The 47884-nt window shown below is 68.7% G+C and carries 48 protein-coding genes; 25 read left to right on the plus strand and 23 right to left on the minus strand.

Translation table 11 applies throughout. The features are described from left to right. Together RS85_RS01180 and RS85_RS01185 are read right to left on the minus strand one after the other, a co-directional pair. Positions 1-1254 (minus strand): hypothetical protein (locus RS85_RS01180; protein ID WP_046011594.1); only part of this gene is annotated, 1254 nt, incomplete at its 3' end. A 75-nt stretch (positions 1255-1329) separates the two neighbouring features. Continuing rightward, positions 1330-1929, minus strand: a complete 600-nt coding sequence (locus tag RS85_RS01185; protein ID WP_046011595.1) for a PadR family transcriptional regulator — start codon at positions 1927-1929, stop codon at positions 1330-1332. Positions 1930-2118: 189 nt separating this feature from the next. Here RS85_RS01185 and secA point away from each other — a divergent pair, with 189 nt between their 5' ends. Together secA and RS85_RS01195 are read left to right on the plus strand one after the other, a co-directional pair. Further along, positions 2119-4923, plus strand: coding sequence for a preprotein translocase subunit SecA (gene secA, locus RS85_RS01190; protein ID WP_046011636.1), 2805 nt, complete (start codon positions 2119-2121; stop codon positions 4921-4923). A gap of 65 nt (positions 4924-4988) precedes the next feature. Continuing rightward, on the plus strand, positions 4989-6215 hold the full coding sequence (locus RS85_RS01195) for a pyridoxal phosphate-dependent aminotransferase (RefSeq protein WP_046011596.1): 1227 nt from the start codon (positions 4989-4991) through the stop codon (positions 6213-6215). Here the strand turns inward: RS85_RS01195 and RS85_RS01200 are convergent. Further along, complete coding sequence (locus RS85_RS01200; RefSeq protein WP_046011597.1) at positions 6139-7389, minus strand: AAA family ATPase; 1251 nt, start codon at positions 7387-7389, stop codon at positions 6139-6141. The two genes, RS85_RS01195 and RS85_RS01200, sit on opposite strands and share 77 nt — an antisense overlap. Further along, on the minus strand, positions 7386-8006 hold the full coding sequence (locus RS85_RS01205; RefSeq protein ID WP_046011598.1) for an SAF domain-containing protein: 621 nt from the start codon (positions 8004-8006) through the stop codon (positions 7386-7388). The genes RS85_RS01200 and RS85_RS01205 overlap by 4 nt, the downstream gene beginning before the upstream one ends. Positions 8007-8103: 97 nt before the next feature. Here RS85_RS01205 and RS85_RS01210 point away from each other — a divergent pair, with 97 nt between their 5' ends. Continuing rightward, the gene (locus RS85_RS01210; protein WP_046011599.1) at positions 8104-8379 is read left to right on the plus strand and encodes a helix-turn-helix domain-containing protein; all 276 of its coding nucleotides are present in this window, start codon (positions 8104-8106) and stop codon (positions 8377-8379) included. On the opposite strand, the gene RS85_RS01215 is transcribed toward RS85_RS01210, so the two are convergent. Then, positions 8367-8978, minus strand: a complete 612-nt coding sequence (locus RS85_RS01215; protein WP_046011600.1) for a hypothetical protein — start codon at positions 8976-8978, stop codon at positions 8367-8369. The genes RS85_RS01210 and RS85_RS01215 overlap by 13 nt on opposite strands. 128 nt (positions 8979-9106) lie before the next feature. Here RS85_RS01215 and RS85_RS01220 point away from each other — a divergent pair, with 128 nt between their 5' ends. Beyond that, positions 9107-9493 (plus strand): Rv3235 family protein, encoded by a 387-nt coding sequence (locus tag RS85_RS01220; RefSeq protein ID WP_046011637.1) that lies wholly within the window; start codon positions 9107-9109, stop codon positions 9491-9493. A gap of 24 nt (positions 9494-9517) precedes the next feature. After that, a complete protein-coding gene (locus tag RS85_RS01225; protein WP_046011601.1) occupies positions 9518-11002 on the plus strand; it encodes a sensor histidine kinase in 1485 nt (494 codons plus the stop codon). A gap of 66 nt (positions 11003-11068) precedes the next feature. On the opposite strand, the gene RS85_RS01230 is transcribed toward RS85_RS01225, so the two are convergent. Then, entirely contained in the window at positions 11069-11317 is a 249-nt protein-coding gene (locus tag RS85_RS01230) for a WhiB family transcriptional regulator (RefSeq protein ID WP_028503730.1), read from the minus strand. 235 nt (positions 11318-11552) lie between these two features. Between RS85_RS01230 and RS85_RS01235 the strand changes: the two genes are divergently transcribed. Then, positions 11553-11939 (plus strand): hypothetical protein, encoded by a 387-nt coding sequence (locus RS85_RS01235; RefSeq protein ID WP_046011602.1) that lies wholly within the window; start codon positions 11553-11555, stop codon positions 11937-11939. Positions 11940-11959: 20 nt separating this feature from the next. Here RS85_RS01235 and bcp read toward each other — a convergent pair whose 3' ends face one another. Genes bcp through aroA form a run of 3 tightly spaced genes read right to left on the minus strand, consistent with a single transcriptional unit; the run spans position 11960 to position 14830 of the window. Continuing rightward, a complete protein-coding gene (bcp, locus tag RS85_RS01240) occupies positions 11960-12433 on the minus strand; it encodes a thioredoxin-dependent thiol peroxidase (RefSeq protein WP_046011603.1) in 474 nt (157 codons plus the stop codon). A 9-nt stretch (positions 12434-12442) separates the two neighbouring features. Continuing rightward, the gene (gene rsgA, locus RS85_RS01245) at positions 12443-13510 is read right to left on the minus strand and encodes a ribosome small subunit-dependent GTPase A (protein WP_046011604.1); all 1068 of its coding nucleotides are present in this window, start codon (positions 13508-13510) and stop codon (positions 12443-12445) included. A gap of 3 nt (positions 13511-13513) precedes the next feature. Continuing rightward, complete coding sequence (gene aroA / locus RS85_RS01250) at positions 13514-14830, minus strand: 3-phosphoshikimate 1-carboxyvinyltransferase (RefSeq protein ID WP_046011605.1); 1317 nt, start codon at positions 14828-14830, stop codon at positions 13514-13516. A gap of 69 nt (positions 14831-14899) precedes the next feature. Between aroA and RS85_RS01255 the strand changes: the two genes are divergently transcribed. From RS85_RS01255 to RS85_RS01265, 3 genes are read left to right on the plus strand one after another with little or no spacing between them, the layout of a single operon-like run. Further along, positions 14900-15562 carry a sigma-70 family RNA polymerase sigma factor gene (locus RS85_RS01255; RefSeq protein WP_046011606.1) on the plus strand — a complete coding sequence of 221 codons (663 nt, stop codon included), beginning with the start codon at positions 14900-14902 and terminating at the stop codon, positions 15560-15562. Continuing rightward, positions 15559-15804 carry a zf-HC2 domain-containing protein gene (locus RS85_RS01260; RefSeq protein ID WP_046011607.1) on the plus strand — a complete coding sequence of 82 codons (246 nt, stop codon included), beginning with the start codon at positions 15559-15561 and terminating at the stop codon, positions 15802-15804. The genes RS85_RS01255 and RS85_RS01260 overlap by 4 nt, the downstream gene beginning before the upstream one ends. Positions 15805-15837: 33 nt before the next feature. Next, a complete protein-coding gene (locus RS85_RS01265; protein WP_046011608.1) occupies positions 15838-17142 on the plus strand; it encodes a GNAT family N-acetyltransferase in 1305 nt (434 codons plus the stop codon). 75 nt (positions 17143-17217) lie between these two features. Here the strand turns inward: RS85_RS01265 and RS85_RS01270 are convergent, their stop codons facing one another. Further along, positions 17218-20928, minus strand: a complete 3711-nt coding sequence (locus RS85_RS01270) for a multifunctional oxoglutarate decarboxylase/oxoglutarate dehydrogenase thiamine pyrophosphate-binding subunit/dihydrolipoyllysine-residue succinyltransferase subunit (RefSeq protein ID WP_046011609.1) — start codon at positions 20926-20928, stop codon at positions 17218-17220. A 160-nt stretch (positions 20929-21088) separates the two neighbouring features. On the opposite strand from RS85_RS01270, the gene RS85_RS01275 reads away from it, so the two are divergent. The 3 genes from RS85_RS01275 to RS85_RS01285 all read left to right on the plus strand — a co-directional run bounded on the left by RS85_RS01275 (position 21089) and on the right by RS85_RS01285 (position 25050). Then, positions 21089-22543 (plus strand): GuaB1 family IMP dehydrogenase-related protein, encoded by a 1455-nt coding sequence (locus tag RS85_RS01275; protein ID WP_046011610.1) that lies wholly within the window; start codon positions 21089-21091, stop codon positions 22541-22543. A 132-nt stretch (positions 22544-22675) separates the two neighbouring features. Beyond that, complete coding sequence (locus RS85_RS01280; RefSeq protein WP_046011611.1) at positions 22676-23992, plus strand: hemolysin family protein; 1317 nt, start codon at positions 22676-22678, stop codon at positions 23990-23992. Then, the gene (locus RS85_RS01285; RefSeq protein WP_046011612.1) at positions 23989-25050 is read left to right on the plus strand and encodes a hemolysin family protein; all 1062 of its coding nucleotides are present in this window, start codon (positions 23989-23991) and stop codon (positions 25048-25050) included. The genes RS85_RS01280 and RS85_RS01285 overlap by 4 nt, the downstream gene beginning before the upstream one ends. 73 nt (positions 25051-25123) lie before the next feature. Here the strand turns inward: RS85_RS01285 and RS85_RS01290 are convergent, their stop codons facing one another. After that, positions 25124-26191: an NADH:flavin oxidoreductase/NADH oxidase gene (locus RS85_RS01290; RefSeq protein WP_046011613.1), complete on the minus strand. Its 1068-nt coding sequence runs from the start codon at positions 26189-26191 to the stop codon at positions 25124-25126. Between the two features lie 56 nt (positions 26192-26247). Here RS85_RS01290 and RS85_RS01295 point away from each other — a divergent pair, with 56 nt between their 5' ends. The 6 genes from RS85_RS01295 to RS85_RS01320 all read left to right on the plus strand — a co-directional run bounded on the left by RS85_RS01295 (position 26248) and on the right by RS85_RS01320 (position 31027). After that, positions 26248-27081 (plus strand): ADP-dependent NAD(P)H-hydrate dehydratase, encoded by an 834-nt coding sequence (locus tag RS85_RS01295; RefSeq protein ID WP_046011614.1) that lies wholly within the window; start codon positions 26248-26250, stop codon positions 27079-27081. Next, on the plus strand, positions 27078-28316 hold the full coding sequence (locus tag RS85_RS01300; RefSeq protein WP_046011615.1) for a hypothetical protein: 1239 nt from the start codon (positions 27078-27080) through the stop codon (positions 28314-28316). Before RS85_RS01295 ends, RS85_RS01300 begins: the two co-directional genes overlap by 4 nt. A 2-nt stretch (positions 28317-28318) precedes the next feature. Further along, complete coding sequence (locus tag RS85_RS01305; RefSeq protein WP_046011638.1) at positions 28319-28648, plus strand: thiamine-binding protein; 330 nt, start codon at positions 28319-28321, stop codon at positions 28646-28648. 27 nt (positions 28649-28675) lie between these two features. Then, the gene (locus tag RS85_RS01310) at positions 28676-29020 is read left to right on the plus strand and encodes a hypothetical protein (protein WP_046011616.1); all 345 of its coding nucleotides are present in this window, start codon (positions 28676-28678) and stop codon (positions 29018-29020) included. A gap of 162 nt (positions 29021-29182) precedes the next feature. Beyond that, positions 29183-30412, plus strand: a complete 1230-nt coding sequence (locus tag RS85_RS01315) for an MFS transporter (RefSeq protein ID WP_046011617.1) — start codon at positions 29183-29185, stop codon at positions 30410-30412. A 9-nt stretch (positions 30413-30421) separates the two neighbouring features. Further along, a complete protein-coding gene (locus RS85_RS01320) occupies positions 30422-31027 on the plus strand; it encodes an NUDIX hydrolase (RefSeq protein WP_046011618.1) in 606 nt (201 codons plus the stop codon). Positions 31028-31049: 22 nt separating this feature from the next. Here the strand turns inward: RS85_RS01320 and metX are convergent, their stop codons facing one another. From metX to RS85_RS01335, 3 genes are all read right to left on the minus strand, one after another. Then, positions 31050-32255: a homoserine O-acetyltransferase MetX gene (metX, locus tag RS85_RS01325; RefSeq protein ID WP_046011619.1), complete on the minus strand. Its 1206-nt coding sequence runs from the start codon at positions 32253-32255 to the stop codon at positions 31050-31052. Positions 32256-32312: 57 nt separating this feature from the next. Then, entirely contained in the window at positions 32313-33170 is an 858-nt protein-coding gene (locus RS85_RS01330; RefSeq protein WP_052703270.1) for an endonuclease/exonuclease/phosphatase family protein, read from the minus strand. Positions 33171-33405: 235 nt separating this feature from the next. Then, entirely contained in the window at positions 33406-34728 is a 1323-nt protein-coding gene (locus tag RS85_RS01335) for a bifunctional o-acetylhomoserine/o-acetylserine sulfhydrylase (protein WP_046011620.1), read from the minus strand. A 211-nt stretch (positions 34729-34939) separates the two neighbouring features. Here RS85_RS01335 and RS85_RS01340 point away from each other — a divergent pair, with 211 nt between their 5' ends. The 4 genes from RS85_RS01340 to RS85_RS01355 all read left to right on the plus strand — a co-directional run bounded on the left by RS85_RS01340 (position 34940) and on the right by RS85_RS01355 (position 37728). Next, positions 34940-35542, plus strand: coding sequence for a hypothetical protein (locus tag RS85_RS01340; RefSeq protein WP_046011621.1), 603 nt, complete (start codon positions 34940-34942; stop codon positions 35540-35542). Positions 35543-35607: 65 nt separating this feature from the next. Continuing rightward, on the plus strand, positions 35608-36390 hold the full coding sequence (locus tag RS85_RS01345; protein ID WP_046011622.1) for an SDR family oxidoreductase: 783 nt from the start codon (positions 35608-35610) through the stop codon (positions 36388-36390). A gap of 2 nt (positions 36391-36392) precedes the next feature. Beyond that, entirely contained in the window at positions 36393-37106 is a 714-nt protein-coding gene (locus RS85_RS01350; RefSeq protein WP_046011623.1) for a uracil-DNA glycosylase, read from the plus strand. 4 nt (positions 37107-37110) lie between these two features. After that, positions 37111-37728 carry a GNAT family N-acetyltransferase gene (locus tag RS85_RS01355; protein ID WP_046011624.1) on the plus strand — a complete coding sequence of 206 codons (618 nt, stop codon included), beginning with the start codon at positions 37111-37113 and terminating at the stop codon, positions 37726-37728. A 134-nt stretch (positions 37729-37862) separates the two neighbouring features. On the opposite strand, the gene RS85_RS01360 is transcribed toward RS85_RS01355, so the two are convergent. The 6 genes from RS85_RS01360 to RS85_RS01385 form a co-directional block, all read right to left on the minus strand. Beyond that, positions 37863-38669, minus strand: coding sequence for an ABC transporter ATP-binding protein (locus RS85_RS01360; RefSeq protein ID WP_046011625.1), 807 nt, complete (start codon positions 38667-38669; stop codon positions 37863-37865). Further along, on the minus strand, positions 38666-39457 hold the full coding sequence (locus RS85_RS01365; RefSeq protein ID WP_046011626.1) for an ATP-binding cassette domain-containing protein: 792 nt from the start codon (positions 39455-39457) through the stop codon (positions 38666-38668). Before RS85_RS01365 ends, RS85_RS01360 begins: the two co-directional genes overlap by 4 nt. Further along, complete coding sequence (locus RS85_RS01370; protein ID WP_046011627.1) at positions 39454-40338, minus strand: ABC transporter permease; 885 nt, start codon at positions 40336-40338, stop codon at positions 39454-39456. The genes RS85_RS01365 and RS85_RS01370 overlap by 4 nt, the downstream gene beginning before the upstream one ends. Continuing rightward, the gene (locus RS85_RS01375; protein ID WP_046011628.1) at positions 40335-41285 is read right to left on the minus strand and encodes an ABC transporter permease; all 951 of its coding nucleotides are present in this window, start codon (positions 41283-41285) and stop codon (positions 40335-40337) included. Before RS85_RS01375 ends, RS85_RS01370 begins: the two co-directional genes overlap by 4 nt. A gap of 17 nt (positions 41286-41302) precedes the next feature. Continuing rightward, a complete protein-coding gene (locus tag RS85_RS01380) occupies positions 41303-42823 on the minus strand; it encodes an ABC transporter substrate-binding protein (protein ID WP_046011629.1) in 1521 nt (506 codons plus the stop codon). A gap of 92 nt (positions 42824-42915) precedes the next feature. Further along, positions 42916-43854, minus strand: a complete 939-nt coding sequence (locus RS85_RS01385) for an alpha/beta fold hydrolase (protein WP_200894765.1) — start codon at positions 43852-43854, stop codon at positions 42916-42918. A 53-nt stretch (positions 43855-43907) separates the two neighbouring features. Here RS85_RS01385 and RS85_RS01390 point away from each other — a divergent pair, with 53 nt between their 5' ends. The 3 genes from RS85_RS01390 to RS85_RS01400 are packed head-to-tail and all read left to right on the plus strand — an operon-like array spanning position 43908 to position 45595. Beyond that, positions 43908-44384 (plus strand): carboxymuconolactone decarboxylase family protein, encoded by a 477-nt coding sequence (locus RS85_RS01390; RefSeq protein WP_046011630.1) that lies wholly within the window; start codon positions 43908-43910, stop codon positions 44382-44384. After that, entirely contained in the window at positions 44381-45091 is a 711-nt protein-coding gene (locus tag RS85_RS01395) for a tyrosine-protein phosphatase (RefSeq protein ID WP_046011631.1), read from the plus strand. Before RS85_RS01390 ends, RS85_RS01395 begins: the two co-directional genes overlap by 4 nt. 33 nt (positions 45092-45124) lie before the next feature. Continuing rightward, on the plus strand, positions 45125-45595 hold the full coding sequence (locus RS85_RS01400) for an SIP domain-containing protein (protein WP_046011632.1): 471 nt from the start codon (positions 45125-45127) through the stop codon (positions 45593-45595). 32 nt (positions 45596-45627) lie between these two features. Here RS85_RS01400 and RS85_RS01405 read toward each other — a convergent pair whose 3' ends face one another. From RS85_RS01405 to RS85_RS01415, 3 genes are all read right to left on the minus strand, one after another. Further along, positions 45628-46065 carry a hypothetical protein gene (locus RS85_RS01405; protein ID WP_046011633.1) on the minus strand — a complete coding sequence of 146 codons (438 nt, stop codon included), beginning with the start codon at positions 46063-46065 and terminating at the stop codon, positions 45628-45630. Continuing rightward, positions 46062-46865 (minus strand): arginase family protein, encoded by an 804-nt coding sequence (locus tag RS85_RS01410; protein ID WP_046011634.1) that lies wholly within the window; start codon positions 46863-46865, stop codon positions 46062-46064. The genes RS85_RS01405 and RS85_RS01410 overlap by 4 nt, the downstream gene beginning before the upstream one ends. A 67-nt stretch (positions 46866-46932) precedes the next feature. Continuing rightward, on the minus strand, positions 46933-47673 hold the full coding sequence (locus tag RS85_RS01415) for a PspA/IM30 family protein (protein ID WP_046011635.1): 741 nt from the start codon (positions 47671-47673) through the stop codon (positions 46933-46935). Positions 47674-47884 lie beyond the last annotated feature (211 nt).

The raw sequence follows: 47884 nt of genomic DNA on the forward strand, positions 1-47884 counted from the left end.
CCCCTGAGGCCTGCCGCCCCAGCCGCCTCCGCCGTAGCCGCCACCCCAGCCCTGGTCGTCGGGGCGCGAGGAGTCGATGTCGCGCTGAGCGAGCTGAAGCGCCTCGGAGGCCAGATGCGCGACGCGACGCGCCTGCACGAGGGCCTCTTCGCGAGTCTCCTCTGCAGGGAGAAGGTCGGACAGATCGACGCGGAGCCGTTCGGCCTCGGCGAGGCGGGTTCGCGCGTCGGCGCCGATCCAGCCGCGGTGCCCGGAGATGAGTCCGCGTGCCACGCCGAGCTGGCGGTCGGCGTCGTCCATCGCGTGCTGCACCTGAGCGATGCTCGGCAGCGGATGCTCCGCGCGGTGCCTCGCCTTGGCGATCGCCTCGTCGAGCGCGGAATTGGCTGTGCGGAGTTGCGAGAGCTCGGCGAAGGGATCGTTCGGCGTGCCGGAGGGAGTGAGGGCACTCAGAGCGGCCTGCAGATTCGAGACCGCCTCGGCGACTGCGGGGGCCTGAGGTGCGCTGCGTGCGGCGAGCAAGTCGCCGCGAGAGTCTGCCACGACCTCGGCGAGTGTGGATTCCGCCCGCAGCGCCTCGATCTCGAAGTCCTCCACGGCATCGAGCAGTGCCGACGCCCGGCGGGTCGCCTCGGTGGCGGTCTCGAGGGCGAGGTTCGCCTCTTCGTTCTGCTTCGCCGCGCGGCGACGTTCCGAGATGTCGGCGCTGTGCGTCGCGAAGGCGATCAGCTGCTCCGCCTCCGCGGCGCTGGCCGTGATCTGGTGCATGGCGGATTCGGCATAACGGGACGACAGCCGCTCGACGGCGTCATTGGTCTGGGGGATGCGGGCGCTCAGCGCAGCGGCATCCGCCCGTACCTGGGCGATCACCTCGGGGGCACGGCGCACCTTCGCGATCGACGCGGCAAGCACCGACGTCTTCTCGTCGAGCAGGTCCTGCGCCCAGTCGCACAACTGGAGGATGCGCGCGTTGCGGGTGCGCAGCTCCTCGGCCGTGTCGGGGATCTCGTCATGGTTGAGCTGGTGCATCTGGAACGCTTCGCGCAGATGGGTGCGGACCGCGGCGAGAGCCTTGCGAAGGTCGGCGGTGAGCGACCCGCCGAGCTCGGCCTCGGCGAAGGAGAGTTCGTCCGAGGTGGTGCGGATCCTCTCGTCGGCGCTGACCAGGGCCTGCTCCGCACGTCGCGCCAGATCGGCGTCCTGTGCGGCGAGTTCTTCCTGTTCGCGTTTGCGTCTGCCCCAAATTCCAGCCATGACCCCGATCCTAGTTTCCCCGGGCACCCCCGTGGCTGAGCATCCGCTCCGGGCGGACTCGGTTCGCTGAGGGCGTCAGGCGATCACCGCGGCGCGGGCCGACGGGCGTCCGCGCTTGGGACGCTCGGTCGCGAGTTCGAGAGCCATCGAATGGTGCGGATGCCGCGCGAGTCGATTCGCGAGGTGGTCCAGCCAGCGCAACTCCGCCTCAGCGGCGAAGATCATCGAGTCGCGCATCATCGACCGCGCGAAGCCCTCGGCGCCGTCGGAGTCATCAGCCGGCGCTGTCTTCTGCAGAGCCTGCAGCTGACGCAGGGAGGCATCGCGCTGAGCCTGGAGGGCTGCCGAGACGTCCACGCCCGGCAGGGTCGCCGCGACCGCGAGCTTCACCGCGACCTCGTCGCGCGTCGCCTGCGTCCTGACCACGGGGGAGGACAGCCACCGTGCGACCTCCGTGGAGCCGGCGTCCGTGATCTGCCAGTAGGCGTGGCCGTGCTCGTCCACGTCACCGCGTCGCACGAGCCCGTCGCGTTCGAGCCTTTCCAGCGTGTTGTAGATCTGTCCCACGTTCAGGGGCCAGGTGGAGCCGGTCCTACGATCGAACTCGTGGCGCAGCTGGTAGCCGTAACAGGGTCCCTGATCGAGGATGGCGAGCAGGCTCTGACGAACCGACATGATGATCTCCCGACCGCGTGTGATCGAACGCGATACCGAGTATATGGATACCGGGCAAGCATCCTCACGACCACGCAGGGCGTGTGTGCAGGCGACGCGCAGGTCACGGCCCGGTAACATGGCACCATATGCCTGGCGATCGCTTCTGCGACCGTCGGCGATTTACCCACTGACAGGGAGATGACATCCGTGGCCAATCCTCTTGAGAAGCTGCTGCGTGCTGGCGAAGGGCGGGTCATCCGCCGACTGAACCAGGTGGTCAAGGCAGTGGGGGCGCTGGAAGAGGACATCTCCAAGCTCACCGACGACGAACTGCGCAATGAGACCACCGAGCTCCGCGCCCGCTTCGAGAAGGGCGAGACGCTCGAGCAACTGATGCCCGAGGCGTTCGCCGCGGTGCGGGAGGCAGCCAAGCGCACGCTCGGAATGCGGGCCTACGACGTCCAGATCATGGGTGGTGCGGCCCTCCACCTCGGCAACATCGCCGAGATGAAGACCGGTGAGGGCAAGACGCTCGTCGCGACGCTCCCCGCGTATCTCAACGCGATCGCCGGCAAGGGCGTCCACATCATCACGGTGAATGACTTCCTCGCGAGCTACCAGGCCGAGCTCATGGGTCGCGTGTTCCGCGCTCTGGGCATGACCACCGGCATCATCGTCTCCGGGCAGACGCCGGCCATCCGCCGTGAGCAGTACGCCGCCGACATCACCTACGGCACGAACAACGAATTCGGCTTCGACTACCTGCGCGACAACATGGCGTGGCGCAAGGAGGACCTCGTCCAGCGCGAGCACTTCTTCGCGATCGTCGACGAGGTCGACTCGATCCTCATCGATGAGGCACGCACCCCGCTGATCATCTCCGGCCCTTCGTCGGGCGAGGCAAACCGCTGGTTCGCCGAGTTCGCGAAGATCGCTCGCACCCTCGAAGCGGGCGTCGACTACGAGGTCGACGAGAAGAAGCGCACGGTCGGCGTGCTCGAACCCGGCATCGAGAAGGTCGAGGACTATCTCGGCATCGAGAACCTCTACGAGTCGGCGAACACGCCGCTGATCTCGTTCCTCAACAACTCGATCAAGGCGCTCGCGCTGTTCAAGAAGGACACCGACTACGTCGTCATGAACGACGAGGTCATGATCGTCGACGAGCACACCGGCCGCATCCTGGTCGGACGCCGGTACAACGAGGGCATCCACCAGGCGATCGAGGCCAAGGAGGGTGTTCCGGTCAAGGCCGAGAACCAGACGCTCGCCACGGTGACCCTGCAGAACTACTTCCGCCTCTACGAGAAGCTCGCCGGCATGACAGGAACGGCCGAGACCGAGGCCGCCGAGTTCATGTCGACGTACAAGCTCGGTGTGATCCCGATCCCCACGAACCGGCCGATGATCCGCAGGGACCAGTCCGACCTCGTCTACAAGAACGAGACGGCGAAATTCACCCAGGTCGTCGAGGACATCGCAGAGCGTCACGCGTCGGGCCAGCCGGTGCTCGTCGGAACCGTGAGCGTCGAGAAGAGCGAGTACCTCTCGCGACTCCTCGCCAAGAAGGGGATCAAGCATGAGGTCCTCAACGCGAAGAACCATGCGCGCGAGGCCGAGATCGTCGCGCGCGCCGGTCGCTTGGGCGCAGTCACAGTAGCCACCAACATGGCCGGCCGCGGCACCGACATCATGCTCGGCGGCAACGCCGAGTTCCTCGCAGTGCAGGAACTCAAGGGCAAGGGACTCGACCCCGTCGAGACTCCCGAGGAGTACGAGATCGCCTGGGACGAGACTTACCAGGCGATGAAGGATGTCGTCGCCGAGGAATCCGGGAAGGTGATCGAGGCAGGCGGCCTGTATGTTCTCGGCACCGAGCGCCACGAATCGCGCCGCATCGACAACCAGCTGCGCGGTCGGTCCGGTCGTCAGGGAGACCCCGGCGAGAGCCGGTTCTACCTCAGCCTCACGGACGACCTGATGCGCCTGTTCCAGTCGGGTGCCGCCGAGGCGATCCTGTCGCGCACCAACTTCCCCGACGACGTGCCGATCGAATCCGGGCTGGTGTCGCGCGCCATCCGCAGTGCCCAGTCGCAGGTCGAGTCGCGCAACGCCGAGATGCGGAAGAACGTCCTCAAGTACGACGACGTCCTGAACCGTCAGCGCGAGGCGATCTACGCCGACCGCCGCCACATCCTCCAGGGCGACGACATCGCCGGCCGCGTTCAGCACTTCATCGAAGACGCGATCAGCGGCGTCGTGCGCGATCACACCGGCGAGGGACACAACGAGAGCTGGGACTTCGACGCCCTGTGGACCGAGCTGAAGACGCTCTACCCGGTCGGGGTGACGATCGACGAGGTCGTGTCCGAGGCGGCGGACCGCAAGGGCGGCATCACCGCCGACGGACTGACGCGTGAGCTGCTCTCCGATGCGAAGATCGCCTACGAGAAGCGGGAGGAGTCGCTCGGAGAAGCTGCGACCCGTGAACTCGAGCGCCGCGTCGTGCTGCAGGTGCTGGACCGTCGCTGGCGCGACCACCTCTACGAGATGGATTACCTCAAGGACGGCATCGGACTTCGCGCGATGGCGCAGCGTGACCCGCTGATCGAGTACCAGCGCGAGGGCTACGCGATGTTCCAGTCGATGATGGGGCAGATCAAGGAAGAGACGGTCGGCTACCTCTACAACCTCGAGGTCGAGGTGCGTCGTGCAGATGCGCAGACCGCCGAGGTCGAGGCCAAGGGTCTGGCGACAGACGGCGGAGAACAGCGTCTGGAGTACTCCGCGGCGAACGACGCGGGCGAGGTCGAGGTCCGCAACGATCGCGGTCAGGTGCAGCAGGCGGCGACCGATCGCCTCCGTCAGGCAGCCGCCGCGCGGGCTCAGACACCGCAGGAAGAGCCGGAGGAGGCGCCGAGAGGTGCCTTCGGTCAGCGGACGGATGCTCCCGCTCCCGTGGGTGGCAACCGCGAGCAGCGCCGCGCCCAGGAGAAGAAGAAAAAGAAGTAGGACGCAGGAACGGGAGGGCCAGTCGTTGTCGATTGGCCCTCTCGTCGTCGCTGTAGGCTTGGCCGATGACCCCCACGCGCAACTTCGATCAGTCGTCGAAGCTCAAGAACGTCCTGTACGAGATCCGCGGAAACGCCCTCGTCGAGGCGGCGCGGCTGGAGGCCGAGGGCCACAAGATCCTCAAGCTGAACACCGGTAATCCGGCGATCTTCGGCTTCGACGCGCCGCACCAGATCGTGCACGACATGCTCGCCGCGCTGCCGAGCGCGCACGGCTACAGCGACAGCAAGGGCATCATCTCCGCCCGACGTGCGGTGGTCAGCCGATACGAGCAGATCGAAGGCTTCCCCCGGTTCGATCCGGATGATGTCTACCTCGGCAACGGCGTCTCCGAGCTGATCACGATGACGATGCAGGCTCTGCTCGACGAGGGCGACGAGGTGCTCATCCCGGCGCCGGACTACCCGCTGTGGACGGCGATGACCAGTCTCGCTGGGGGCACGCCCGCGCACTACCTCTGCGACGAGGACGACGGCTGGCAGCCCGACCTCGAGGACATCCGCTCGAAGATCACCCCGCGCACCAAGGCGATGGTGATCATCAACCCGAACAACCCGACGGGCGTGGTCTATTCGCGCGAAATCCTGGAGGGGCTCGTGCAGATCGCGCGCGAGCATCAGCTGCTTCTGCTCTCCGACGAGATCTACGACCGCATTCTGTTCGACGGTGCGGTGCACATCCCGACCGCGACGCTCGCGCCTGATCTGCTGTGCCTCACATTCAACGGATTGTCGAAGACGTACCGCGTCGCCGGATACCGCTCGGGGTGGATGGTCATCACCGGCCCTCAGGATCATGCCAAGGGCTTCCTCGAGGGGATCACCCTCCTCGCCTCGACCCGTCTGTGCCCCAACGTGCCTGCGCAGCACGCGGTGCAGGCAGCCCTCTCAGGAGTGCAGTCGATCGATGCACTGATCGCGCCGACCGGTCGCCTGCACGAGCAGCGCGACATCGCGTGGCAGGGACTCGAGGCCATCCCAGGAGTCAGCTGCGTCAAGCCTGAGGGTGCACTGTACGCCTTCCCGCGCCTCGACCCGAACGTGCACGAGATCCGCGACGACGGCAAGCTGGTGTACGACCTGCTCGTCTCGGAGCACATGCTTCTGGTGCAGGGAACCGGATTCAACTGGCCCACACCGGATCACCTGCGTCTGGTCACCCTCCCCGAGCCGCGAGTGCTGAGCGAAGCCGTCGAGAGACTCGGGAACTTCCTCGCGAGCTACCGGCAGTAGCCGCCTGTTCCTTCTGCTCCTCCTCTGGCATGAGCGAGGCGGCGAGACGACGAACGGCGGCGACGAGCGCTGAACGAGGCGTGACGTCGGCCATGGGCCTGGCGTGGAGCAGCGCCGCATCAGCGGCGCGCTGATCGAACGGCACGAAAGTGACATCGGTGATCCCTGCGAAGCGTTCGAGAGTGCGCCGTACCTGACCGCGCGCATCGATGCCGAGTGGACCGGGGCGTACCTGGTTCACCACGACGGTCACCGGGGTCGGAGAGGACAGCCGTCGGAGCTCGGCATGATCCCGCAGGAACCTGCTGATGCCGACAGGGTCGGCGGAGGCGACGGCCACGATGGCATCCGCCTCCTGCAGAGTGGCCGAGGTGGCGGCGTGACGGCGCGGCCCTGACAGGTCGCTCGAGATCTCGTCGTCGGCGTCGAATGCCGCACCGACATCGACCACGGTCTCGTCGATCCACTCGCGGCACGCGCGCAGCGTGTGCCTCACTCGCACCGCTGAGAGCTCCGGCCATCGGGTCGGGCGGTTGAGTCCGGGAAGCACCTCGATATCTCCCGCGCTGGTGGAGACGGTCGTCGCCAGGCGCGTCAGCTCCGCGCCGTCGAGGCCGCCGAGTTCGGCACGTCGGCAGGCTGCGGCGAGCCCAGGCGAATCGTCTCCAAGGCCGAGCAGCAGTGCGAGCGAGGGCGCGACCGAATCCGCGTCGACGAGTGCCGTGCAGCGCCCTGCGTGAGACAGAGCGACAGCGAGCTGGATCGCGATCGTGGATCGGCCCGGCGCACCATGGGGCCCCCACACCGCGATGACGCGGTGCGGCGAGAGCGGTCGAGACCCGGCAGGGGCCCGAGAGTCCGAGGCAAGGGCCGCAGCGACCTCCCAGCCCGCTGCGTCCGCGGGCAGCGCCGCAGCGAGACCGAGTCGGCCGAGCAGCCGCGTCTCCGTGTCGCCGAGCGCGAGAACTCGCACCCCGGCGCGGTCGCACGACGCGATCAGATCGCCCGTCAGCACCGCTCGCGTCGCGGGAACCAGGATCGCCTCGATATTGGGAAGCAATCGGATGGGACCGGATGGCGCGACGATCGCCTCCACCCGAATCCCCTCCGCTTCGAGCTCGGCCGCCAGCTCCGACGCACGAGGTTGTGGCAGGGCCAGGATCACCGACGTCATGAGCCCGACCTGACCGGCACGACGGAGAGCGACGAGCCACCGGTGACGGCGGCGAGAACATCGGCCACGTCTGAGCGGTCGATCACGATCTCGATCTGCGCTCCGGCGTCGTCGAGCATCCCGTCCTCTTCGAGAACGGCGTGGACGATCACGTCCGCCACGAGGATGCGGGGTGTGTCGTACGTACGCCCGTCTTCCAGCGGCGGCGCGTGCCAGACCTCGATCACCGAACCGGCCGCGAGGGCTTCGGGGATGCCGGTACTGCTCTCGACGACGATCGTGGTGCTGCGGTTGTCGGCGGCATCGACAGCCGCGGACACGGGCACCAGCTCGCCCTTCTTCAGCGTGCGTGATGCGACCTGCCCCGGTTGCAGATCCTGCGGGCCGAGATAGTCGTCGGCCAATGCTCCCAGCCCTATCTCGACGACCTGGAAGTCGCCCGACGACAGAGCCTCGCCTTCGGTGATGTTGCGGTGCGCTTGAAGCACAGCCACCGCATCGTCGGAGGCCGAGACGATGAGCCAGACGCCGCTGATCGAGAGGATGACCAGGACGATGCCGATGAGGAAGCGGACATCGCCCCAGAATGCGCGCCGGGGGCGGGAGAGGACAGCCATGCCGCCATCGTCACAGAAATCCCGGTCGAACCCGTCGAGTTATCCACAGGGATGCGCCCGCCCGGGTCGCGGCCGGCACGTGAGGGAGAATGGGGACATGGCAGATTCGCCCGTGACCGCGCCGCGGTTCCTCGCTCCGGCGCAGGTCGCCGAATTGCTGAGCATCGACGTCGACGAGGTGATCGCGCTCGTCCACGACGGACGGCTCCGCGGGGCCCAGTTGGGCTCGCCACCTCGATGGCGCGTCGAGGAGCCCAGCCTGCAGGACTACCTCTCGGAGCAGTCCGAGACCTCCCGGCGGATGGCGCTGTGGAGGCAGTCGCAGACCGCGAGCTTTCCCGAGGTGTGGGGAACGTCGACTCAGGGAGCCTGAGCGCCAGGAGTTCGTACGGCGACGAGCCGGGAGAAGGGGATGATATGGAATCCCTGCACCGCAGAGGCGCGCCGGGCGTCTCCCGCGTCGTGCACGGCGAGATCGAGATGATCGGCCGCTGCACGATCGATCGTGCCGTGGAGCTCATCGCCCGTCAGGGTGGTCACGTGGACTGCCACTCGGCGTCGCGCGAGGTCGCGCAGCACGAAGCCCAGCGTCATCCGCTCGCGGAGCGCCTGATCTGAGGGCGGGTTGTCCTCGAGGCTCGCGAGGAGCATGCCGTGGTCGAGGGTCAGGCCGGCGAGCGCGTGGTGGGGAATGAGCAGGATCGACGGTGCGGCATGTATGCCGGCTGCCACCCGGGACACGACGGCCATCCAGTCCGCACCGAGAGTCTGGAGGATCACGGGGAGCCGCCATCCGTTCGCCAGGTCGATCGTGACTTCGGCTCCAGCGGTGCACAGCGTGCGCAGTCGTGCACGCAGCTCCAGCCGCGCGATCCGCAGGCGCTCGGACTCGGCATCGAGCGCGGCGCGTTCGGCTTCCCACTCCGCGGCGAGCTGACCCTCGAGGTCATCGAACAGGCGATCCCAGTGCATCCGACAGAGCGTAGGGGACGTCGTCACGCGATGTACGAGTTATCCACATTCCTTCGGACGAGCACCCCGCGGCGCGGCGTCGGCGTGCTGAACTGACCCGCAGTTCTCCCCGATCGAGAGTTTCCATGATGACGCTTCACGAATACTTCGCTCCGCAGCCGACGTCGACCGTCGAGCTTCCGGACCCCGTACCTCTGCTCCGCAGTCTCACGCAGGGAGCACTGGAAGTGCTCGCCGGCGTGAGAGAGGTCGATCAGCTCGCCCGTTGGTTCAGTGAGGACGCGTTCCGGAGTCTGGTCACCAGGGCGAATCTGTCTGCGAGGGCGCGCAGTGCACGAGGGGTCGCGCCGGCACGACCCACCTTCGAGATCCTGTCGATCCGGGTCTGCGAACCCCTGGACGGAGTGATCGAAGCGGTCATCGTCGTGGCCGGACCCGGGCGCACGCGTGCGGTGGCCGTGCGGCTGGAAGGCCTGGATCGACGCTGGCGTGCGAGCTCGCTGGCGATCCTCTGAGGGATGTCGGCCTAGGCTGGTGAGGTGTCAACCCTCAGTGATCTCGCCCACGCCCAGGGCCGTCTGACCGACAGCGACGTCGAGTGGCTCCACCGGCTCGCCGGCGACGGCCAGCTCCTCGCAGACCTCGCCTCAGCGGACATCGTCATCTGGATTCAGACCGACGACGGATCCTTCGTCGCTGTGGCGCATGCGCGACCGAGTGGAGCAGCGACGCTGTTCTACCGCGACATCGTGGGCGAACGCGTCCGCCCGCAGTGGCGCACGCAGGTGCAAGGTGCGTTCGAGTCCGCGGCGATCGTCGATTCGTCCTCGCCCGACTGGTTCGAGGAGACTCCGACGAGGGTGCGAGCGGTCCCGATCATCCGCGATCGAGGGAACGCCGAAACTGGTCCGACGATCATCGGCGTCGTGACGCGACACACGAATCTCGGAGAGGCGCGTACGCCGTCCCGCCAGCAGATCACCTTCGAGGAGTGCGCGAACGATCTCTTCCGCATGATCGCCGACGGGAGCTTTCCCGACCTCGCCGCACCGACATCACCGCGTCGCGGCGCGCCCCGTGCGTCGGACGGCCTCATCCGCATCGACGTCGACGGCATCACGACCTTCGCCAGTCCCAATGCGCTCTCGGCCTTCAATCGCATGGGCTTCGATGACGAGCTGGAAGGGGAGTCGCTGGCGGAGGTCACCACACGGCTCGTGCCGCCGTCGCGCCAGGTCGATGAGTCCCTGCCTGTCGTCGTCACAGGACGCGCTCCGTGGCGCACCGACATCGAGGCCAGGGGCGTCACGGTGTCGCTCAGGGCGATCCCGCTGAAGGATCACGGCACGCGCATCGGCGCCATCCTGCTGTGCCGCGACGTCTCCGAACTTCGCCACCAGGAGCAGGAGCTCATCACCAAGGACGCCACCATCCGCGAAATCCATCACCGGGTGAAGAACAACCTGCAGACGGTGGCGTCGCTGCTTCGAATCCAGGCGCGTCGCACGCACTCCGACGAGGCTCGAGACGCACTCACCCAGGCGATGCGGCGGGTGGATTCGATCGCCGTCGTCCACGACACGCTCGCCCAGGGGCTCACCCAGAAGGTCGACTTCGATGAAGTCTTCCACCGCGTCCTCAAGCTCGTGGCCGAGGTCGCTTCGGCGCCGAACACCCGCGCGCGCACGCAGTCGACCGGCCGCTTCGGCGTGCTGCCGAGCGAGTACGCGACACCTCTCGCGCTCGCCCTCACCGAGGTCGTCACGAACGCCGTCGAGCACGGGCTCGCCGGTCGCGAGGGGATGGTCACGATCGACGCGACGCGCACGGAGGACAATCTGCGCGTGACCGTTCACGACACCGGCCTCGGACTGCCGGAGGGACGGATCGGTCAGGGCTTGGGCACCCAGATCATCCGCACGCTCATCCAGGGCGAGCTCGGTGGCACGATCGAATGGCGAGGCGCGGACGGCGAGGGGACCGAAGTGGTCATCGACATCCCGCTGCGTTGGCTGGAGCCCTGACCTCGGTTCTCGCGGCGCAGAAGAAAGCGGCCTGAGATCAGATCTCAGGCCGCTGCTGCCGGACGGTCAGGACGCGCGGCGGGCGCGTGCGGCGCGGCGCTTCAGAGCGCGGCGCTCGTCTTCGGAGAGGCCGCCCCAGACACCGGAGTCCTGGCTGCTCTCGAGGGCGTACTGCAGACAGATCTCGGTCACCGTGCAGGTGGCGCAGACGGTCTTCGCCTTCTCGATCTGATCGACGGCCGGACCGGTGTTCCCGACGGGGAAGAACAGCTCGGGATCGACAGTCAGGCAGGCGGCTTTGTCGCGCCAGTCCATGGGGGCTCCTCGGTATGGATTTCCAGAGAGGTCGGGACGCGACCGCTCTGATTTCGGGTGACTGTTCGGGTTCAGCTACCCTGTTGATATGCGGACGGATGCCCGCGAATTGTGATGCGAGCGAAACGCCCGCCCCACGCCGCTGTGGGAGCACATGACGCTGTCTATTCTGTTACATAAAACCCGCTAAATCAAGGGTTTTCCGCCTTCTCACTCGATTCTCAGGAGACATATCGTGCGTGCACCCGGGCTGGCTCTCGCGGCCGCGGTCGTCCTCGCCGCGGAAGGCGCCGCACTCCTCGTCTTCGCCGTCATCGAGCTCGCTGGTCTGGGAGCGGGCGATGCCGCATCGCTGCCCACTGCTCTCGCGCTGATCGTGCTCACTCTCATCGGCGCGGCCGCCCTGATCGCGTTCGCTGTGGGTACTCGGTCCGGCCGATCCTGGGCCAGGTCCGGGGGAGTGGTCTTCCAGGTGCTGGCGATCGCCCTCGCGCTGGCATCGCTGTCCGTCCAGCCCGTCTCCTGGACGTTCACGATGGCAGTCGGTCTTCCCGCCCTGCTCGGCTTCGCCCTGCTCATCGGCAGCGCTCGTCGCGAGGGCGAGCAGCGGGAAGCGGAATGACGCGCTGACGCGCCTCCGTCTCAGTCGTCGATGCCGAGCAGCTTGCGGATCCGCGCGACGTGCCCGGTGGCCTTGACGTTGTACAGCGCGAGTTCGACGCTGCCGTTCTCCGAGAGGACGAAGGTCGAACGGATGACTCCTTCGACGACCTTGCCGTAATTCATCTTCTCGCCCCACACACCGTAAGCGGAATGCACGGCATGATCCGGGTCGCTGAGGAGCGTGAAGGTGAGTCCGTCGCGTTCACGGAACTGGGCGAGCTTGGGCGGCTCGTCGCGCGAGACTCCGATGACGCGGTAGCCGGCTCCCTGCAGCGAGGAGATGCTGTCGCGGAAATCGCACGCCTGGGTGGTGCATCCCGGCGTCATGGCTGCGGGGTAGAAGTACAGGACGACCTTCTGACCGCGCAGGTCCGCGAGAGCGACGCGATTTCCGTCCTGATCGAGGAGGGAGAAGTCGGGGGCTGCGGTACCGGGTTCCAGGCGCTGGGTCACCCGACCAGCCTATCGGCCGGGCGCCTGGTCCGCCTTGTCGGCGAATGTCTGCAGGAGTCGCTGCAGCGAGTCGAGGCGCGCGCGCCCGGTCTCGCCGAGCTCGCCGCGCTCCGCAGCTTCGATGAGGGCGCAGTCGGGGGCGTCGGCGAGATGGGTGCATCCGCGCGGGCAGTTCTCCGCGATCGCGGCGAGCTCGGTGAAGGCCGCCAGGATGTTCGCCGGATCCACGTGCCCCAGACCGAACGACCGCACGCCCGGGGTGTCGATCACCCACCCGGTGCCGAGGACTCCGTGATACCGCAGCGACACGGTCGACGAGGAGGTGTGGCGACCGCGGCCGGTGACCTGGTTCACATGCCCCGTTGCCCGACCCGCGGACGGCACGAGTTCGTTCACGAGTGTCGACTTGCCGACCCCGGAGTGCCCGACGAAGACCGTCGAACGGCCGACCAGAGCGGCTCCGATCTCATCGATCGGCATCTCGTCCTGCGCGCTCGTGAACACCTGCAGGTCGAGCCCGTCGAAGTGGGTGAGGAAAGCGGTGGGGTCGGCGATGTCGGTCTTCGTCACCACGAGGAGCGGACGGATGCCGGCATCCAATGCCGCCACGAGGTAGCGATCGACGAGCCGCGCCCGCGGTTCGGGATCGGCGGCGGCCACCACGACCAGCATCTGGTCGGCGTTCGCGACGATGACTCGCTCGACCTGATCCGTGTCGTCGGCGCTGCGCCGCAGGAGCGAGGTGCGGTCGGCGATGCCGATGATGCGACTGAGGGTGCCCTCGTCGCCCGAGGTGTCGCCGACCACGCGTGCCTGATCACCGGTGACGATCGGCATCCGACGGAGTTCGCGGGCGCGGACAGCGCTGATGATGTGCTCGTCCTCGGTGTCTTCGTCCATCAGCACGGTGTACCGCCCCCGGTCGACGCCGAGAACCCGGCCGTTCTGCGCGTCCTCGTGGGCGGGGCGACGCTTCGTCCGAGGCCGGTTCGCCTTCGGGTTCGGTCGGGTGCGTATGCTGCTCTCGTCGAAATCCTCGAAGTCGTCCTCGAGGTCGGAGTCGTCCAGCCAGCTCATCCGTCAGCCCTGCAGCATCCGCTCCCAGAGCATGGTGAACTCCGGGAGTGTCTTCGCGGTGGTGCCGATGTCGTCGATCTCGATGCCGGGGACCCGCAGCCCGATGAGTGCGCCGGTGGTGGCCATCCGGTGATCGTGATGGGCGGCCCAGCCGCCTCCGTGCAGGGCGGCAGGAATGATACGCAGGCCGTCGGAGAGTTCCTCGGCCTCGCCGCCGAGCGCGCGGAGGTTGCCGATGAGAGCGGCGATGCGATCGGTCTCGTGCAGGCGGATGTGTCCGATGCCGCGGATGGTCGTCGGCGAGTCGGCGAATGCCGCGAGACCCACCAGTGTCGGGGTGAGCTCGCTCGCCGCCGAGAGATCCATGTCGAGGCCCCGGATGCCGGAGCCGCCGCGCACCGTGAGGGTGCCGCCGTGCCGACCGACGTGCCCTCCCATGGCCTGCAGGATCTCCGGCAGCAGGGCGCCGGGCTGCGTCGAATGCGCCGGCCAGCCGGTGATCGACACCGAGCCTCCGGTGACGAGGGCGGCGGCGAGGAAGGGAGCGGCGTTGGAGAGATCGGGTTCGATCGCGATCTCCTTGGCGCGGGGAACCCCGGCCTCGACCAGCCATTCGCCGACGGCGGGGCGCTCGATCCGGACGCCGCGTCGGCTCAGCGCCTCGATGGTCATGTCGATGTGCGGCAGGCTCGGCAGGTGCTCGCCCGTGTGGACGAGGTGCAGCCCCACGTCGAAGCGCGGGGCGGCGAGCAGGAGTCCGGAGACGAACTGGCTGGAGGCGGAGGCGTCGATCTCGATGCGCCCGCCACGGATGCGCCCATGGCCGCGGATCGTGAACGGGAGTGCCCAGGTGCCCTCGTCGTCGATGTCGACGCCGAGATCGCGGAGGGCGCTGATCAGCCCGCCCATGGGTCGGTGCAGGGCCGTCTCGTTCGCGGTCAGGTGCACGTCGTGTGCCGCGAGTCCGGCGAGCGGTGCGATGAAGCGCATCACCGTGCCGGCCTGGCCGCAGTCGATGGTGCGGCCGCCCTCGAGCCGAGCGGGGGTGACCACCAGATCGGGGCCGAACTCGTGCCCGGCATCCACTTCTTCGATGCCGACGCCGAGCGCGCGCAGGGCGTCGACCATGCGAGCCGAGTCGTCGGAGTGCAGGGGCGCGATCAGTCGTCCCGGACCGTCGGCGATCGCGGCGATGATGAGTTCGCGGTTGGTGAGGGACTTGGACCCCGGGATGGTGAGTTCGGCGCGCACCGGGCCGTCCACGGCGGGCGCGGCGTATGCGCCCTGGACACGGGCGGGGGAATACCTGTTCGCGCTCATCGGTTCTCACTTTAGTGAACAGGATGCCCACGGCGTGAAGGCGCGGGCGTCCGCCGACGAGGAGAGCCCATGCTGAGCACGCTGGAACGCGGGACGCTGGACATCAGCGGCCTAGACTGGCCGGTGATGGATGACACCGCAACCACCGAGCCCGTAGGCGACCCTCGGCGCGAATTCGAAGAGCAGGCGATCCCCTTCATGGATCAGCTCTACGCCGCCGCGATGCGCATGACGCGCAACCCCGCCGACGCCGCCGACCTCGTGCAGGAGACGTTCGTGAAGGCGTACGGGTCCTGGGCGACCTTCTCGCAGGGCACGAATCTCAAGGCGTGGCTGTACCGCATCCTCACGAACACGTACATCAACATCTATCGGAAGCGGCAGCGCGAGCCCTATCAGGGCACGATCGACGAGCTCGAGGACTGGCAGCTCGGCGGCGCGGAGTCCACGACGGCGACACATGGTCGTTCGGCCGAGGCCGAGGCCATCGACCGGATGCCGGCATCCGTCGTGAAAGACGCTCTTCAGGCGGTTCCCGAGGATTTCCGACTCGCGGTGTACTTCGCGGACGTCGAGGGGTTCGCTTATCAGGAGATCGCCGACATCATGAAGACCCCCATCGGCACCGTGATGAGCCGTCTGCACCGTGGCAGACGGATGCTGCGGGAGCTGCTGGCAGATTACGCCGCTGAGCGGGGCATCGCCGCGGCTGACACGAGGAGTAAGAAATGAGCGACTGCGGCTGCGACAAGGCCCGTCAGGATCTGGAGGAGTACCTCCGCAACGAGGTCTGCAAGACCGAGCACACGGAGATCAGGGAGCATCTCGAGAACTGCGCGTCGTGCCGTGACGAGGCTCTCGTCGCGACGACGCTGACCGAGGTGGTGGCCCGGGCCTGCAAGGAGACTGCTCCCGAAGAGCTCCGCGACCAGGTGTTCGCCCGGCTCCGCGAGGTCCAGGCGTCCCAGCACTGAGCGTTCGTCGGAGGCCGTCGGTAGTGTGGAACGATGAGCACCATCGATGCGCGCGACGTACCAGCTGACCCGACCTCGACGGAACGCCTGAGCCCCGCCGGCTTCGATTATCGAGTCGTCGATCTGACGGATGACGCGACGGCCGACGCATTCCAGAGGGCTGCGGACCGAGGTTTCCTGGGTGCCGAGCCGAATGCCGACGCACTGGCGCACGCGCGGGCGGTGTTCCAGACCCGGCGAAACATCGGCGTGTACGAGGCGGAGGCGGTGCCGCACGCCTTCCCGGTCGCGACCACCAACGCCTGGGTCACACCCCTCACCCTCCCCGGCGGAGGCTCCATCGGGATGTGGGCGATCAGCATGGTCACGGTCGCCGGGACGCACCGACGCCGTGGAATCGCCCGCGCTCTGCTCGAGGGCGAACTGCGCGCCGCAGCATCCGCCGGCGTGCCCATCGCCGGTCTGACGGCCTCGGAAGCCACGATCTACGGTCGCTACGGCTTCGGCCCCGCGGTGCCGGTCGCCCGGTTCGTCGTCGACACCCGCCGTGCCGGCTGGAACGGTGTCACCCCTCCCGGCCGCGTCGAGTACGTGGATCGGGAGACCCTGGCCGCTGACATCGGGCGCGTGCACGATCGCACGCGGCGCGCCGTGCCGGGGCGGATCGAGGGGTGGCAAGGTCGCTGGGAGGGACTCTCCGGCGCCGCGACGTCCGTGACCGAACGCGACAAGGTGCGCGGCGTGCGCTACGTCGATGAAGCGGGCGAGGTCCGCGGCGCGGTCGCCTACACCATGAACGAGAAGGGCGATTCGTTCCGCTTCGCCCTCGACGTGCGGCTGCTGGTGGCTGAGACGCCGGACGCCCTCGCCGCACTGTGGCGCTTCGTCGTGCAGCACGACCTGGTCGACCAGGTGACCGCCGATCTGCGTCCGGTGGGCGATGCGCTGCCGTGGCTCGTCGCCGACCAACGCGCGGTGGAGCAGAGCGTGCACGACCACGGCTGGCTCCGCATCCTCGATGTGCCGGACGCCCTCTCGGCGCGCACATACTCCGGACCCCTCGATCTGGTGATCCGGGTGGATGACCCCCTCGGGTTCGCGGAGGGGAGCTGGCATATCCAAGCAGACGCCGACGGCGATGTGACCGTGGAAGAGACGTCTGAGCGCGCTGCGGACGTCACGATCGGGGTGTCGGCCCTGTCGGCCCTGTTCGTCGGTGGCGTCGGCGCGATGACGTTGCACGCCGCCGGGCTGATCGCGGCCGATGACGCCGCCGTCCGCTCCCTCGATCGCGCCTTCGCGGCCTCTCCCGCTCCGAATCTCGACATCTGGTACTGAGCCGGCATCCGCTCCGCCGAACGCACGAGAAGGGCCCCGACCATCAGGTCGGGGCCCCCTCGTGTTCGGGTGGGATCAGCTGATCGTGAGCGCCTCGCGCAGCAGCTTCGCCTGCTCGGCGGCGTGCACCTTCGAGGATCCGGTCGCTGGAGACGCCGAGGCGGTCCGGGCGACAGGCCGGAACGATCGGTCGCCGGGGACGTCGGCGAAGGCCAGCGCCAGGAACGGCCAGGCGCCCTGGTTCTCCGGCTCCTCCTGCACCCACACCAGCTCGGCGTTCGGGTACGAGTCGGTGATGGCCTTGAGCTCGTCGATCGGCGTGGGGTACAGCTGCTCGAGCCGAACGAGGGCGATCTCGGGGTTCGGGTTCTTCTCGAGCTCCGCACGGAGATCCCAGTGGACCTTGCCGGAGTGCACGAGCACGCGGCGGACGCCGTTGCGGTCGACACCGCGGTGGTCGTCGATGACGGGCTCGAACCGGCCTTGGGTGAAGTCCTCGACCGGGCTGGTCGCACCACGAAGTCGCAGCATCGCCTTCGGTGTGAAGACGATCAGCGGCTTTCGCGGGCGGGCGTACGCCTGCCGACGCAGGAGGTGGAAGTAGGACGCCGGGGTCGACGGCCGCGAGACGATCATGTTCTCCTGCGCGCACAGCTGAAGGAAGCGCTCGATGCGGGCCGAGGAGTGGTCCGGTCCCTGCCCCTCGTAGCCGTGGGGGAGCAGCAGGGTGACGCTGGACTGCTGGCCCCACTTCTGCTCTGCCGCGGAGATGTACTCATCGATGACCGACTGGGCGCCGTTGACGAAGTCGCCGAACTGCGCCTCCCAGAGCACGAGGGCCTCGGGAGCCTCGACCGAGTAGCCGTACTCGAACCCGAGGGCGGCATACTCGCTCAGCAGCGAGTCGTAGATGAAGAACCGGCCCTGCGCATCGGACAGGTTCGACAGGGGGAGCCATTCCTGGCCGTTCGCCCGGTCGTGCAGTGTGGCGTGACGCTGCACGAACGTGCCGCGCCGCGCATCCTGCCCGGCGAAGCGCACCGAGGTGCCCTCGACCAGCAGGGAGCCGAAGGCGAGCAGCTCGCCGAAGCCCCAGTCGATGCCGCCGTTGCGACTCATATCGAGTCGCTTGTCCAGCAGCTGCTGGATCTTCGGGTGCACCGTGAAATTCTCGGGCTTGTTCACGAAAGCATCACCGATGAGGCGGATGACCTCGCTCGGGACACCCGTGACGTCGGGTGCGCCGACCTGCTCCTCGACCGGCAGCACCTCCGGGGCGACCTCGTTGGTTCCGGTCTCGGCGGCATGCGTGTCGGCGAACGCGATCTCGAGGCGGTTCTGGAAGTCCGCCTTCGCCTCGTCGTACTCCTGCTCGGTAATGTCGCCGCGACCGACGAGCGATTCGGTGTACAGCTTGCGGACCGAGCGCTTCGCCTGGATCAGGTCGGTCATCAGCGGCTGGGTCATCGAAGGATCATCGCCCTCGTTGTGACCGCGACGGCGGTAGCAGACGAGGTCGATCACGACGTCGCGGTGGAACCGCTCACGGTACTCGAACGCGAGCTGCGCGACGTGGATGACGCCCTCGGGGTCGTCGCCGTTCACATGGAAGACCGGCGCCTGGATGGTCTTGGCGACGTCGGTCGCGTACACCGAGGTGCGACCGTCGTTCGGAGACGTCGTGAAGCCGACCTGGTTGTTGACGACGACGTGGATCGTGCCACCGGTGCGGTAGCCGCGCAGCTGCGACATCTGCAGCGTCTCGACCACGACGCCCTGACCGGCGAAAGCGGCATCGCCGTGCACCAGGATCGGCAGCCAGGCGAAGGTGCCGATCGGCTTGCGGTCCTGCTTGGCGCGGACGATGCCCTCGAGGACTCCGTCGACCGTCTCGAGGTGGGACGGGTTCGCGGCCAGGTAGACGGGCAGTTCCGACCCGTCGTCGGCGACGAAGGTGCCCTCGGTGCCGAGGTGGTACTTCACGTCACCCGAGCCGCGCTGGTTGCCCGGCGTCTGCGTGCCCTCGAACTCGCGGAACACCTGGCCGTAGGTCTTGCCGGCGATGTTGGTGAGCACGTTCAGACGACCGCGGTGGGCCATGCCGATCGCGGCGCCCTCGAGCCCGGCCGTGGCCGCGCCCTGCAGGATCTCGTCGAGCAGCGGGATCAGCGACTCGCCGCCCTCGAGGGAGAAGCGCTTCTGGCCGACGAACTTCGTCTGCAGGAAGGTCTCGAACGCCTCGGCCTCGTTCAGCTTGCGGAGGACCCGCAGCTGCTCGTCGTGCCCGGGCTTCTGGTACTTGATCTCGACCTTCTCCTGGAACCAGCGGCGCTGCTCCGGATCCTGGATGTGCATGTACTCGATGCCGAGCGTGCGGCAGTACGAGTCGCGGAGCACACCGAGGATGTCGCGCAGCTTCGCGACGCGCCGGCCGCCGAAGCCTCCGGTCACGAACTCGCGGTCGAGGTCCCAGAACGTGAGTCCGTGGCTCTCGATCTCGAGGTCGGGGTGCGAGCGCTGCACGTACTCGAGGGGGTCGATGTCGGCCATCAGGTGGCCGCGCACGCGGTAGGAGTTGATGAGCTCCTGCACACGGGACTGCTTGTCGACGCGCTCCGCGAGATCCACGGCGATGTCGGGATTCCAGCGGATGGGGGCGTACGGGATGCGGAGAGCGGCGAAGATGTCGTCGTAGAAGCCGCGCTGGCCGATGAGCAGCTCGTGCACCTTCTTGAGGAACTCGCCCGATCCGGCGCCCTGAATCACGCGGTGGTCGTAGGTGCTGGTCAGCGTGATCGTCTTGCCGATCGCGAGCTCGTTGAGCGTGCGGGCGCTGGCGCCCTGGAACTCCGCCGGGTACTCGAGGGCACCGGCGCCGATGATGCAGCCCTGGCCCTTCATCAGACGCGGGACCGAGTGCACGGTGCCGATGCCGCCGGGGTTCGTCAGGGAGACCGTCGTGCCCTGGAAGTCCGCCGCGGTGAGCTTGTTGCCGCGGGCGCGCGTGACGAGGTCTTCATATGCGATGAGGTACTCGCTGAAGCTCATGGTCTCGGCGCGCTTGATGCTCGGCACCATGAGGGCGCGCGTGCCGTCGGGCTTGGGGAGATCGATCGCGATGCCGAGGTTGACGTGCGCCGGAGCGACGACCGAGGGCTTTCCGTCGATCTCTGCGTAGAAGACGTTCTGGCTGCGGAACTCGTCGAGGGTGCGGATGAGCGCCCAACCGATGAGGTGGGTGAAGCTGATCTTGCCGCCGCGCGTGCGGGCCATGTGGTTGTTGATGACGATGCGGTTGTCGATCATCAGCTTCGCGGGCACCGTACGGACGCTGGTCGCGGTCGGGACCGTGAGCGACTGGTCCATGTTCGCAGCGAGTGTCTTGGGCATACCGCGAAGCGGCGTGACCCTGTCTTCTTCTGCCGCGTCGACGGCTTCCTTCGCGGCGGGCTTCGGAGCCTGGGCGGGAATCGGAGCCGTGGCGGCGGGCTTGGTGGTCGTCCGAGCCACGGGCTGCGAGCCGATCACCGGGATGGGGGCGGTGACGGGGTGGGCACCCGTGTCTGCGACAGGTGCGGCCGGTGCGGAAGGTGCCGCGGGTGCGGAGGATGCTGCCGCAGGTGCAGCGGCTCCGGTGGTGTCCGAGTGGTACTTCTCGAGAACCGGCCACCACTCCTTGTCGACCGAGTCGCGGTTCTCTTTGAACTGCTCGTAGAGCTCTTCGACGAGCCAGGAATTGGCTCCGAACCCCCCGTCGCCCCCGACGCCGGTCACCTGGTTCGACACGCTGTATCGCCCTCTTTCATCGCTGAAGCACTCAGGTGCAGACGACGGCGCAGGATGCGCTCGGGTCCGCACACTCTCGACTGTCAAGCCTAACGTGTTTCGTCGCGGCAATCGTCGAAGCGGTGTGCCCGGCGCGCGGCTATCTGGGTACCGTGGAGACATGGACTTCTCAGGAGCGCAGCCGACAGTGGATCTGACCTACTCGGACGTGTTCCTCGTCCCGCGGCGATCCGCGGTCACCAGCCGGCTCCAGGTCGACCTCGCTCCGCAGGACGGCACCCCAGCCACCCTTCCGCTGGTCGCCTCGAACATGAACTCGGTCACCGGCCCGCGGTTGGCGGCCGTGCTCGCCCGCCGCGGCGGATTGGGCGTGCTCCCGCAGGATCTCCCGCTCCAGGACCTGGATGCAGCGATCCGGGACGTGAAGTCGCAGCCGGTGCTCTGGGACACGCCGATCGTGCTTCCGCCGGAGGCATCCGTCGCGGACGCTCTCCGGCTCCTTCCGCCCACCGCAGGGCACGGGATCGTGGTGGCGCGCGGAGGAGCACCGATCGATGTGGCCGACGTGCTCGGCATCCTTCCGGCGACGAGGCTCGCCACCGCGCTGCCGGACGCTCAGCTCGGTGACCTCGTGCACACCGGCGTTCCCTCGATCGACGCCGAGGACATCGGTTCCGAGCGTCATGCGTTCGACGTGATCACCGACGCCGGCGTCGAGATGGTGACGGTCATCCACCACGGGCATCTCGTCGGCACGCTGAGTGCACGGACCGCGCTGCGCTCCACGCTCTACCGTCCTGCACTCGACGCCGACGGGCGCCTCGTGGTCGCCGCCGCCGTCGGCATCAACGGCGATGTCGCGGCCAAGGCGAAGGCGCTCGCGGGCGCGGGCGTCGATGTGCTGGTCGTCGACACGGCCCACGGACACCAGGAGGGGATGCTCCGCGCACTGCGCGCCGTGGCCGACCTCGACCTGGGGCTCCCGATCGTCGCGGGCAACATCGTCACGGCCGACGGGGTGCACGACCTCGTCGACGCGGGAGCCTCGATCCTCAAGGTCGGCGTCGGGCCGGGCGCCATGTGCACGACGCGCATGATGACCGCGGTCGGCAGGCCCCAGTTCTCGGCCGTGCTCGAGACGGCGCAGGCGGCGAAGGAGCTCGGTGCGCACGTGTGGGCCGACGGCGGCGTGCGGTATCCGCGAGACGTGGCGCTCGCGCTCGCAGCGGGCGCGGCATCCGTCATGGTGGGATCCTGGTTCGCCGGCACGATCGAAGCACCGGGAGAGCTGCAGCGCGACGCCGAGGGGCGAATCTTCAAAGAATCGTGGGGCATGGCCTCGACGAAGGCGGTGCAGGCGCGATTCGGCCGTCTGGATGCGTACGAGCGCGCTCGCAAGGAGCTCTTCGCCGAGGGCATCTCCTCATCGAAGATCTACCTCGACCCGCTGCGCCCCGGACTCGAGGACCTGCTCGACATGATCACCTCGGGCGTGCGGTCGTCGTTCACCTACGCCGGGGCGTCGTCGGTGCCGGGATTCCACGACCGTGCGCTCGTCGGACTGCAGTCCGCCGCGGGCTACGAGGAGGGCAAGGCGCTGCCGGTCAGCTGGTAGCCGTGGTCGCACGCACGCACGCACGCACGCACTCACGGACAGTTTCTGTAGAATCGTCGGCATAATGGACGACCCTCCCAGTTGCAGAACATCGCCCCACTGTCCGCCTCTCTCACCGGAGAGGAACCGCTGATGGACTACATCATGTTGGGCGTGGGGCTCCTGCTCACGGTCGGCACCGGCCTCTTCGTCGCGAGCGAGTTCGCGCTGGTCAATCTCGACCGCGCCGATCTCGAAGCGCGTCAGGCGAAAGGCGAGTCCCGCCTCTCGCTCACGATCAGTGCTCTCCGGCACACGTCCACGCATCTGTCCTCGGCACAGCTCGGCATCACTCTCACCACGCTCCTCACCGGTTACACGATGGAGCCGGCGCTCTCGAACCTGCTCGGACCGACGCTCGTCGCGTGGAGCATTCCCGAGGCAGCGGTCGGACCGATCGCGACGATCGTGGCGATGTTCGTGGCGACCGTGCTCTCGATGATCCTCGGGGAGCTGGTTCCCAAGAACTTCGCCCTCGCTCTTCCGCGTCAGACGGCGAAGCTCGTGATCCCCTTCCAGGTCGCGTTCACGACCGTCTTCAAGCCCGCCGTCGTCGTGCTCAACGGCAGCGCCAACGGCGTGCTGCGCAGCATGGGCATCGAGCCCAAGGAGGAGCTCTCGGGTGCACGCAGCGCCGAGGAGCTCTCATCCCTGGTGCGCCGTTCGGCCAGCGCCGGCCTGCTCGAGGCCGACACCGCGAGCCTGCTCGATCGCACGCTCACCTTCTCGCGCCTCAGCGCCGCCGACGTGATGACGGCGCGGCCGAGCATGCACGCGCTCGCCGCCGGTGACTCCGCCGACGATGTCATCCAACTCGCCCGCCGCACCGGACACAGCAGGTTCCCCGTCTACGACGGCGATCTCGACGACATCTCCGGCGTCGTGCACCTCAAGGCCGCGATCTCCGTTCCGCGAGAGCGCCGTGCCGAGGTGCCGGTGGGCGCGCTCGCGACCGACGCGTTGCGCGTGCCCGAGACGGTCCACGTCGACGGCCTGATCTCCGAGCTCCGCGCCCGCGGCTACCAGTTGGCCGTCGTCGTCGACGAGTACGGAGGCACCGCAGGACTCGTGACGCTCGAGGATCTGGTCGAGGAGCTCGTCGGCGAGGTCTCGGACGAGCACGATCGCACCAGGGCCGGGATCATCCGCGGACGCGATGGAATCACGTTCCCGGGCGAGCTCCGCCCTGACGAATTGCGCAGCCGTGCCGGTGTCGTCGTGCCGGAGGGCGACGTGTACGACACCGTGGGCGGATACGTGATGAGCGTGCTCGAGAGGGTGCCGTCGATCGGCGACGAGGTCTCGGTCGACAGCGGTCTGCTCCAGGTGGTCCGCATGGACGGCCGACGCGTGGATCGAGTGCGCTACGTTCCGAGACCGCACGGACCAGGAGAGGAGGTCACCCGATGAATGACTGGGGAGGACTCGCCTGGCTCGTCGTGCTTCTCGTCGCGAACGCGTTCTTCGTCGGCGCCGAGTTCGCGGTGATCTCCGCGCGGCGCTCGCAGATCGAGCCGCGCGCCGAGCAGGGCTCACGTGCCGCCAAGACCGCGCTGTACGCGATGGAGCACGCGACGCTCATGCTCGCGACCTCGCAGCTCGGCATCACGATCTGCTCGCTGCTGATCCTGAATGTCTCCGAGCCCGCGATCCACCACCTGCTCGCCGTGCCGATGCACGCGTTCGGCTGGTCGGAGGGCGTGGTCGACGCGGTGGCGTTCACGATCGCTCTGCTGATCGTCTCGTTCCTGCACGTCGTCTTCGGCGAGATGGTGCCGAAGAACCTGGCGTTCTCGGTTCCCGATCGCGCGGTGCTGATCCTGGCGACGCCGCTGGTCTGGGTGTCGAAGATCTTCATGCCGGTGATCTGGGTGCTGAACGCCGCTGCGAACGGCGTGCTGCGTCTGTTCCGGGTCGAGCCGAAGAACGAGGCGGCATCGACGTTCACGCTCGAGGAGGTCGCGACGATCGTCGACCAGTCCCGTCGGGAGGGCGTGCTGAGCGACACCGCCGGGACGGTGGCCGCCGCGGTGGAGTTCACCGACAAGAAAGCGCGCGACGTCGCCGTTCCCCTCAGCGACCTCATCACGCTGCCGCAGACGACGACGCCGGACGACATCGAGAAGGCCGTGGCCCGCTACGGCTTCTCGCGCTACGTGATCGTCGATGCGGATGCCGTGCCGGTCGGCTACGTGCACCTCAAGGACATCCTGCGAGCATCGGATGGTCCGGACGCGGCGGTGAAGCTCGTGGAGCCGCTCCCGCCGAAGCGCATCCACCACATGGTGCCTGTGCAGGAGGACACCGACCTGGAAGACGCCCTGGCGCTGATGCGCCGAGCCGGTCGCCATCTCGCCAAGGTGCGCGACGCCGAAGGGCGCACCACTGCCGTGCTGTTCCTCGAGGACATCCTCGAGGAACTGGTCGGCGAGGTTCAGGACGCGACGCGGCGCATCCGGGGCCGCTGACCGCGGCATGCATGGCGAAGGCCGCCTCCCGAGACGGGTGGCGGCCTTCGTCGTGCCTGCGAAGCTCCCGGCGTCAGCGCCAGCGCGCCCGGTCGTACTGCGGGGGCCAGGCGACGTCAGCACCGAGTTCATGGGCCGCGCGGAGCCCGAAGTGCGGGTCGCGGAGCCATTCCCGTCCGGCGAAGATCGCGTCGGCCGCGCCGTCAGCCAGCACCTGCTCCGCCTGCGCCGCCGCGGTGATGAGACCGACGGCCGAGACGGGGATGCGTCCGCCCTGCCGGACCGTCTCGGCGAGGGGGACCTGGTAGCCGGGGAACACGTCGAGCTGCTGATGGGCGACGAGGCCGCCGCTGGACACGTCGATGAAGTCGGCGCCGTGCTCGGTGACCCAGTCGCCGACGATCGCCGCTTCCTCGGGGGTGAAGCCGCCCTCGGCATGGTCGGTGGCGGAGATGCGCACGAACAGCGGCACGTCGTCGCCGACCTCTGCGCGGACGGCATCCACGATCCGCACGAGAAGTCGTGCACGGTTCTCGAGCGATCCGCCGAACTCGTCGTCGCGCTGGTTGGACAGCGGCGAGAGGAACTGATGCAGCAGGTACCCGTGGGCGCCGTGCAGCTCGAGCACGTCGAAGCCGGCATCCACCGCTCGGCGGGCGGACGTGGCGAACGCCTGCACGACGGTGTCGATGCCGGCGGCATCCAGTGCGAGAGGTTCAGCGAAGCCGTCGTAGGCGACGGCGGAAGGTGCGGTCGTCGTCCATCCGCCGTCATCCGCCGGCACCGATCCGCGCGCAGGAGCCCAGGGCCACCACGTCGACGCCTTGCGGCCGGCGTGCGCGAGCTGGATGCCGGCCACCGCTCCGCGCTCGTGGATCGCGTGCACGATCGGTGCCAGCGCGTCGCGCTGCTCGTCGTTCCACAGACCGACGTCGCGCGGCGAGATGCGTCCCTCCGGGAGGACTGCCGTCGCCTCGGCGACGATGAGTCCCGCTCCGCCGGAGGCGAACTGAGCCAGATGCGTGTGGTGCCATTCCTGCACCACCCCGTCGACGGCGCTGTACATGCACATCGGCGACACCCAGAGGCGGTTGCGGAACGTGACGGAACGGATGCGGAGAGGGGAGAAGAGGAGGGTCACCGTTCGACGTTACCCCTGTGCGGGCGCACCGCGGGTCGTCCCGCTAACGTGGAGTCATGGTCGAGGTGCGCGCATGGTCACGCAGTGATTCGGCACGGTTCTTCCGTGCTCCCACGCCGGACGACGACAAGTACTCCCGAGGAGTCATCGCGCTCCGCACCGGATCGCCCGCCTACCCGGGCGCCGCAGTGCTCGGCGTGGAGGCGGCATGGCGCGCCGGGGCGGGCTTCGTGCGGTTCGTCGGCGCGGCTTCGGTGGCGGATGCCGTGCTCGCTCGTCGCCCGGAGACCGTCGCAGGGCCCGATACCGGTGGGACGCGCGCGGACGTCTGGGTGATCGGCTCCGGCACGGATCCGGGGGAGCGCACCGACGCGGAGACGCTGGCGCTCCGCGACATCCTCTCCGGATCGGCGACGGTCATCATCGATGCCGGCGCGCTGGATCTCGCGCCCGGGACACGCGCACCTTTTCTCGTGACGCCGCACGCCAGGGAGTTCGCGAAACTGCGGGAGCGTCTGCGCGTGCCGTCGTCCGACGATGACCGCGCCGAGTCCGCGGCGCAGATGGCGGTGAAGATCGGCGGGACGGTCCTGCTCAAGGGAGCCCGTACGCTGATCGCGGACCCGGCAGGCCAGGTCATCGCCGTGGAGGCGGGAACAAGCTGGCTGTCGACCGCGGGAACCGGCGATGTGCTCGCCGGCGTGCTCGGCGCGGTGGCCGCCGCGAATCCCGACGCCTCACTGGTGGAGGCCGCGGCCGCCGGCGCGTGGCTGCACGGCCATGCCGCTCGCATCGCCGCGGGCGTGCTCGACGGCTCGCCCGGGCATCCGATCGTCGCGATGGATGTCGCCGACGCCCTGCCACAGGCGATCGCGGACGTCCTGGCGTGAGGCGCACGCGGACGACCCCCGTGGTCGTGCTCTGGGGCGCCTTCCTTCTCGCGCACCTCATCACCGCCGTCGCCGGCTGGGTGTACCCGAGCCAGCCGATGGGCGACGTGGTGCTCGTCTATGAGCCGTGGGCGTCCGCGGCCCTCAGCGGCGGTCCGGTCGTCGGAGTCACAGAGACGTGGGTCTATCCGCAGCTCGCGCTCGTGCCGATGCTGCTCGCGAAGGGCCTGGCGGCATCGCTCGTGCCGCTGCTGGGGGTGTCCGGGGCGTATCTGGTCGGATGGGCACTCCTGGTCGCAGTACTGGATGCCGTCGCCTTCGGGGTTCTGCTCGGCCGCTCGCCGTCGAAGCCGCGTCGCCTCGCCGGCTGGTTCTGGTGCGCGGCGCTTCTGCTCCTCGGACCGATCGCGATGTACCGCATCGACGCGATCACCGTCCCTCTCGCGGTGATCGGCGGACTCTGGCTCGCCACCCGTCCGATCCTCGCGACCACGCTGTTGACCGTCGGGGCCTGGATCAAGATCTGGCCAGGGGCGCTGGTACTGGCCGCCGTCGTCGCGGGGAGAGCCCGGATGCGGATGCTGCTGGCCGCCGTCGCCGTCACCGCCGGGGTCGTCGTCGTGCTACTTCTGCTCGGCGCGGACACGGAGATCTTCGGCTTCCTCACCGAGCAGACCGGCCGGGGCCTGCAGATCGAGGCCGTCGCCGCCACGCCGTTCCTCTGGCTCGCTGTCGCCGGCGCCGCGCGGATCCAATACAGCTTCGAGATGCTGACCTTCCAGATCGCCGCCCCGGGCGCGGATGCCGTCACCGCGCTCCTCACTCCGCTCATGGTGCTCGCGGCAGCGGCCGTCACGGTGATCGGCGCCGTGAAAGCCTCGCGCGGAGCATCCTTCCCTCGCCTGTTCCCGCCGCTGGCACTGGCGCTCGTCGCCGTCCTGATCGTGACCAACAAGGTCGGCTCTCCGCAGTTCCAGACGTGGCTGATCGCTCCGGTGATCCTGTGGATCGTGTTCGACCGCCTCAGAGCACGTGGATCTGCCGCGCTCGTCCTGATCCTCTGTGCGCTCACGTGCCTTGTGTACCCGCTCAGCTACGACGCCCTGCTGCGCGCTGAGCTGCTGCCGGTGCTGGTGCTCACGCTGCGCAATCTGCTGCTCCTCGTTCTGCTCGCCGTCAGCATCCGTGCTCTCGTGCGCGTGCCCGCCCCCCGTCCTTCGAAAACCAGGGAGTGAACATGCTGATCGCCTTCTCCGTCGCCCCGAGCGGCACCCCCGCAGACGGGGCTGAGCGCTCCGATGACTCCGTGCATGACGCGGTGGCCGCTGCCGTGCGCGTCGTGCGGGAATCCGGACTGCCCCACCGCACCACGAGTATGTTCACCGAGATAGAGGGCCCCGACTGGGACTCCGTGATGGATGTGGTCAAGCGCGCGACGGAAGCAGTGATGCCGTTCGGATCGCGGGTCTCTCTCGTGCTCAAGGCCGACATCCGGCCGGGTTACTCGGGCGAGCTCGATGCGAAGATCGAGCGGCTCGAGGCGGCGATCGAGTCCGCCGAGGAGTAGGACTGTTTCCCCGCGCGCGGTTCAGTCGTGCAGGCGCGCTCCCTTCACGATGCGGTCGACGCCGGGCCCTGGTTGATGCTCGCTCGCACGGTGGCGCCCTGCGCATCGGACGGATCGCCAAAATTCCGGATGAACGAAGATGCGATGAACACTAAGCGGGTGCTGCGGGCAGCGATGCTAGGAGTGGGAGCCTATGTCTCTTCGCTTCTGCTTCTGCTCGTGCTCGGCGTCACGCTGGGATTGAACGAGTACCTCGTGGTTGCGGTCACGGTCATCGTATTCATGCCATTGGTGACGGGAGTGTTCCGCGCAGTGCGCAAGCGACGTTCCCCTGTGCTCGCCAATGGCGATCCAATCTCCGCCAACGAATGACCCTTTGAGGCTCGGGGCGCCGATCCACGGCCTCTTCGTACCTTGAGCGAGACGCTCGGCCAGGAATTCCTGGCCGAGCGTCTTGCTGTGTGGTCGTGTTCGGCGTTCGCCGCATCGCATCGCGCGTCGAAGCAGCCGCCGATCGACCGGTAGGCTGATCCGGTGAATCCCTCGACGCAATCGAGGGGTGCGGCGAAGAGGACGCTCCTCTCTCTCGCCATCGGCAGTTTCGGCATCGGCATGACCGAGTTCGTCGTCATGGGCCTGCTGCCCGACATCGCCGACGACCTGCTTCCCGCTCTGTCGGCGTCGAGTCCCGAGGATGCTCTGAGCCAGGCCGGCTGGCTGATCTCGCTGTATGCGCTAGGGGTCGTCATCGGCGCCCCGACGATCGCCGGCTTCGTCGCCCGGTACCCGCGGCACCGGGTGATGATCGTGCTGGCACTGGCGCTGACCGTCTTCAACGCCCTCACGGTCGTGCTGCCGACGTTCGAGCTCGTCGGCGTCTCCCGCTTCCTCGCGGGCCTCCCGCACGGCGCCTACTTCGGCATCGGCGCGCTCGTCGCCGCCGACGTCATGGGCCCGGGCAACCGTGCGAAGGGTGTCGCCTTCATCCTCACCGGACTCACGGTCGCCAACGTGGTCGGCGTTCCGCTGGGGACCTTCCTCGGCCAGCAGTGGGGGTGGCGCACGGCCTTCGCCGTCGTCGCGCTCGTCTTCGCGCTCGCGACGGTCTGCATCGCGCTTTTCGTGCCCGTCCATCCCGGGTCGCCCGGACGCACCATGCGTCAGGAGCTCGGAGTCTTCCGCATTCCGCAGGTATGGTTCACGCTGGGCGTCGGCGCGATCGGCTTCGGCGGGTTCTTCGCGGTGTACAGCTACATCGCCCCCGTCGTGACCGAGGTCGCCGGATCGCCCGAATGGGCGGTGCCGATCGTGCTGGTCCTGATGGGCGTCGGCATGACGGTGGGCAACCTCGTCGGCGGGCACCTGGCCGACATCGATCTGCGGCGCACCCTCCTGATCGGTCTCGCCGTGATGGCGGCCACGCTCGCACTCCTCGCGACGCTGTCGTTCTGGATCATCAGCCTCTGCGTGATGGTGCTCGTCGTGGGATTCGTGTCGTCGGTGCTCAGCCCCACCATCCAGACGCGCCTGATGGACGTCGCCGGCGACAACCAGTCGATCGCGGCCGCCATGAATCATTCGGCTCTGAACATCGGGAACAGCCTCGGGGCATTCCTCGGCGGCGTGGTCATCGCTCTCGGCTGGGGATTCACGGCGCCGGCGTGGGCGGGGGCTGCCCTCGCGGTCTCCGGACTGGTCCTCGCCCTGCTCTCGTACCGCCACGAGGCGCGTCGCGCCGCCGTGCCGGAGCTCGTCGCGCCGTAGAGTATCGGGGTGAGCGCCGCTGTCGATGACCTCCCCGTGGCCGGCACCGTGGTGCTGCTGCGCGACGCGGAGCCCGGCTTCGAGGTGCTGCTCATGCGGCGTCCCGGCCGCGGGTCCTTCGCCGGCGCCTGGGTGTTCCCCGGCGGGAAGGTCGAGCCTGCCGACCATCGCGATGGCGCGACGGAACAGGATGATGCGCGCCGAGCCGGCATCCGCGAGACGTTCGAAGAGGTCGGACTCGTCGTCGACGACGTACAGCCGCTGTCGGAGTGGCATCCGCCGCTCGAGGCGCCCACCCGGATCCGCACATGGTTCTTCGTCGGGAGGGCGCCGGAGCAGGAGCCCGTGCCATCGGCGGACGAGGTGGCGGAGATCGCCTGGGTGAGCCCGTCAGAGGCGCTCGCACGTCACGCGACCGGCGAGTGGGTACTGTTCCCGCCGACGTGGATCACCCTGCACCAGCTCTCCGCTCTTTCGGATGCCGAGACCGCATTGTCGTCTGACGCGGCCGCGCAACTGTTCCAGACGCGCGTGCACGATGAGGGTCGCACCTTCAGCTGGACCCAGGGTCGGCTCCAGGCGGCCGCCCTTCCCTGGACGTTCGAGCCCGCCTGACGGGCGAGGGGGGAGGCGCGGGTCAGCTGTCGAGTAGGAGCCGCAGGTGCCTGCCCACAGCCTCCGTCTCGATCAGGAAGCCGTCGTGTCCGAAGTCGCTGGAGAGCACGACCGCCTCGTCGCCGAGGACGTTCGGGATGTTCCGGGCGATGCGCTGCTGTCCGTCGACGGGGAAGAGCCGGTCGCTGTCGATGCCGATGACCACCGTCGTGGCCGTGACGGCGCGCAGCGCCTCTTCGACGCCGCCGCGGTCCCGCCCGACGTCGTGCGAGTTCATCGCCTCGACCAGGGTGATGTAGCTGTTCGCGTCGAACCGGCGCGTGAACTTGTTGCCGTGGAAGTCGAGGTACGACTCCACCGCGAAGCGACCGCCGTGGCCGAGCGGCGACACGCCGGACTGCCAGGAGCGCTGGAAGCGCTGATTGAGCTCGATCGGGCTGCGGTAGTTCAGCAGAGCCATCCTCCGGGCGAGGGCGAGTCCGCGGTGGGGGCCGTCTCCGTCGGCGAGGTCGTAGTACTCGCCGCCCTGGAAGCGCGGATCCATCCGGATGGCCTCCAGCTGCACCGTGTTCAGCGCGATCTGGTCGGCGGTCGTGACCGGGGGAGAGGAGAGCACGGCCAGACGCGCAACGCGCTCCGGGTGAGTGACGGCCCACTCCAGGGCGTGCATCCCGCCCATGGAGCCGCCGACGACCGCAGCCCACCGCTCGATGCCGAGCGCATCGGCCAGGCGCACTTGAGCGGCGACCTGATCGCGGATGGTGAGATACGGGAAGCGCGACGCCCACTCGTAGCCGGTCGGTGCGACGCTCGCGGGACCCGTGGACCCCTGGCATCCGCCCAGCATGTTGGGCGCGATGACGAACCAGCGGTCCGTGTCGAGCGGTGCACCCGGTCCGGTGACGTCCTCCCACCATCCGGCGGTCGCGTGTCCCGCGCCGGCCGCCCCGCGCACGTGGCTGTCACCGGTCAGGGCGTGGAGGATCAGAACGGCGTTGTCACGGGCCTCGTTCAGCTCGCCCCAGGTCTCGTAGGCGATGCGGATGCCGGGAAGCACGGCACCGCTCTCGGTCGTGAACGCGCCGAAAGACCCGAACCGTCGACCCCCGACGGGATCCCCGTCGCGCCAGGCACCCGTCGCCGGAGGCCGCGCTCGCAGCAGCCGGACGTCGGCCTCTGTCACGGGCGCTGAGGGCACCGTGTCCTCCGAGGTCGTCTGCCAGTCCATTCCTCCATTCTCGCCTGGCGGAGGACGAGCCCGGTGAACGTTACGGCTCGGGGTCCGTCACGGTGTCGCCGACGGGATGCTCACCGTGGTCACCGTCGCGAGGTGGTCGCTGCTGCCGGCACGCTGCGTGGTGGATCTCTCCACGTCGAGACCGCGCACGAACACGTGGTCGATGCGGACGAGAGGCACGGCGGCCGGCCAGCTCAGGCCGAGCGTGCCGTCGGTCGGCCGGACCCACGTGAGCTCGGATCGGATGGCGCCGAGAGCCGGGTCGGCGGAGGCGGCGTTGAAGTCGCCCACGACGATGATCGCCTCGGCCGGGTCGGATGCCGCCGCTTCCGCGATCCCGGCGAGCATCGCGTCGCGACCCTGCTGCTCGCCGGGGCGCACGGAAGCCGCGTGCATGACGTACACGGCGACCGTGCCGCTCGGCGTCTGCACCTGGGCGCGGAGGGCGCGCTTCCAGTCGAGGCCGAGGGCGAGCGGCTGGACGTCGTCGATCGGGAAGCGGCTCCAGATGCCCACCGTTCCGACCGCAGCCGCATGCGGATACTCCGAGGCCAGCGCCTCGCGCGCGACGGTCAGGCTGTCGGCATCCAGCTCTGCCATGGCGATGACGTCAGCGCCGAGAGCGGCCAATTCTCCGGCGGATGCGGCGGCACCGCCGGAGTGCGCGCGTACGTTCTGGCTGACGATCGTCAGCGCCGCGGCATCCGTCGGTGGGGACGCTCCCACTCCGGGAAGGGACGGGAACATCGCGAGCGCCCAGACCAGCGCGGGGACGAGAAGGAGCAGCAGCACGCGGCGGGCGAGGAACAGCGCGAGGACGGCGACGAGCGCGAGCGCGGCCCCGCTCCACGGCAGGAGGGCGGCTGCCGCCGTGCCGACCAGCCCGGGCACCCAGGTGCCGACCATCACCGCCAGCAGAACGAGCCCGGCCAGGGCGATTCCCCGTCCGGCACGCGCGCGGGAGCGTCGTGACAGCGGTCGCGGTGCTGTGGCAGGGCGGGGGGACGTGACGTCGATCGGAGGCTCCTCTGGCGGACTTCTCATTCTGGAGCCTGCGGCTGTGCGCCGACCGTACACGGGTCCGTCACGCAGAGGTGCCCCGAGCATGAGCTCGGGGCACCTCTGCGAACGCGAGCGTCGATCAGGCGCGCGCAGCCTCCGATACGCGGCGCGCCGCGGCGAGGGCCTCGTCGAGGTCGGCCTTCAAGTCCTCGACGTTCTCGATGCCCACGGAGAGGCGCACCAGGCCCGGCGTGACGCCGGCCGTGAGCTGCTGCTCCGGCGTGAGCTGGGCGTGCGTGGTGGACGCCGGGTGGATGACGAGCGAGCGCACATCGCCGATGTTGGCGAGGTGGCTGAACAGCGACAGGCTGTTGACGAACTCGCGTCCGGCCTCGACCCCGCCCTTCAGCTCGAACGACAGCACCGCGCCGACGCCCTTGGGGGCGTACTCGTTCGCCTTCGCGTACCAGGGAGAGGAGGGCAGACCCGAGTAGTTCACCGTCGCGACGTCGTCACGGCTGTCGAGCCACTCCGCGATCTCCTGTGCGTTCTGCACGTGGCGTTCGATGCGCAGCGACAGGGTCTCGATGCCCTGGATGAGGTTCCAGGCGCTCTGCGGTGCGATGGCCGAGCCGAGGTCGCGCAGCAGCTGCACGCGCGCCTTGATGATGTAGGCGAGCGGGTCGCCGACCGCGGCCGTGTAGCTGGCGCCGTGGTACGAGGGGTCCGGGACCGTGAGGCCGGGGAACTTGTCGACGTTCTTCGACCACTCGAACGTGCCGCCGTCGATGATGGCGCCGCCGATGGTCGTGCCGTGTCCGCCGAGGAACTTCGTGACCGAGTGGACGACGATGTCGGCGCCGAACTCGAACGGGCGGATCAGGTACGGGGTCGCGATCGTGTTGTCGACGATCAGCGGCACGCCGTTCTCGTGCGCGACGTCGGCGACGGTGCGGATGTCGAGGATGTTGATCTGCGGGTTGCCGATGGTCTCCGCGAAGAAGAGCTTCGTGTTCGGGCGGACCGCGCGACGCCATTCCTCGGGGTCGTCCTGGTTCTCGACGAAGGTGACCTCGATGCCGAGCTTCGCGAGCGTGTACTTGAAGAGGTTGTACGTGCCGCCGTAGATCGAGCTCGAGGCGACGAAGTGGTCGCCCGCCTCGGCGATGTTCAAGACGGCGAAGGTCGAGGCGGCCTGGCCGCTGGCGAGGACCAGGGCGCCGGTGCCGCCCTCGAGCGCGGCGAGACGCTGCTCGAGCACGTCCTGCGTGGGGTTCTGGATGCGCGTGTAGATGTTGCCGAACTCCGCCAGGGCGAAGAGGTTCGCGGCATGGTCCGCGCTGTCGAACACGTATGAGGTGGTCTGGTAGATCGGCGTGGCGCGGGCCTTCGTGACCGGATCGGGTGCGGCACCCGAGTGGATCTGCTTGGTCTCGAAACGCCAGGACTCGGGTGCGGACATGTGTTCCCCCTGGAACGATTGGAAGGACGGATGGCGGATGCCGTTGCAGCGAGAGTACGGAACATCGCCTCGTGTCAACAAGGAATGGGAAATGTGACGTAACACCGTGCCCTCATCCGCAACGGGTGAGAGCAGGGGAGAAGGGGTGAGTGAGAACCGTACCGTGGAGATGAGGGCCGTCCGGCGCGCCCGGCGATGAGGAGGACATCCGATGGCATCGACGCAGCATGACGATCCTGCCCACGAGCAGCGAGATGCCGGCGTCCGGCGCCGCACGGTGCTGGCGGGCGCGGTCTGGGCGGTGCCGGTGGTCGCCGCCTCCGTCGGCACGCCACTCGCCGCCGCGTCGACGGGAGCGCTCGGCGCATTCGTGATCGAGTCGATGGAAGGCGGCACCTGGGTGAACCCGCAGTACTACGGCGCCACGATCCAGCTCCGGAACGACGACACCGCTGCCACCACCCTCCCCGTCGAGGACATCACGACCGGCACGGTCACGGTGACGTTCGACGCCGCCGACGTGGGGGCCGTGCAGCCCGCGGTCATCGCGAACGCCGGGGGAGGGAGCCCGACCGTCGGAGCACTGCCCGCCACGGACCCGACGTGGACGGCGGGCGGTGCCACCGACAACGGCGACGGCACCGTCACGTACGTCCTCGTGTACAGCGGAAGCCTCGCCGGCCAGGGTGTGACAGACGTGAGCTTCGGGATCCTCGGGTCCACGCCCTTGCACTCCGGCATCCCGGTCACCGTCACCTCCACCGGCAGTCCCTCCGACGGAACCGTCAGCTCGCGCACCGTCACTCTGTTCTGACGCTCTCGACCAGGAGCACCGCGCGGGTTGCGGACAACCGGCGAGGACCGTCGTACGGTGGAGGCATGGTGATCAGACGTGCAGTGGTGACAGGTGCGAGCTCAGGGATCGGCGCGGCGACGGTGCGCGCGCTCCGCGGTCGCGGGTGGGACGTCGTCGGGGTCGCCCGACGAGAGGACCGGCTGACCGCGCTCGCCGAGGAGACCGGTGCCTCTGCGATCGCCTGCGACCTCACCGACGGCGAGGCGGTCGACGCGCTCGTGGCCGAGCTCGAGAAGTCCGGACCCGTGCACGCGCTCGTGCAGGTCGCTGGCGGGGCGCGCGGGACCGACCGCGTGGAGGATGCGTCCGTCGACGACTGGCAGTGGATGTTCGACGCCAACGTGCTCGCGACGCAACGCCTCGTGGCCGGGCTCCTCCCGTTGCTTCGCCGCGCCGCGGCATCCGACGGACACGCCGACGCCGTCTTCATCACCTCTACCGCCGCGCAGACGGCCTATGCAGGCGGCGCCGGCTACAACGCTGCCAAGGCGGCGGAGAGCATGCTCGTGAAGGTGCTCCGTCAGGAGCTGAACGGCGAACCGATCCGCGTCGTCGAGATCGCGCCGGGCATGGTGCACACCGAGGAGTTCACGCTGAACCGTCTCGGCGGGGACACGGTCGCTGCCGAGGCCGTGTACTCGGGCGTCGAAGCTCCGCTCCTGGCGGAAGACGTCGCCGATGTCATCGCCTACGCGCTGGAGTCTCCTCGACACGTCAACCTCGACCAGATCACCATGCGCCCGGTCGCGCAGTCGGCGCAGCACCTCCTCGCCCGTGGACCGCTGCGCGTGCGGTCCATCGACTGACGATGGCGCATACCCTCGCCGAGCTCGCAGCGAGCGGGCAGATCGACGCCGGCTGGGCCGAGGCGCTGGCGCCCGCGCAGGAGCAGATCAGCGCGCTGGGCGAGCGCCTCCGCGCGGAGCAGGGAGCAGGCCGGGGCTACCTCCCGGCGGGGAACAACGTCCTCAGGGCGTTTCAGCGGCCGTTATCCGAGGTGCGGGTGCTCATCACCGGCCAGGATCCCTACCCGACGCCGGGGCATCCGATCGGTTTATCGTTCGCCGTCGAGCGCGATGTGCGCCCTCTGCCGCGCAGCCTCGCCAACATCTACAAGGAGCGCGAGAGCGATCTCGGCATCCCACCCGCGCCGCACGGCGACCTGACCGCGTGGAGCGATCAGGGCGTCCTGCTCCTCAACCGCGTGCTGACCGTGCAGCCGGGCATCGCGGCATCGCACCGTGGGTGGGGCTGGGAAGCCGTCACCGAACTCGCGATCCGCACACTCGTCGCCCGCGATCAGCCGCTCGTGGCGATCCTGTGGGGGAAGGATGCCGCGAACCTGCAGCCGCTGCTGGGGGATACGCCGGTGATCACCTCGGCGCATCCGTCGCCGCTCTCGGCCAGTCGCGGATTCTTCGGCTCACGGCCGTTCTCGCGCGCGAACACTCTTCTCGAGGAGCTCGGCGCGAATCCGGTCGACTGGAGGGTGGAGGGCGAACCGCCTTCCTCCCTAAGCTGAACGCATGCAGTTCGAGCCGGGGGACCGTCGCCGCGTTCTGCCGCGTCATCTGCGTCCGGCACCTGAGCCCGAGGTGTTCTCGTACACGATCCGTCCGGCCCGCGCCAACGATCTCGCGGACGTGCGGGAGATCTACAACCACTTCGTGAGCAACTCCGCCGTCACGCTCGACGAGCGCCACAGCAGCATCCCGTACTGGCGGGACAAGTTCGCGCTGCTCGAGAAGCTGAAGCTGCCGTTCCTCGTCGCGGTGTCGTCGGGCGGTGAGGTGATCGGCTATGCGCTCGCGCAACCGTGGGCGGGCAAGAACGCCTACCGCTACACGGTCGAGGACTCGATCTACCTCGGGCCGGGCGCCGGCGGCAAGGGTTTGGGCGCGGCGCTCCTGCAGGCGCTCATCGACGCGTGTGAGCAGATCGGCCTGCGGGAGATGGTCGCGGTCATCAGCGACAGCGGCGCGGAGGCGTCGGTCCGGCTGCACGCCAAGCTGGGCTTCGTCGAGGCGGGCCGGATGGGACGCGTCGGCTACAAGTTCGGGCGCGACCTCGGCACCGTCTACATGCGCCGGGTGCTCAAGCCGGTCGGCCGACGGCGGGGAAGTCTGTTCGGGTCGAGGCGCTGAGGGCGGCGCGGCGCATTTCGTCTCGCTGGCGCTCGCTCAACGACCAGGAATGGCGCTCGCTCAACGACCAGGAATGGCGCTCGCTCAACGACCAGGAATGGCGCTCGCTCAACGACCAGGAATGGCGCTCTCGCTCAACGACCGGGAGCGGTGGGGGAGTCAGGGATCACCGGGATCGCCGACAGGAGCGCTTTCGTGTACTCGTCCTGCGGGTGCAGGAGCACATCCGTGGTCGACCCGCGCTCGACGATGTGGCCGTCCTTCATGACGACGACCGTGTCGCAGAGGTTCTGCACCACGCCGATGTCGTGCGACACGAGCAGCAGAGTGAGGTCGGTCGTGCGCCGCAGCTCGATCAGCAGTTCGAGGATCTGCGCCCGCACCGTCACGTCGAGCGCGGAGAGGGGCTCATCTCCCACCAGTATGCGCGGCCGATGCACGATCGCCCGGGCGATCGCGATGCGCTGACGCTGTCCGCCGGAGAACTCGTGCGGGTATCGATCGGCCAGGTCGGGCTCCAGCCCGACCTGCGCCAGCACCTCTCGGACCCTCGCGCGATGATCGCCGTCGATGCCGAGCGCCCACAGCGGCTCCCGCACGATCTGTCCGGCCGTCATCCGCGGGTCGAGAGAGGCGTACGGGTCCTGGAACACCAGCCCGGTCTCTCGTCGCAGCCAGTGCAGCGAGGCGGCGGATGCTGCGGCATCCACCGCCCGCCCGTCCACTCGGACCGTTCCGGTCGTCGGACGATCGAGTCCGAGGAGCAGCCGGACGAGGGTCGACTTGCCGGAACCGGATTCGCCGATGATCCCCAGCGATGAGCCTTCGACGACGTCGAGATCCGTCGGGGCGAGGGCGGTCTGCCGGCGGGTGCGTTCGAACGCCGAGCGCTTCGGGACGACGAACTCGCGGCTGAGACCCCGCGCTTCGATGAGGCTCACGCCGCGCCGCCTTCCGGCCGCCAAAGGGTGGCCGTCGCGTCGCGCAGCAGTCCCTGAGTGATGGGGGAGGAGGGCGACGTCAGGAGCGTCGACACGGGTGCTGCCTCGACGACCTTCCCGTGCTCCAGCACGACGCCGTCACTCGCGACCTGTGCGAGCACGGCGAGGTCGTGTGTGATGAAGACCAGCGACATCCCCTCTTCTGCGACGAGCGAGAGCAGCAGCGACAGGATCTCGGCCTGGATCGTGACGTCGAGCGCGGTCGTCGGCTCGTCGGCGATGAGCAGCCGCGGACGGCACGCGAGCGCCATCGCGATGGCCACGCGCTGGCGCTGACCGCCGGAAAGCTGATGCGGGTAGCGGTCCACGATCGATGCGGGGTCCGGCAGACGCACCCGGGCGGCCTCGGCGATCGCCCGTTCGCGGGCCTCGCGGCGGCTGACGCCCTCGTGGATGCGGATGGACTCCGTGATCTGCCGTCCGACGGTGCGGATCGGGTTCAGGGCGGTGCGTGGCTCCTGAAAGACGATGCCGATGTCGTCGCCGCGAAGCTTCGCGAGCTCGCGATCCGGCATCCCGATCAGCTCGGTGCCGTTCCAGCGGATGCTGCCGCTCGCGGTCGCGCCGTCGGGGAGGAGTCCGAGCACGGCGAGAGCGGTGAGCGACTTGCCCGAACCGGACTCGCCGATCAGTCCGAGGCGGGAGCCGTCGGGCACGTCGAAGGAGATCCCGTCGACGACGCGACGGCCGTCGATGTCGATGACCAGGTTCTCGACCGCCAATGTCATGCGACCACCGCCGGGGTGTGCGCCACTGCTGATCGACCAGGGGTTGCGCGGTGGCGCAGCGTCGGGTCCGTCGCCTCGCGGATTCCGTCGCCGAGGAGGTTGAGAGCGAGGACGGTGATCGTGATGGCGAGTCCCGGCCAGATCACCGAGAGCGGATGTATGCCGATGTAGCGCTGCAGATCCGCGAGCAGGACGCCCCAGCTCGGCTCGACCACCGAGGCGCCGAAGCCGAGGTACGACAGACCCGCCTCGGCGAGGACCGCCACGGCCATCGACCAGGAGAGCTGGACGATGAAGACCGGAGCGACGTTCGGGAGAAGGTGACGGGTGAGGCTCTGGGCGGGAGTGAGGCCCGATGCCTTGGCGGCGAGCACGAAGTCGCTCTGCTGCACCCTCCTCAGCTCTGGGCGGGTGACGCGGGCGATGTTGACGCCGAAGCCGATGCCGACGGACCAGATGACCACCCAGAGCGATCCTCCCCACACCGAGGAGACCATCATGGCGATCAGCAGCACCGGGAACGCGATGAGGATGTCGACGAACACCGCGACGGTCTCGCGCACCCAGCGAGTCGTGAGGGCGCCGAGCGCCGCGAGAGCGATGCCGACGACGGTGGCGACGAGCCCGGCGCCGACGCTGACGAAGACTGTCGTCCTGGCCCCCGCCATGATCAGGCTGAGGATGTCGCGACCGGTGTCGTCGGTGCCGAGCAGATGCGGCCAGCTCGGCGGCAGCCAGCGATCGCCGATGTTCGACGACTGCGGGTCGAACGGGGTCCAGAAGGAAGACACGAGCGCCGTGACGGCGATCACGCCGACGACGATCAGTCCGAAACGCCCTGTGGCCGTGGCCCAGAGCTGGGAGAGCCAGCGCGGCGTCATGCGGACTCCCGCTGTCGGGGGTCGATCGCCCGGTGCAGCAGATCGACGAGGAATCCCACCACCAGGACGAAGCCGGTGAGCACGAGCAGTTCGCTCTGCACCTTGATCAGGTCGCGGGTGCCGACGTCGGCGACCAGCATCCGTCCGACGCCCGGCAGTGTGAACAGTTGCTCGATGACGACCGAGCCGACGATGATGCCCGCCACCTGCAGCCCCAGGACGGTGACGATCGACAGGCCGACGGCAGGGATGCCGTGCTGGATCAGGGCCCGCGTGCGGGTGAGGCCCTTGGCGGCCGCGGTGCGCACGAAGTCCTGCCCCGCGGCCTGCAGGGTCGCGCTACGAACGAAGCGCATGAGCATCGCGCCCTCGACGATGCCGATCGTCAGCGCCGGCAGCAGCAGCGCCTCCATGGCACGCCAGGGCGTCGACCAGCCGGTGCGCGGGAATCCCTGCGGGGGCAGCCATCCGAGCCAGACCGAGAAAACCACGATCAGCATCATGCCCGCCCATACGACCGGGACGGCAGCGAGGGTCTGCGCACCGACGCTGAGTGCGGTGCCGCCGCGGCGTCCGCGCAGGAGCGCCGCGAGGATCCCGAACGGGATGGCGATCAGGATCGCGATGAGCAACGACATGATCCCGAGCGGCACGGTCACCTGTGCTTTGAGGAAGAGCTCTTCGCCAACGGAAGCGCCGGAGAGCAGGGAGGTTCCGAGGTCGCCCCGGAAGATGCCGCCGACCCACTCGGTGTACTGGGCGATGAGAGGACGGTTCAACCCGAGCGATTCGCGGAGCGCCTCCACCTCGGCGGGCGAGGCCTGGGTGCCGGCGATCAGCTGCGCGACGTCGCCGGGGAAGACACGGAGGGTCAGGAAGATGAGCACGCTCGACACGAGGAGCCCTGCGATGAGCAGGGCTCCTCGGACGAGCGCGTAGCGGAGCACGAAGACTCGACCGCCGCCTACTTCTCCGCGGAGACGGTCACGCCCGCGAGATTGATGCGCGAGTTGATCGAGTCCTCGGGGAATCCGGCGACGATGGGGCTGACGGCGGTCAGTGTCTCGCCGTTGTACAGCCAATCGGCGGCGTGATCCTCGGACACGATGCGGGCGGCCTCGGCGAGGAGCTCGGCGGACTTGTCGGGGTCCACCTCGGCCTGGGCCTGCGCGTAGAGATCCTGCACCTCGGCGTTGTCGTAACCGAAGTAGTACTCCGGGTCGGCGAAGTTGCCGAAGTCGCGCGGCTCCACGTGCAGCACGAAGCTGAGGTCGTAGTCCTTGTTCGTGTAGACGTCTTCCAGCCAGGTCGGGAACTCGACGGAGTTGACCTCGAGCGTCACGCCGACCTCGTTGAAGTCCGAGATCAGCACCTTCGGCACGGTCGTCCCGTAGAAGCTCGGAATGGTGAGAGTGAGGTCGAGGTCTTCCTGGCCGGCCTCGGCGAGCAGCTCCTTCGCCTTCTCCGGGTCGTACGAGACCACGTCGGAGAGGTCTTCGTAACCCGGGTCGAGCTCGGGGATCGGGCCGTAGAGCGGGGTGCCGGCGCCGACTGCCTCGATCAGGGACTCATGGTCGATCGCGAGGCGCAGGGCCTCGCGCACGCGGACGTCGTCGAGCGGAGCCTTCTTGTTGTTGAACGCGAGCGTCGCCTTGTCGGTGGTGCGGCCCTTCGTGAGGGTGAAGTCGCCGGATTCCTCGAGCTGAGGGGCGAGGTTCGGGTCGACCGCCGTGAGCACGTCGACGTCGCCGGCGAGCGCGGCGTTCACCCCGGCCGTGAAGTCGGGGATGTACTGGAACTCGACCTCGGCGACGCCTGCCTTCTCGCCCCAGTACTCGTCGCTACGGGCGAACGTGATGCTGCTGCCCTTGTTCCAGCGCGTGAGGGTGAACGGGCCTGTGCCGTTCTCCGCCGTCTTGAGGTCGGTGGTGTCGCCCGTCTTGAAGACGAGGCCCGCGGGGCCGGTGAGCGAGAAGAGGAAGTTCTGGTCCGGGGCCGTCAGCACGATCTGGACCGTCGCGGGGTCCGGAGCGGTGATCGAGGCCACCGAGGCGAATTCGGCGTTCCCCTGCACGGTCGTGTCGGTGCGCACTGACTCGTAGGAGGCGACGACGTCGGCCGAGGTCAGAGGCGTGCCGTCGTGGAACAGCACGCCGTCGTTGAGGGTGAAGGTGTAGGTGAGCCCGTCTTCGGAGACCTCGTAGTCGGAGGCGATCCGCCCCTCGATCTCGTTGTCCTGTGAGCGTGTGACCAGGCCCTCGTAGATGTTGTCGATGAGCACCTGCTCGATGGCGGCGCCGCTCGTGTGCCGGATGTCGAGGTTCGTCGGTTCGAGGACGAGTCCCACTTGCAGGGTGGCGTCGGGATCGGGCTTCCCGGGAGCCGTCGACGGCGTCTGCTCGGGGGTGCCGGAGCAGGCGCTGAGGACCACGGCGGTGGCCGCGAGGGCGGAGATCAGCGCGAGACGTCGGGTGCGTCGGAACATGGGTCGTTTCCTCTCGTGCGGCACGTGCTGAGTGCCGTTGATTCGAGCCTAGAGATGGGGGGCGGCATCCGGGGCGGGTGCGGAACGAATCGTCACAATCCGGAGCCGGTGGAAGGGTCCGCTGCCGCGGATGCGATCAGGTCGGCGAGGGCGGCCGGCGCCGTCTCCTGCACGTTGTGCGTCGCGTCGAGCGTGACGAGGCGTGCCGTGGGTGCGCGACGCTGCAGTTCGGCGGCATCCGACTCGCTGACGAAGCCGCGCGCCGCGCGCACCAGCGTCAGCGGCGCGCGCACCGCGGCCAGATCGTCCCAGCCGGTCTCATGCAGCACGGAGGGCGCGGACGACGAGCCGGGGTCGTGCGCCGCGAGGGCCTGCGCGGCGAGGTGAGCGAAGTGGTGCTTCCATTCGACTCGTCCGTCGTCACGCACACGCGTGTTCAGGAAGACGCCGCGTTCCGTATCGGGTCGCGTGCCGCCGAACCCGAGCGACATAGCCTTGTCGACGAGTTCGTCGCGTGTCGCGAAATCGGTCGGCCCCTCGTAGAAGGCGCGGAGCGCCGCCGGTCCCGCGCTGACGTCGATGCCGGGGGTGATGTCGACGATCACGAGCTCTGCGACGAGGTCGGGGCGGGCCGCGGCGAGGGCTGCTCCGGTGAGCCCGCCGAGAGACTGGCCGACGATGATCTGCGGCTGGGTGGTCCACGCGTCAAGGGCGGCGGCGACGTCAGCGGCGAGCGTGCGCGGGGTGTAGTCCGCGTCGGGGCGCCAGGACGAGTCGCCGTGGCCGGCGAGGTCGATCGCGAGCAGAGGCTGCTGGAGGGCGAGGGACGTGGTGTCCCAGGTGTGCGCATTGAGTCCGGCGCCGTGGAGCAGGGTGACCCGCGGTTCGTCGGAGCCGAAGCGCAGTGCGCTGACCGTGCGGCCGTCCGCGAGGGTCAGCGCGACCCGCTCCACGGGAGGGAGGGGCACGCCCAGAGCGTCGGCCTGCGCGGGAAGATAGCTGAACTCGGTGATGTCGATCGCCACCTCCACATTCTGCTCCTCGGATTCATCGCGACGAAATCTCGGCGGAATATCATGGAGGGATGAGTGAGACGCGCGTGCACCTTTCCAAGACCGAGCCGGCGGCGTATCAGGCGCTGGATGCCTTCGCGCGGACGGTCGGGGATATCTGCGCCGCGAACGGCATCGACGATCGCCTCAAGGAGATCGTGATGATCCGCTGCTCTCAGCTCAACGGATGCAGCTACTGCGCTCGCCTCCACGTGGACCGTGCTCTCAAGGCGGGCCTCGACACCGACACGATCACGCAGATCCCCACCTGGCGGGAGAGCGGCGTGTTCAGCGATCGGGAGCGCGCAGCGCTCGAACTCGCCGAGGCCTTCACCTTCATCGCAGAGGACGGCGTCTCCGATGAGGTGTACGACCTGGTCGGCAGTGTCTTCACCGAGAAGGAGTACGCGGCCCTGAGCTGGGCCTGCATCTCGATCAACGCGTTCAACCGCGTGGTGATCGCCGGACGCTATCCGGTGCCGCCGCGCACCCCGCAGGCGCAGGCATGACGATCCTCGACGTCGACGGCGTCAACAACGTTCGCGACGTCGGCGGCATCCCCACGGCCCGTGGCCGGATCCGCTCCGGTGTGCTCCTGAGGTCGGGACAGCTGTCGAACGCGACGACCGCCGGCGTCAGCGCGATCCGAAGCACGGTGCGGCACATCGTCGACCTGCGCGACGGCGAGGAGGTCGCCGCGGAGCCGACGGAGATCGAGGGGCCGGACACGACGCATCTGCCCCTCTTCCTCGGCTCGGTGCGTTCGTTCTTCGAGAACGACACGAGTCTGGACGACCTGTATCTGCACCTCCTCGAGGAGAGCGGCGAGCGGCTCGTCGACGCGATCCGGATCATCGCCGCGGGCCAGCCGACTCTGGTGCACTGCACCGTCGGCAAGGACCGGACAGGCGTGACCGTCGCCCTCGCCCTGTCCGCCGTCGGTGCGGATCGAGAAGCCGTGATCGCCGACTACGCGCTCACGGAGTCTCAGCTGCCCGCGCAGCGCTCGCAGCGCATCGCGGAGTACCTTCGCGCGCAGCATCCGGAAGCCCTCCATGCTGTCGCCCTCGCCACGCAGTCACCGGCACCTGTGATGCGGCGATTGCTGGAGCAGGTCGACGAGCGCTGGGGCTCGGCGGCCGGGTATCTTCGGGCGAACGGGATGACGGACGACGAGCTCGCCGCTCTGCAGAGGGCACTGGTCGAGGAAGGTTAGGCAAGCCTTCACTTGGTGTAGCATGGGATCACCATGAACACCTCCCTCGAGCTCCGCAGCACGCGCGCCGCACGCCGCGCCGCGCGTCGCCGTGCGCACCACCTGGTGACGGCTGACGAGCACTCGCTCGCCGACCTCGAGATGTTCCTGGCCACGCTTCCGCTCTGCGCTTCCGGGCGTATCTTCATCGAGGTGCCCGAGGTCTCCGATATCGGCGTGATCGACGCTCCCGGTCGCATGACGGTCACCTGGCTGGCACGCGGACAGCGGTCGGGCACCCCGGGCTCCGGTCGTTCGTGCGCGCCTGGTCAGGCGCTGGCACGCGCCACGTGCGCGTGGGCCGACGAGATGATGTGCGATGACGAGATCGAGACGCACGTCACGTTGCTCGGCGGCTACCTCGGCACGGCGGACATCGTGGATCACCTGACGACGGCGCTCGACGTCGAGCCTTCGCGGATCCAGGCGCCTGAGCGCTTCGGCCTGTTGCCGACCGACCGCTGACCACGCGCCGCTGCCCACGGGCCGGCTGACCTTCAGCGCGGGCGGCGCACGTAGTTGCCGTCTTCCAGACCCGCCTCGATCTCGAAGCGATTGCGCAGCGGATCGCGCCCGGCGAAGAGGTACAGCACCGGCATCAGGAATCCGTAGCGCAGCCACTGCTCCTTATGGATCGCCTCGTGACGCAGCACCGCATCGGTCGGTCGAGAGTCCCCGGTCAGGAAGCAGCCGCCGACGCAGACGCCACCGCGGTTGAAGGTCCAGTTCGGCATGCCCTGGAAGATCCAGAGACCCGCTCGTCGCTCGACCGGACCCGTGCTCCACAGTGATCCCCAGAGCCAGCCCACGGCGGTTCCCCACCAGTATCCGACCCGGCTGATCGGAGAACGCAGCAGGAACGCGGGGATGCGCCGGTCGAAGCGGCGTCCCCGGGCGAGTACGGCATCCGCGGCCGATCGCCAGTCCGCGCTCATGCGACGGCTCCGACGAGGCGCAGAAGGGCGCCGAGGTCGTCGACGGCGTCGGCAGGAGAGCGCGGTGCGAATCCGGAGATCGTGGCCCCGGCGAGCGGGAACTGTTCGCGGAGCCGGCGAATCGCCGCACTCAGAACCGCGGGCGAGACTCCGAACGGGGCAGCGGATGACACCCCGGCGAGGTCCGACGGGTCGAGCACGTCGACGTCGATGTGCACCCACACGCGCGAGGCGCCGGTGGCACGCACAGCCTCTGCCAGCGCATCGGGCTGCGCCAGGTCGTTCACGGAGAGCTGCGTCACGGATGCGAGCGGCTCGACCTCGGCGTCTTCCAGATCGCGCATGCCGACGGCCACGACGCGGTCAGGCCGGATGCCGGGGGAGAGCGTGAGCTGCGGTTCGCCCTCGCCGAGCACCGCTCGCAGCGCCATCCCGGAGAACGCGCCGGAGGGCGAGGTCTCCGGCGTATGCATGTCGCCGTGCGCGTCGCACCACACGACGGCGAGGTCGTCCGTCCCCCCGGGCAGGGCAGCGAGCGCCGCGACGGTGACGCTGCAGTCGCCGCCGATCACGACCGTGTCGGGGACGAGGTGCTCCCGCAGGAGCTCGCGGGTGCGCAGCAGCGCGCTCAGGCGACGGACGCCCGTGCCGAGCGATTCACCGGCCTCGACGGGAACATCGAGCACGGTCGTGGCTGCGCGCGGGAGGTCACCGGCGATGGCCGAGGCGCCGTCGATGAGGAGCATCGCACGCGGTGCGGGCGAGCCCTGCCACTGCGGAACGACGAGGAATCGCACCATGGGTTGCCTCCGAGGAGAAAGCGCTGATGCCCCGGACTCGCAGTGTCCGGGGCATCAGCGGGGTGAGTCAGGAGCCTTCGATGGCCTGGCGCGGTGCCGATCCGCCGGCCTTGAGCTCCGCAAGGCGAGCCTCGACCTCGGTCAGCTCACCGAGGTCTTCCAGGCTCTCGAACTGTGAGTCGAGGCTGGATGCCGCGAGCTCGATCTTGCCCTGGGCGAGCGCCTCCTGGCGGCGGACCTTGTCTTCGAAGCGTCCGAGTTCGCTGGTGGGGTCGAGGACGTTGATCGAGCCGACCGCGTCCTGCACCTTGGTCTGCGCTTCGGCGACCTTGGCGCGGGCGAGGAGTTCGCTGCGCTTGTTCTTCAGCTCGCCGAGCTTCTCCTTCATGCCGTTGAGGCCGCTCTTCAGCTTGTCGACGATCTCGGTCTGAGAAGCGATCGTCGGCTCAGCACCGCGAGCTTCGCGCTCGGCGCTGATCTGGCGCTGCAGAGCGATCTTGGCGAGGTTGTCGAACTTGTCGGCATCCGCCGGGTTGGTCGCACGCACATCGTCGGCCTTGCGGCTGGCGGCGAGGGCCTTGTTGCCCCATTCCGTCGCCGCCTGGACGTCTTCTTCGTGATCGCGCTCGAGCAGGCGCAGGTTGCCGATGGTCTCGGCGATCGCGGACTCGGCGTCGGCGATGCTGTTCGTGTAGTCGCGGACGAGCTGGTCGATCATCTTCTGCGGGTCTTCCGCGGAATCGAGCAGCGAGTTGATGTTCGCGCGGACGAGGGTCGAGATACGTCCGAAGATGGACTGCTTGGTCATGCGTGGTTCCTTTCAGAGGGACGGAGTCGTGGGCCTGGAATGGTTGTCGTCGTCTGGATCAGAAGCGCCTGCCTCCGGATCGTCCGCTGCGGCCGCTGCTGCCGCGAGAGCTGCTCCGCGAACTGCTGCGGGAGCCGCCGCCGAAGCCGGAACTGCGGTAACCGCCACCCCCTCCGGAGCGCCAGCCGCTGCTGCGCGACGAGCCGCCGCC

Source organism: Microbacterium sp. SA39, from assembly GCF_000967865.1.
Classification (GTDB): Bacteria; Actinomycetota; Actinomycetes; order Actinomycetales; family Microbacteriaceae; genus Microbacterium.

Bases quoted from the DNA above. Each gene is read 5' to 3' on its own strand.
- RS85_RS01340 (WP_046011621.1), top strand. From the start codon at position 34,940: ATGGCATCGACGCAGCATGACGATCCTGCCCACGAGCAGCGAGATGCC.
- RS85_RS01390 (WP_046011630.1), top strand. From the start codon at position 43,908: ATGAGTGAGACGCGCGTGCACCTTTCCAAGACCGAGCCGGCGGCGTAT.
- RS85_RS01280 (WP_046011611.1), top strand. From the start codon at position 22,676: ATGGACTACATCATGTTGGGCGTGGGGCTCCTGCTCACGGTCGGCACC.
- RS85_RS01380 (WP_046011629.1), bottom strand. From the start codon at position 42,823: ATGTTCCGACGCACCCGACGTCTCGCGCTGATCTCCGCCCTCGCGGCC.
- RS85_RS01335 (WP_046011620.1), bottom strand. From the start codon at position 34,728: ATGTCCGCACCCGAGTCCTGGCGTTTCGAGACCAAGCAGATCCACTCG.
- RS85_RS01305 (WP_046011638.1), top strand. From the start codon at position 28,319: ATGCTGATCGCCTTCTCCGTCGCCCCGAGCGGCACCCCCGCAGACGGG.
- rsgA (WP_046011604.1), bottom strand. From the start codon at position 13,510: ATGAGCTGGCTGGACGACTCCGACCTCGAGGACGACTTCGAGGATTTC.
- RS85_RS01200 (WP_046011597.1), bottom strand. From the start codon at position 7,389: ATGACGTCGGTGATCCTGGCCCTGCCACAACCTCGTGCGTCGGAGCTG.
- RS85_RS01220 (WP_046011637.1), top strand. From the start codon at position 9,107: ATGACGCTTCACGAATACTTCGCTCCGCAGCCGACGTCGACCGTCGAG.
- RS85_RS01260 (WP_046011607.1), top strand. From the start codon at position 15,559: ATGAGCGACTGCGGCTGCGACAAGGCCCGTCAGGATCTGGAGGAGTAC.
- RS85_RS01210 (WP_046011599.1), top strand. From the start codon at position 8,104: ATGGCAGATTCGCCCGTGACCGCGCCGCGGTTCCTCGCTCCGGCGCAG.
- RS85_RS01400 (WP_046011632.1), top strand. From the start codon at position 45,125: ATGAACACCTCCCTCGAGCTCCGCAGCACGCGCGCCGCACGCCGCGCC.
- RS85_RS01275 (WP_046011610.1), top strand. From the start codon at position 21,089: ATGGACTTCTCAGGAGCGCAGCCGACAGTGGATCTGACCTACTCGGAC.
- RS85_RS01265 (WP_046011608.1), top strand. From the start codon at position 15,838: ATGAGCACCATCGATGCGCGCGACGTACCAGCTGACCCGACCTCGACG.
- RS85_RS01205 (WP_046011598.1), bottom strand. From the start codon at position 8,006: ATGGCTGTCCTCTCCCGCCCCCGGCGCGCATTCTGGGGCGATGTCCGC.
- RS85_RS01255 (WP_046011606.1), top strand. From the start codon at position 14,900: ATGCTGAGCACGCTGGAACGCGGGACGCTGGACATCAGCGGCCTAGAC.
- RS85_RS01395 (WP_046011631.1), top strand. From the start codon at position 44,381: ATGACGATCCTCGACGTCGACGGCGTCAACAACGTTCGCGACGTCGGC.
- RS85_RS01365 (WP_046011626.1), bottom strand. From the start codon at position 39,457: ATGACATTGGCGGTCGAGAACCTGGTCATCGACATCGACGGCCGTCGC.
- RS85_RS01230 (WP_028503730.1), bottom strand. From the start codon at position 11,317: ATGGACTGGCGCGACAAAGCCGCCTGCCTGACTGTCGATCCCGAGCTG.
- RS85_RS01330 (WP_052703270.1), bottom strand. From the start codon at position 33,170: ATGGTCGGCACCTGGGTGCCCGGGCTGGTCGGCACGGCGGCAGCCGCC.
- metX (WP_046011619.1), bottom strand. From the start codon at position 32,255: ATGGACTGGCAGACGACCTCGGAGGACACGGTGCCCTCAGCGCCCGTG.
- RS85_RS01215 (WP_046011600.1), bottom strand. From the start codon at position 8,978: ATGCACTGGGATCGCCTGTTCGATGACCTCGAGGGTCAGCTCGCCGCG.
- RS85_RS01410 (WP_046011634.1), bottom strand. From the start codon at position 46,865: ATGGTGCGATTCCTCGTCGTTCCGCAGTGGCAGGGCTCGCCCGCACCG.
- RS85_RS01415 (WP_046011635.1), bottom strand. From the start codon at position 47,673: ATGACCAAGCAGTCCATCTTCGGACGTATCTCGACCCTCGTCCGCGCG.
- RS85_RS01350 (WP_046011623.1), top strand. From the start codon at position 36,393: ATGGCGCATACCCTCGCCGAGCTCGCAGCGAGCGGGCAGATCGACGCC.
- RS85_RS01195 (WP_046011596.1), top strand. From the start codon at position 4,989: ATGACCCCCACGCGCAACTTCGATCAGTCGTCGAAGCTCAAGAACGTC.
- aroA (WP_046011605.1), bottom strand. From the start codon at position 14,830: ATGAGCGCGAACAGGTATTCCCCCGCCCGTGTCCAGGGCGCATACGCC.
- RS85_RS01370 (WP_046011627.1), bottom strand. From the start codon at position 40,338: ATGACGCCGCGCTGGCTCTCCCAGCTCTGGGCCACGGCCACAGGGCGT.
- RS85_RS01355 (WP_046011624.1), top strand. From the start codon at position 37,111: ATGCAGTTCGAGCCGGGGGACCGTCGCCGCGTTCTGCCGCGTCATCTG.
- RS85_RS01285 (WP_046011612.1), top strand. From the start codon at position 23,989: ATGAATGACTGGGGAGGACTCGCCTGGCTCGTCGTGCTTCTCGTCGCG.
- RS85_RS01295 (WP_046011614.1), top strand. From the start codon at position 26,248: ATGGTCGAGGTGCGCGCATGGTCACGCAGTGATTCGGCACGGTTCTTC.
- RS85_RS01185 (WP_046011595.1), bottom strand. From the start codon at position 1,929: ATGTCGGTTCGTCAGAGCCTGCTCGCCATCCTCGATCAGGGACCCTGT.
- RS85_RS01345 (WP_046011622.1), top strand. From the start codon at position 35,608: ATGGTGATCAGACGTGCAGTGGTGACAGGTGCGAGCTCAGGGATCGGC.
- RS85_RS01405 (WP_046011633.1), bottom strand. From the start codon at position 46,065: ATGAGCGCGGACTGGCGATCGGCCGCGGATGCCGTACTCGCCCGGGGA.